Source organism: Solitalea longa, assembly GCF_002920915.1.
GTDB lineage: Bacteria > Bacteroidota > Bacteroidia > Sphingobacteriales > Sphingobacteriaceae > Solitalea > Solitalea longa.
Genome location: NZ_PQVF01000006.1, coordinates 288,358 through 345,499 on the forward strand (window position 1 = coordinate 288,358; position 57,142 = coordinate 345,499).

39 protein-coding genes (1 of these 39 cut by a window edge) are annotated in these 57,142 nt (G+C 38.1%); 26 read left to right on the forward strand and 13 right to left on the reverse strand.

All coding sequences use genetic code 11. The annotated features are described in order from the left end of the window. The 6 genes from C3K47_RS10370 to C3K47_RS10395 form a co-directional block, all read right to left on the reverse strand. A protein-coding gene (locus C3K47_RS10370; protein WP_103789055.1) for a hypothetical protein crosses the window boundary here: on the reverse strand, window positions 1–254 show its 5' portion. It extends 94 nt beyond the left edge of the window; only the first 254 of its 348 coding nucleotides appear in the window; the start codon lies at window positions 252–254; its stop codon lies off the left edge, out of view. A 52-nt stretch (window positions 255–306) separates the two neighbouring features. Continuing rightward, complete coding sequence (locus C3K47_RS10375; protein WP_103789056.1) at window positions 307–960, reverse strand: YceH family protein; 654 nt, start codon at window positions 958–960, stop codon at window positions 307–309. Between the two features lie 134 nt (window positions 961–1,094). Next, a complete protein-coding gene (locus tag C3K47_RS10380; RefSeq protein WP_103789057.1) occupies window positions 1,095–1,616 on the reverse strand; it encodes a ferritin in 522 nt (173 codons plus the stop codon). Window positions 1,617–1,711: 95 nt separating this feature from the next. Beyond that, the gene (locus C3K47_RS10385) at window positions 1,712–2,083 is read right to left on the reverse strand and encodes a hypothetical protein (protein WP_103789058.1); all 372 of its coding nucleotides are present in this window, start codon (window positions 2,081–2,083) and stop codon (window positions 1,712–1,714) included. Between the two features lie 81 nt (window positions 2,084–2,164). Continuing rightward, a complete protein-coding gene (locus C3K47_RS10390; RefSeq protein ID WP_103789059.1) occupies window positions 2,165–2,803 on the reverse strand; it encodes a response regulator in 639 nt (212 codons plus the stop codon). A 14-nt stretch (window positions 2,804–2,817) separates the two neighbouring features. Beyond that, the gene (locus C3K47_RS10395) at window positions 2,818–4,770 is read right to left on the reverse strand and encodes a tetratricopeptide repeat-containing sensor histidine kinase (protein WP_103789060.1); all 1,953 of its coding nucleotides are present in this window, start codon (window positions 4,768–4,770) and stop codon (window positions 2,818–2,820) included. 210 nt (window positions 4,771–4,980) lie between these two features. Between C3K47_RS10395 and C3K47_RS10400 the strand changes: the two genes are divergently transcribed. Next, a complete protein-coding gene (locus tag C3K47_RS10400; protein ID WP_103789061.1) occupies window positions 4,981–5,508 on the forward strand; it encodes an outer membrane beta-barrel protein in 528 nt (175 codons plus the stop codon). A gap of 110 nt (window positions 5,509–5,618) precedes the next feature. Beyond that, complete coding sequence (locus C3K47_RS10405) at window positions 5,619–6,125, forward strand: lipocalin-like domain-containing protein (RefSeq protein ID WP_103789062.1); 507 nt, start codon at window positions 5,619–5,621, stop codon at window positions 6,123–6,125. Between the two features lie 100 nt (window positions 6,126–6,225). Here C3K47_RS10405 and C3K47_RS10410 read toward each other — a convergent pair whose 3' ends face one another. Then, window positions 6,226–8,844, reverse strand: coding sequence for a TonB-dependent receptor (locus C3K47_RS10410; RefSeq protein WP_103789063.1), 2,619 nt, complete (start codon window positions 8,842–8,844; stop codon window positions 6,226–6,228). 633 nt (window positions 8,845–9,477) lie between these two features. Between C3K47_RS10410 and C3K47_RS10415 the strand changes: the two genes are divergently transcribed. The 10 genes from C3K47_RS10415 to C3K47_RS10465 all read left to right on the forward strand — a co-directional run bounded on the left by C3K47_RS10415 (window position 9,478) and on the right by C3K47_RS10465 (window position 23,862). Next, window positions 9,478–9,918: a potassium channel family protein gene (locus C3K47_RS10415; protein ID WP_103789064.1), complete on the forward strand. Its 441-nt coding sequence runs from the start codon at window positions 9,478–9,480 to the stop codon at window positions 9,916–9,918. A 27-nt stretch (window positions 9,919–9,945) separates the two neighbouring features. Then, window positions 9,946–11,034, forward strand: a complete 1,089-nt coding sequence (locus C3K47_RS10420; RefSeq protein ID WP_103789065.1) for an AI-2E family transporter — start codon at window positions 9,946–9,948, stop codon at window positions 11,032–11,034. A 43-nt stretch (window positions 11,035–11,077) separates the two neighbouring features. After that, complete coding sequence (locus tag C3K47_RS10425; protein WP_103789066.1) at window positions 11,078–12,418, forward strand: TolC family protein; 1,341 nt, start codon at window positions 11,078–11,080, stop codon at window positions 12,416–12,418. 2 nt (window positions 12,419–12,420) lie between these two features. Beyond that, window positions 12,421–13,485 (forward strand): HlyD family secretion protein, encoded by a 1,065-nt coding sequence (locus C3K47_RS10430; RefSeq protein WP_103789067.1) that lies wholly within the window; start codon window positions 12,421–12,423, stop codon window positions 13,483–13,485. A 5-nt stretch (window positions 13,486–13,490) separates the two neighbouring features. Beyond that, window positions 13,491–15,056 carry an MFS transporter gene (locus C3K47_RS10435; RefSeq protein WP_103789068.1) on the forward strand — a complete coding sequence of 522 codons (1,566 nt, stop codon included), beginning with the start codon at window positions 13,491–13,493 and terminating at the stop codon, window positions 15,054–15,056. Window positions 15,057–15,684: 628 nt separating this feature from the next. Further along, entirely contained in the window at window positions 15,685–18,921 is a 3,237-nt protein-coding gene (locus C3K47_RS10445) for a SusC/RagA family TonB-linked outer membrane protein (protein ID WP_165784669.1), read from the forward strand. Window positions 18,922–18,958: 37 nt separating this feature from the next. Continuing rightward, window positions 18,959–20,605, forward strand: a complete 1,647-nt coding sequence (locus tag C3K47_RS10450) for a RagB/SusD family nutrient uptake outer membrane protein (protein ID WP_103789071.1) — start codon at window positions 18,959–18,961, stop codon at window positions 20,603–20,605. 49 nt (window positions 20,606–20,654) lie between these two features. Next, window positions 20,655–21,584, forward strand: a complete 930-nt coding sequence (locus C3K47_RS10455) for a peroxiredoxin family protein (RefSeq protein WP_114324634.1) — start codon at window positions 20,655–20,657, stop codon at window positions 21,582–21,584. Window positions 21,585–21,686: 102 nt separating this feature from the next. After that, window positions 21,687–22,580: a TlpA family protein disulfide reductase gene (locus C3K47_RS10460; protein ID WP_165784670.1), complete on the forward strand. Its 894-nt coding sequence runs from the start codon at window positions 21,687–21,689 to the stop codon at window positions 22,578–22,580. A gap of 43 nt (window positions 22,581–22,623) precedes the next feature. Then, window positions 22,624–23,862 carry a thioredoxin family protein gene (locus C3K47_RS10465; protein ID WP_103789073.1) on the forward strand — a complete coding sequence of 413 codons (1,239 nt, stop codon included), beginning with the start codon at window positions 22,624–22,626 and terminating at the stop codon, window positions 23,860–23,862. A gap of 110 nt (window positions 23,863–23,972) precedes the next feature. Here C3K47_RS10465 and C3K47_RS10470 read toward each other — a convergent pair whose 3' ends face one another. From C3K47_RS10470 to C3K47_RS10490, 5 genes are all read right to left on the reverse strand, one after another. Beyond that, complete coding sequence (locus tag C3K47_RS10470) at window positions 23,973–25,589, reverse strand: ArnT family glycosyltransferase (protein WP_103789074.1); 1,617 nt, start codon at window positions 25,587–25,589, stop codon at window positions 23,973–23,975. Between the two features lie 40 nt (window positions 25,590–25,629). Then, on the reverse strand, window positions 25,630–26,445 hold the full coding sequence (locus C3K47_RS10475) for a glycosyltransferase family 2 protein (protein ID WP_103789075.1): 816 nt from the start codon (window positions 26,443–26,445) through the stop codon (window positions 25,630–25,632). A gap of 361 nt (window positions 26,446–26,806) precedes the next feature. Further along, window positions 26,807–27,097 carry a hypothetical protein gene (locus C3K47_RS19510; RefSeq protein WP_165784671.1) on the reverse strand — a complete coding sequence of 97 codons (291 nt, stop codon included), beginning with the start codon at window positions 27,095–27,097 and terminating at the stop codon, window positions 26,807–26,809. A 105-nt stretch (window positions 27,098–27,202) separates the two neighbouring features. Then, the gene (locus C3K47_RS10485; protein WP_133159364.1) at window positions 27,203–27,427 is read right to left on the reverse strand and encodes a hypothetical protein; all 225 of its coding nucleotides are present in this window, start codon (window positions 27,425–27,427) and stop codon (window positions 27,203–27,205) included. A 132-nt stretch (window positions 27,428–27,559) separates the two neighbouring features. Then, entirely contained in the window at window positions 27,560–27,865 is a 306-nt protein-coding gene (locus C3K47_RS10490; protein ID WP_103789077.1) for a hypothetical protein, read from the reverse strand. Between the two features lie 533 nt (window positions 27,866–28,398). Between C3K47_RS10490 and C3K47_RS10495 the strand changes: the two genes are divergently transcribed. The 14 genes from C3K47_RS10495 to C3K47_RS10560 all read left to right on the forward strand — a co-directional run bounded on the left by C3K47_RS10495 (window position 28,399) and on the right by C3K47_RS10560 (window position 55,155). After that, complete coding sequence (locus tag C3K47_RS10495) at window positions 28,399–37,251, forward strand: PKD domain-containing protein (RefSeq protein WP_103789078.1); 8,853 nt, start codon at window positions 28,399–28,401, stop codon at window positions 37,249–37,251. A 3-nt stretch (window positions 37,252–37,254) separates the two neighbouring features. Then, entirely contained in the window at window positions 37,255–38,268 is a 1,014-nt protein-coding gene (locus C3K47_RS10500) for a PorP/SprF family type IX secretion system membrane protein (RefSeq protein WP_103789079.1), read from the forward strand. A gap of 81 nt (window positions 38,269–38,349) precedes the next feature. After that, window positions 38,350–39,342 carry a hypothetical protein gene (locus tag C3K47_RS10505; RefSeq protein WP_103789080.1) on the forward strand — a complete coding sequence of 331 codons (993 nt, stop codon included), beginning with the start codon at window positions 38,350–38,352 and terminating at the stop codon, window positions 39,340–39,342. Window positions 39,343–39,724: 382 nt separating this feature from the next. Continuing rightward, window positions 39,725–40,534 (forward strand): endonuclease/exonuclease/phosphatase family protein, encoded by an 810-nt coding sequence (locus C3K47_RS10510; RefSeq protein WP_103789081.1) that lies wholly within the window; start codon window positions 39,725–39,727, stop codon window positions 40,532–40,534. An 83-nt stretch (window positions 40,535–40,617) separates the two neighbouring features. Continuing rightward, the gene (locus C3K47_RS10515) at window positions 40,618–41,316 is read left to right on the forward strand and encodes an endonuclease/exonuclease/phosphatase family protein (RefSeq protein WP_103789082.1); all 699 of its coding nucleotides are present in this window, start codon (window positions 40,618–40,620) and stop codon (window positions 41,314–41,316) included. A 215-nt stretch (window positions 41,317–41,531) separates the two neighbouring features. Beyond that, window positions 41,532–44,039: a type I restriction-modification system subunit M gene (locus C3K47_RS10520; RefSeq protein WP_103789083.1), complete on the forward strand. Its 2,508-nt coding sequence runs from the start codon at window positions 41,532–41,534 to the stop codon at window positions 44,037–44,039. Beyond that, window positions 44,033–45,202, forward strand: coding sequence for a restriction endonuclease subunit S (locus tag C3K47_RS19515; RefSeq protein ID WP_165784672.1), 1,170 nt, complete (start codon window positions 44,033–44,035; stop codon window positions 45,200–45,202). Before C3K47_RS10520 ends, C3K47_RS19515 begins: the two co-directional genes overlap by 7 nt. Window positions 45,203–45,279: 77 nt before the next feature. Then, entirely contained in the window at window positions 45,280–45,978 is a 699-nt protein-coding gene (locus C3K47_RS10535; protein ID WP_103789084.1) for a DUF2441 domain-containing protein, read from the forward strand. Window positions 45,979–46,042: 64 nt separating this feature from the next. Next, on the forward strand, window positions 46,043–47,845 hold the full coding sequence (locus C3K47_RS10540) for a DUF262 domain-containing protein (RefSeq protein ID WP_103789085.1): 1,803 nt from the start codon (window positions 46,043–46,045) through the stop codon (window positions 47,843–47,845). Between the two features lie 4 nt (window positions 47,846–47,849). Then, a complete protein-coding gene (locus C3K47_RS19520; protein WP_165784673.1) occupies window positions 47,850–49,133 on the forward strand; it encodes a GmrSD restriction endonuclease domain-containing protein in 1,284 nt (427 codons plus the stop codon). A gap of 23 nt (window positions 49,134–49,156) precedes the next feature. Beyond that, a complete protein-coding gene (locus tag C3K47_RS19525; RefSeq protein WP_165784674.1) occupies window positions 49,157–49,960 on the forward strand; it encodes a hypothetical protein in 804 nt (267 codons plus the stop codon). A gap of 91 nt (window positions 49,961–50,051) precedes the next feature. Then, window positions 50,052–51,395, forward strand: a complete 1,344-nt coding sequence (locus tag C3K47_RS10550; RefSeq protein ID WP_103789086.1) for an ATP-binding protein — start codon at window positions 50,052–50,054, stop codon at window positions 51,393–51,395. A gap of 11 nt (window positions 51,396–51,406) precedes the next feature. Continuing rightward, window positions 51,407–54,460, forward strand: coding sequence for a type I restriction endonuclease subunit R (locus C3K47_RS10555; protein ID WP_103789087.1), 3,054 nt, complete (start codon window positions 51,407–51,409; stop codon window positions 54,458–54,460). Next, entirely contained in the window at window positions 54,460–55,155 is a 696-nt protein-coding gene (locus tag C3K47_RS10560; protein ID WP_103789088.1) for a M48 family metallopeptidase, read from the forward strand. The genes C3K47_RS10555 and C3K47_RS10560 overlap by 1 nt, the downstream gene beginning before the upstream one ends. Before the next feature lie 967 nt (window positions 55,156–56,122). Here the strand turns inward: C3K47_RS10560 and C3K47_RS10570 are convergent. Next, window positions 56,123–56,875: a hypothetical protein gene (locus tag C3K47_RS10570; protein ID WP_103789090.1), complete on the reverse strand. Its 753-nt coding sequence runs from the start codon at window positions 56,873–56,875 to the stop codon at window positions 56,123–56,125. Window positions 56,876–57,142: the final 267 nt, after the last annotated feature.

The window sequence follows — 57,142 nt, forward strand, 5'->3', positions numbered from 1 at the left end:
TTTCTGGCAAATCGACTTAATGCTTTTTTCCCAAACTTTAAAATCAATTCATATTGAGTTTGTCCGTTTTGGCCAAGAAATGCTTTTAGCGAAACTTGTCTATTGTCATTTACAAATTTTTGAGAATAACAACTGTCAGGCTGGTTTAATAAGACACCGTCACACCAATATCCTTTTATTTGGTCATAATTTGATTGTTCAAAGGCTTTACAGATTTCATATTCTAAATATTCGCAAAAATCCTGATCTAGCATTTTTATTTATTTTAGTTGTCCATGAGTGATAAACAAGTTTGCAGCCAACCAATTACCCCATCAACTCCTTCATCAGCTTGTTAAAAGCTTCTTTTAGTTCAGCCAGTTCGATTTCAACTTTTTCTAAACGGGCTTCGAGTTCAGCTACTGGTTTGCTGGCAATAGGCATATCCGGTTCATCCTCTTCTTCAATAGATGGTGTTCCTCCCAATAGGTGCATGTAACGCGCTTCTTTTTGTCCTATGCGTTTAGGCATTTGAACAACAAATTGAAGTTCGGGGTTGGAAAGTTTTTCCAGGATCTCCTGAATTTCTTCCAATGACTCGTATTCATACATTCTTCCGGAGTTGGTATTTAACTCACCAGGAGTTTGTGGTCCACGAAGAAGAAGAAGACAGATGATACTTACTTCGGCTGGAACTATTGGAAAAACGATTCCCAGGTTATGCTTGTATTTAATGGAACGGCTGCTTCCTCCGGTGGCGGTAGAAACCAGGCCTTTCTTTTTCAGGATATTTAACGCTTCAATAATGGTGTCATCATCAAAGTTAACAACCGGCTTTCGCGCCGATTTTTGGTTGCAGGCTGCAGCCAAACTGTTAAGCGTTAATGGATAATATTCAGGTGTGGTCCTGCTTTTTTCAATCAATGCACCCAAAACACGCTGCTCAACAGCATCTAATAAAGGTAAGGTTTGTGATTCCATGCCTAAAGATAAAAAACAGTTTTATTGCTCAAAATTGATTTGCCAATATCGCCATTTGGTTAATTAATAGGCATAGTACAAAAAAAGAGGTTCCTTAATAAAAGAAACCTCTTCAAAATATCAGAGGAGATGGGTTAGTCTTGCATTAATTTTTCGATCTCATGATCGATACGGAATAATCCGGTGCCTTCAGTGCCAATTAGTTCGTAAAGCTCAATGGCTCTGCGGGCAGTTTGTTCTTCTTCGAGTTGTTCATCCAAAAACCAGTCTAAGAATTTCGCGGTTTGAAAATCTTTTGATTTATGGCACTGGTCAACAATTCTATTAAAGTTTTCAGTGATCTTAATTTCCATTTCAAGCGCCATAATCAACAAGTCATGTAAGTTGTTAAAGTTCTTTGGTACATTTTTAACCTCTGGAGAAGCAGGGTGGCCACCGGCATCGTTAACGAAGTCGAAGATCTTCATCATATGAGTGCGTTCTTCGGCAGATTGATGACGATAGAATTTTGCCGCACCTTGTAATCCCTGAACATTGCACCAAGCCGACATGGCTAAATAAGCTGCTGATGAATGAGCTTCCATTGCAATTTGCTCGTTCAAAAGCTCTTCGATATTTTCTTGTAATGAGGTTTTAAGTCTTAATGAAGTTTTCATGGCATTATTATTTATATAGCAATTTACAGCATAGAAATAATAATGTTTGTATTAAACAGCAATTTGGAAATTTTATAAATAAGGTAGAAAGGAGTTTAGTAAACTGCCAATTCTTCTTCTGAAGGGATATTTAAGTTGTATTCCATACTTACGCCCGAACGGGTAAGTACATCTTTTAGTGAAAAATAGAAATGCGCAGTATTCAGTAAATCGCGTAAACGGAGGGTTTCCGTTAGATCGTAAATAGTTGATTTGCTTCGGATGGTGAAACTGAATTGGTGAAAATCATCGTCGGTATTGGTGTCTAATAAAATTCCTTCCCAGTCAATGTCGTTAACACGCTGACGCAGCAATAAAAATTCGCAGATACGTAATGATGACTTCTTTCCATTTACTTCTAACAATAAACCGGCTTTAGCTGCATCAATGTAAATTCCGCCTAACTCGTTCTTGCACACTAATTTCATGGCTACAAAAATACATTTATTTAGATTGGTTACAAATAGAAAGAAGAATAATTAAACGCTAAGTTTAATACTCAAACTTACCTATTGAATTAATCCTCTTTTGATGGCTTCTTTCACTAATCCAGCCGTGTTTTTAATGTTTAATTTCTGAGAAAGATTCAGGCGATGTGTTTCAACTGTTCGTAAACTGATAAACAAAAGGTCAGCTATTTCCTGGTTGCTTTTTTCTTCGGCTACCAGTTTAAGTATTTCTTTTTCCCGTTTGGTGAGTGGTATCTCGTACGATGAAACTTTTTTACCCGACAGGCTTTCTTCGAGCAATATTTTCTGAATTTGCGGGTCGATAAATTGCTGTCCGTTATAAACCGCTTCAATCGCTTCTATTAGCGTATTTTGATCAGTGTTCTTTAACAGATAGCCCGAAACACCATTACGGATCATCTGTTTTACGTAATGCGATTCTTCAAAACTGGTTAGTGTGATGATTTTTATACCTGGGTAGGTTTTAACAATTATGGGACAAAGTTCTATCCCTGTCATTCCGGGCATTTGAATATCCAACAGCAAAACATCGGGTTGCGCAAGAGCCAGCGAATCCAGCAATTCTTTTCCATTAATATTGGTTGAAATAATGGAAATCCCATCGTGCTTCTCCAGCATTGTTTTCAACCCGTTTATAACCATAATATGGTCGTCGGCAATAGTTAAAGTAATCGGCATATTATTCCCCTTTATTAAGCTAATTCACTGCTTGCAAGTACTTTTAGTCGGGCTATATCAAATTCAAGGTAAATAGTGGTGCCCTTTTTCTCTTCCGAATCAATTTTCATGCTGCCATTAAACGATTCGACCCTTGAGTGAAGGCTTGACAAGCCAATACCATTTTTGCTCGTTCCATTTTGATTAAAACCTTTACCATCATCTTCTACCGTAATAGACAATAGCTCATCGTGGCAGCTGATCTGCACAATGGCTTCTTTCGCTTCCGAATGTTTGATCACATTGTTAACCAGCTCCTGCACAATTCGATATACCGAAAGTTCAAAGCTTTGTTTAAAGCGCGGAATATCACCAAGGGCGACAAACTCAACGTATGTTAAAGGATTGTTTATGCGCTGGCAGAAGAGTGCTAATGCCTCTTTAAGTCCGTGAGTTAATAGCAACTCCGGCATCAGGTTATGGGAAGTTTTACGCACTTCGGTGGCCGATTCATCAAGTAAACTCAGTGCCGTATCAAATCCCTGGATGTTATTCATTTGAGGATTCTCATTTTTGATCACACTAAAATGCATTTTGGCCGCCGATAACATTCCACCAACTCCGTCGTGCAAATCTTTGGCAATACGGGTGCGTTCTTTTTCTTCGCCGTTGATCATGGCCTCCAGTAGCTGTACCTCTTTTTCTTTATCGAGTGCGATCAGTTTTTGTTTATGTAGTTTTTGTCTGTTCTGATAAGTCAGGTAGGTAATTAAAACAATCGTCAGCAATAATCCAATAACCGATATCGTAATGGTGATCCAGGTGTTTCTCCACTGTATCTGTAAATCTTTTTCAGCTATTTGTAATTTATTGCTTGTCAGTTGTTTGTCTTTTTCAGAGGTTTGGTATTTAACCTCCAGTTCATGTATCGTCTTTACCTGAGTTTCATTAAATATTTTATCGTTTAGTTCTTTAGCCAGTTTTTGATATTTGTAAGCTTGTTTAAAGTCATTTTTGGTCTCATAGAGTTCCTGTAAAATAGTATAACAATCTAGGGTAATGTCTGATGCTTCAATCTTTTTTGATTGTTCGAGTGCATCAAACAGCATGGATTCCGCCTTTTTGTAGTTTCCGCTTAAAAAATAAAACCGGGCAATTATTGGTTTAATACGTTCGGTCTCATAGGGGATACCCATTAGCAGCGAGTATTGCAAACTTCTTTCGGAATAAATAATAGCCGATTGATAATCTTTTTTGGTGCCAAAATAATCACCAATGTTAAAGGATGCGAGTTTCATTACATAGTTGTTATGAGATAACTCGCCAATTTTTAAAGCTTCCAACTGTTTTTGATAAAACTCTTCTTTTTTACCAAGGTCATCCATAATTGTTCCCTGGTTAATGAGCGCTATGCCCATGGTAGTCGAATCTTTGCTTTTTTTAGCCAGCTGAAATGCTTTTAAATAGTAATCATACGCTTTTTGAGGCTGTTTTAACTTGCGGAACACCATGCCCATATTGCTGTATCCACGTCCCGCCGATTCGGTAAGGCCATATTGTTGCGAAACATCAACCGCTTTTTGGTAATAGAGTAAAGCACTGTCTGATTTATCCTGAAGCTGGTAAGTGTTGCCAATGTTGCTAAGGCAAGAACTGATGCCTTTACCGTGTTTTATGGGCCGGTATTGAGCAATGGCCTCATGAAAAAACTTGCGGGCTTTTTCATATTCGGCCAGTTCATAATTGATGATACCCGTATTATGCAGCGATTTAGCCACACCAAAAGGATAATTGATCTTTTTGCTGGTGGTGATAATAGTTTGATAGAGGTTCAAGGCTTTCTGCTTGTCAATATCTATCAATACAGAAGCCGAATCCAGTAATTTTTTAACGGAATTACTGTCTTGCTTTTGTCCATATACAGTTGTTGCACTCCCCACAGATAAACAACAAACTGCATAAAAACAGAATGATCTTTTGAATAACATTTCTCTCAATTAAAGGCTTTGATAGGTAAAAAATAGCCAGGCAATGCATAAAACCGCAGAAATCCGTAAAGCTAAGTACTACTACTTATACTAATAAACCAGTATTTCCACAGAAAAAACGCCGCTTTTCAGCTGCTAAATTTGCTTCAGTAAACTTAATAACTAATTGTTTACCAATTACATTTCAAATAAAAATAAAAAAAAACAACAATGAAAACATTCAAATTTCTACTGATCGCATTTGTTTTAACATTAACCTGCATTAAAACGCATGCACAAACTACCCTGGGCAAGTATTCGGTAAATGCCGGGTTTGGGGTTGGTACTTATGGTTTTGAAGGCTCAGGCGGTCTGCCGCTAACTGCTTCGGTTGAGCGCACATTTGCAAGCAACATCAGCGCAGGTGTACATCTAATGTATGTACAAACCAAATACGATTCGGATATCAGGTATTCCAATATGGTGCTTGGCTTAAGAGGATCGTATCATTTCAATGAACTATTTAAAATTGAAAATCCCAAGATCGACTTGTATGGTGGTGCCGGATTGCTTTATCGTCATTATAAAGTGAAATATACCGGCGACGATGAGTTCTATGGAATTTCATCATCAGATGGTGAGGTTGGTGTTGACCTGCACGTAGGGGGTCGCTATATGTTCACCAACCATGTGGGTGCCCACGCCGAATTAGGCTACGGGGTTTCACCAGTGCAATTGGGTGTTGCCTTTAAGTTTTAATAGTTGATAAACATCTACTGTCACGTTGCTTTCCACAAAAATCTTTGCTCTCAGATGAGGGAAATTAAACGAGAATCAAATAAATATTGAAAAATAAAAACAAAACGAACATGAAAACGAACAAAATGATTACACTGATCTTAACAGGAGTTTTATTGATCAGCGGATTTACAGCATGCAAAAAAGATAAAGATGATGATGGACCATCTGGCGGATCTAAATCTGAATTGTTGGACAAAAAATGGAAAATCACTGGGATGACCATTGCTCCGGGTCTGGATATTGATGGCGACGGAGATTTAGAAACCGATGTATTTGGCTTTACTCAGGAGTGTGCAAAAGATGATTACGTGATCTTTAAAAAGGGTGGAGTATCTGAAGCCTACTCGGGTAATACTCTTTGCGATGGTGAAGATGGTAAAGTTGAAAAAGGAACCTGGTCTTTTGAATCGAACAATACAAAAGTGAAAGTGATAGATAGTGATGGTATCACTTACATCTGGGACATAATTTCTCTCAATAACAACACATTTAAAGTAAGCTACACCGAATCATTTGAAGTTGAAGAAGGTCAGGAAGTGACACAAACTGTTACGGCTACATTACAAGCGTTTTAATTGTTGTTGGTTCAAACTTTGGGACCCCCAATCTCGAAGTGTTAAAAGCCGCTGATAAAGCGGCTTTTTTGTTGTCATCTCAACTTAACTACTTTTAATTTTATCCTTTAAAGCTCAATAACCGGTAGGTAAAGCTCAGCATAAAATACTGCCGAACCGTATTCGATAATCGATCTTCAATTTGATTATTGGTGATGCTGCGGCTGGTATTGGTGTTTTGGTTTAATAGGTCAAAGGCCTCTAAACTTAACTTAGCTTTTTTACCTTTCAAAAACTCCTTATTCAGGCTTGCATTTAACAGGGTAACACCTTGTTTGGCCGATTGAATCTGGCTGGTATTTTTAGTATAGGTTAAGTCACTGCTCAGCGTAAAATTTCCCGGTAAAAAATAGCTGCAATTAAAATTGGAAGACAGGTTAAAATATTTGGCGTCTTTCAATCGGGGATCTGCATGGCTAACATTGTTATAATTAGCATTACAGTTTAAAAGCAGGTCTATTTTATTGTTATAGCGATAGTTCATGCCATACAGTAATCCATAACGACCGTTAATGGTGGCGCTAAGCACTCCATTTATGTTTGAAATACTTTTGCTAATAGCGGTGTTCAAGCCCGGTTTAAACTGAATCTTTTTGTAAGGCAAACCCCAGTTTACGAACAAATTAAGATTATAATTGCCCGACACGTTTTCAGGTTTGCTGATTTGCTTACCGGTAGTTGCATCAAATATATTGCTGTAGGTTATCTGGTTAAGAACAGTCGTAAAGTTCAGGTTGGCAAACATGCTTTGGTTAGAAGCCGGATTGAAACTTCTAAAGTTAAAACCTATTGAATTATTAAACTCCGGCTGAAGATTCGGATTTCCCATTCGTATGTATAAGGGGTTGCTGTTATCCGGAACCGCTTGTAAGTCGCTAATGGCTGGCTGACGAATGTCTCCCTTATAATTGGCTCCAAAGCTTTTATTTTTTGAAATGGAGTAGTTTAAAGATGCCTGAGGGATGATACTGAACTTGTTTTGGGTGTAAACACTGTCTTTCGATAATGATTTACCTCTTAGATCCGTTTTTTGAACCGAAACACCCACCGAATAATCCATCTTAGTAGCACTTTCTCTTTTACTGTTAAGAGATAATCCTAACCGGTTATAATTAGTTCTGTTTCGGTATACATTGCTCAATAAACTGTTTTCTTTATCAAACTCATTGCTAAGCTCATTGAAATCGTATGTATTTCGCGAACTGTTTTCAATACCGCTGTTAAAATCATACATCAATTTTATCGAAAGATTCTTAAAAACAGGTTCGGAATAAGCTATATTCACCGCATTACTGCTCGAACTGGTGTTATTTACTTTCTTTTGATTGATGACCGTTTGCTGCAATGCTTCATTCAAATAATAGTTGCTTAGCGAATAATTTAAGCCATCCTGATTATTTGATCGGAAACTGTTTGTAACCAACAGCATCAGGTGCCTTTGTGAGTTTTTAAATCGTTTCGAATAATTAATAGTGTTAATAAAATCAGGGGATTTTGTATCGGAACCTGAACTTCGATCACCATCGTTTACTTTTTGATCATTATTTAACGATTCAAAAATATTGGATGATCGGTTACTACTTGTGCGATAATTAATTCGTGGAGCAACTCTTAGTTTCGAAGAAGGATTGATCTTATATTCAAATTCTAAGTTAACTCCGTGGTTTTGACTGTTAGTTGAATTCGTTGACCGATCGGAGTAGAGTAAAGATCCTTCCTGAAGCGTGGTGTTTCTATAAAGCCTGCTCAATGATTCACCATTATTTAAGTTAAGCTGATAGGAGAACGACAGGCTTGCCTTTTTACCGATAGGATTATTGAAATTGATGGCAGCCGTATAGATCTTTGACACGCCACCCTCGTTATCGGTACTATTGGCCGAACTCATTAACGACAATTGCTGCTCATTATTAAACCGATTTACGTTTAAATTACCTTTATACTGATTGTTGGTTCCTACTCCCGCTGAGGTATTACCGAAAATCCCTTTCTTTTTGTCTTTTTTAACAGTAAGGTTGATGATAACTCCTGTCAGGCCGTTTTCAGATTTTTCAGGATCGATCTGGATCACCTGGACCTTATTGATAATGCCTGCAGGAAGATTTTTCGTTGCCATTTTTAGGTCGTTTCCAAAAAATGGTTTTCCATCCACCAAAACGGTAGTTACTTTTTGTCCCTGGGTAGTAATGCTCCCGTCTTTATCCACTTCAATGCCTGGCAATTGCTTAATAACATCCTCTATTACGGCATGTTCAGGTGTTTTAAAAGAACCGGCATTAAATTCAACGGTATCTTTTTTTAAGATGATAGGAGGGGCTTCAGCAATTATCGTTACCTCATTAAGGCTGATCATTAATGAATCGAGTAAAATGTCGCCGAGGTTATGCTCAGGTTTTTCTTTAGTAAGTGTGAAAGTTTGGGTGGTGTTTTTATAGCCAAAAAAACTTGCGAATAGTTTATAATGAGCAGGGGCAAGATTTTTTATTGTAAACGAACCATTTTTGTCGGTCATCCCTCCACGAATGGTCGAATCTTGCAAATTCATTACAGAGATAATACTTCCTTCAATTGCCTGAAGGTTCTTTGAATCTTTAATTTTACCACTAACTATGCCATGACTTTGGGCAAAAAGATCAGACGTAGCAATGCACAGTAATATTAGGATAAAGAAAGATCGCATTAATGGTTAGGTTAAATCGGGGCCAAATATAATGATGTGAAAGTTGGTTTATTTTCAATTAGCATTTTCGTTACAAACAACCTTTAAATTCTGCTAAAAGAAAAAGGGCAATTTCTCAATTGCCCCTCTCTTGGTTTATTGTTTGGTTAAATATTATCGCTCTGAAAATCTTTGCATTAAGATTATTCAAATATCCTTCTTATTGTTATGTCAACCAATGGATTATACAATGTTAATCATGCACTTTTCCACTATTTTACAGTTGTTTTATTGTTGATTATCAATGTGTTAGTTGGTGTTTCTTGCCTGCCGGATTAAATGGATTTTTCAAGGCTTCTAAGCATCAATAAAAAATCAATCTTTTTTGAGTTGAAATGGCTTTTAACTGCAAGAGAGTAGCTTTTTTAAGGCTGAATACTGTTCGAATTTTCAAGCGAAAGCGAATAATTATAAATTTTTTGTATCTTAATATAACCCTGTTTTACAGTTCTTTAACTAAAAAAACAATTGGTTTTAAAAGCGCATTCCTTTCTTGTTAAGCGAAATCACTCTTGTTTAAGATTAATTACTATTACTAATTCTTTAAAAATCGCGACTTAAATACTGCGATTAAATCTTAAGATCAGGTATTGAATGTTTTTACAAGTTGTAATCAGCCTTGCCATCATTTCGGCAACTATCATTATTCATGGCCTGGGTTCTTCATGGGGGCTGAAATATTTATTACGAAGACACGACCCCCAAGATCGTGTATATGGCTTTGTTAAAACCATAAAAATTCTTTCAGCAACGGCAATTATTTTAATGCTGATGCACTACCTGGAAATTGCCCTTTGGGCCATTGCCTATTTGTCGATTCCTGAACTTGATAAACTGAGCCACTGGGAGGAAGCCATTTACTTTTCAACAGTTACCTACACAACTCTGGGTTATGGAGATATCACTCTTCCTCCAACATGGCGAATTATGAGTGGTTTTGAGGCTATGAACGGTATACTGCTGTTCGGCTGGTCAACTGCCATGTTTTATGCGGTGGTGCAGCGATTAGTGGTGTCAACGAAGCTAAAAGTCTGATCCTTTATATAATAAAACTCTTAGGCTATGAACAACGAATTACAAAATAATTCATCATCAGAAGGAAAGGTGATCAACCTTTCCATCAAGCTATTATTGATATTCATTCTGGTCTCCTGGTGTGCCATGATTGTTTTTCCGTTTGTAACCCTGGTGCTTTGGGCCGTTATATTAGCAGTTACCATTTATCCGCTATATTATAAACTGCTTAATTTACTGAAAGGTAAAAATGCCATTGCCAGTAGTGTGGTAACAATTATTTTGCTTGGTATATTACTGGTTCCCACCATATTCATGATATCGGCAATCGTTTCCGAGGCCGGTGAATTAAAAACTGCCATTGTAAATAAAACACTGGTAGTGCCACCACCTAATCCTAAAGTTGCCGAATGGCCCCTGGTAGGAAAGGAGATCTATAAAGTATGGGCCTCTCTGTCAACCAATTTAGAGTCGGCGCTTGTTACCTATCATGATCAGATATTGGAAGTAGGTCAGCGAATAGTGGGTGCCATGCGTAGTGTGTTTTCTAACATTATGATGTTTGCCTTTTCAATTATTATAGCAGGCGTTTTTTTGGCCTATAGTGATGAATCGGAAAAGTCAACTTTGGCATTTGCCAGAAAGCTTGTTGGAAATAAAGGCAATGAGTTTAAAGACCTGGTAGTACAAACCATTCGAAATGTATCAAAGGGAATTTTGGGTGTGGCATTTATACAATTTGTGATCATGGGCTTGTGTTTTATGCTTGCCGGTGTTCCACTTGCCGGACTGTGGGCAATCCTCGTATTTCTGATTGCTTTGATACAACTGCCGGGCGCAATTGTGGCCATACCGGTTATTATTTATATCTACTCTGTGAAAGAACCTGTTCCTGCAACCATTTGGTCTGTCATTATTCTGATCTGTGGATTGAGCGACAATGTGCTTAAACCGTTGTTAATGGGCAAAGGAGCGCCTGTTCCTATGATCGTCATTTTTCTGGGAGCAATTGGCGGCTTTATGTTATCAGGATTCATCGGTTTATTTACGGGTGCGGTGGTGCTTTCCTTGGGTTATAAACTTGCCGGTATATGGGTTAATTATGATAATTCGTCTCCGGTAATAAAAAGTGAATAGGTTCGATTGAATCATATTGTTAAAGAGAGGTTTAGCTTGATAAATGAAGAAACAACACCTTCTTATTTTTCTGTATGTTATTTCATTAGTGCTGGGTAATGCCACCATTGGATGGGCGCAAAACCGGGCAGCTTTACCTGTAAGAGAAATTAACCTTGATGAGCTTATTCAATATGCCAGGCATAATAATCTGGAACTGAAAATGACACAAAAAGACAGTGCTATAGCGGTGGAGGATATTAAGCAGGCAAAAATGGCAAGGGCCCCTTTTTTAAATGTAGGCGGGCATTATAACTATATTGGCAACCCGGTTTTGTACCGTGATTTTTATTCCAGAGACACGAGTATTAATTATTATCATCATCAGGCCAGCTGGAGCCTTGGAGCGGGTGTTCCCATTTATTTAGGCGGAAAGATTAAAACGCAAATCTCACAAAGCGAAATTATCAGCCAGATCAGGAATGAAACCTTACTGATGACCGACAATCAATTGAAACTCGCAATGATCTCGCAGTTTTATGCGCTGTATAAACTGTATCGGGAAGTTGAGATCATTGAAGCCAACATCAGCAACGTAAAAGTCAATATCAAGCAATTGGAATCGAAGGTGGCAAACGGGCAAAACCTGGTCAGCGACCTTACCCGTACCCAACTGCAATTGTCGAATTTTCAGGTCGACGTTTTTAAAACCTGGAACAGCATTGATCTGCTTAGCAATTATATATCTATTCAGGCCGGACTGCCAACCAATACCCGACTTCAGCCCAAAAATGTAGTTTTAAAAGTTCCGGAGGATCAGTTGCAATATGAACAGTGCCTGGAGGCTGCGTTTGCAAACCGGAATGAAATAAAGCAATCGCTGTTGCAAAAGAACTTTTCCGAGATGTCGTTAAAATTGACAAAGAGCTTTTATAAGCCTTATATATCCGGGAATGCCATCTATAATTCCAATTTTCCGGTGCCGGGCACCTTTCCACCTCAACCTGATATATTAAATTATTGGGCTGTGGGTATAGGCGTAAGCTATGACCTTTCGAGTTTGTATAACCTGACTCATCGGGTTCGGGCCGACAAGCTGCAGATCTCTAAAGAAGATGACAATATATTGAGAGTTAGAAACGCCATCGATCAGGAGGTAAAAGCGGCCTTTGTTCAATTTATAGAAAGTCGAACCAATATCATTACCTATCAGAAAAATGTTGAAATGGCTGAGCTTAACTACCGGGTGGTAAAAAGCCGGTACGACAATGATTTTGCATTGATCATTGATATGATCGATGCCGAAGTGCAGGTTAATGATTCGAAATTGTCATTGAACAAGGCTATTGTGGAAGCGATCATTCAATATCATTCATTATTGTATTCAATGGGTAAACTGAATTAATCATGACCGACGGAAAAACTACGGATACAGGAGAAAAAAAGCAGGAGAAAAAGCGGAACCGGCTTATCGAAATTGTTGCTATTGTGTTTCTAGTAGCAGGTATCCTTTGGATTGGCTCCTTGTTTTTTGATTTTAGTAGTGATATAAGAACCAACAATGCCCAGGTTGATGCCGAAATAGCGGCAATAACTTCTCGGGTATCTGGAACCATTAAAGCCATACGGTTTAATGAATATGGCACGGTAAGGGCCGGAGATACCATTGTAGTACTTGATGATGAAGAATTTCTAATTAAGGTGGCCCAGGCCGAAGCTGATCTTGAAATTGCCAAAGCCAACCTTGCCACTGCTAAACAGACCATTGTAACTTCAGTTTCTTCACAGCAAGCAACCCAGGCCCGCATGCAGGGTAACGTTGCCAATCTGGAAAAGGCCGAGAAAAACTATAAACGCTTCACCAATATGTACCGCGATTCGGCGGTAACGCTTAACCAGTTCGATCAGGTAACGGCCCAATTAAAATCAGAACAAGCCAACCTGCAGGCCATGCGTAATGATGTGGGTACCAGCAAGTCGGTAATTGCACAAAATCAGTTAAACATTGAATCATTAAAAGCTACTATTAAACGTAAAGAAGCAGATTTGGCAGCCGCTCGTTTGCAGTTGACCTATACTAAAATTATTGCCCCGGTTGAAGGAATTGCCGGTGAGCGTACCATTCACCTTGGCGAATTGGTTAATGCCAACCAGGTGGTAGCTGAAATTGTTGCTCAGCATAAAAAATGGGTGGCGGCAAATTTTAAAGAAACCCAAATGGATGAAATTAAAGTAGGGCAGAAGGCTGATATTATAGTCGATGGGTTGGGTGGGAAAACCTTTAAAGGGGTGGTTAAAGATCTTTCACCAGCTACAGGCGCCAAGTTTTCGATGGTGGCACCGGATAATTCAACCGGAAACTTTGTGAAAATAACCCAACGCATACCTGTTAGGGTGGAGTTTACCGATAGCCCCGAAAAGCTTTCCGAAATAAAGCCTGGTATGAATGTTACTGTGGAAATTAAAAAATGAGATAGATGGGATGGAAAAAAGCCGAATTGATTAAAGTCACCGGACTATATCTGCTGATAATTCCTTTTCTTAATATCCTCAATGCTACCGGTTATGAAAGTTCTCAGATTCAGGGTCATTTTGGTGCCTCTTCTGTAGAATTCATGTACATCAATTTAATTCCTGTTTTTTCCCTGGTCGCTGGCTTGCCATTAGCCCTTGAACTTTCTAAAAAGTTCCCCTTAAAGTCGATGATGCTATCCATCACAATTATTTCCATAATTCTAAATACCTGTTCAGCATTCGCCACTTCAATTGTATGGTTTACCATTTGGCGCTCCTTACTGGCCTTCTTTTCCATCTTCGGCATTGTAGCGGCTTTAATTCCTATCGTACTGCTTTATAATCCAACACTAAACATGGCCATTATGTATGGCATTATCCAGTTTATTCTGCAGGGAAGCAGCAATTTGTATAAGTTTTTAGGGGCCCATTTTGCAAACATCTATAACTGGCGCACTTCATTACTGATGCTTAATATTAATTTTTTCCTGTGCATACTGCTCACATTTGTTTTTATCCGTAAAGATGTCGCTTTGGGTAAGCAGCCCTTTCAGTTTGATTTTAAAGGCTGGGGTTTTCTTATCCTTTTTTTACTGCCCCTATTATTTATTGCAGCCGAAGGCCAAAACCGCGAATGGTTTTCTGATTCCAAAATTATGCTTGCGGTAGCGCTTTGGCTGGTAATAATAGGATGCTATATTTTTTATGCGATTAACACAAAAAATCCAATAATCAGTTTCGAGGTTTTCAAACATAATAATGTTGTACTAGGCACTTTATTCTTCTTCCTGATAGGATTGGCAAATGGAACCGGTAGTGTAATAATGGCCTATATGGCAGGTTTGCTTGGTTTTAATGATTTGTACATTGCCCATACCCATTTATATATTTTCCTCGGATTGGTTATATCCATACCTGTTTGCACCTATATGATGTACCATAAGGTCTATTTAAGTGTGGCCGCAATAATAGGTTTCTTTGCTTTTTCCTTATACCACCTGCTTATGTATTTCAGGTTTTATCCCGGAATAAGCGAAGATGATTTTGCTTTACCATTGGTTATTAAAGGAATTGGTATTGGTTTTTTATACCTTTTGAGTGCGTTATACATTTCTGAAAATGTGCCGAAACAACTGAGTACATCGAGAATGATGAGCGGAATATTGGCTCGAATTGTTTTTGCAACCATTATTGGCGGTTCGGTTTTAAGTACTTTTATGGCGAACACCACTGTTTTGCATAAAACCGGGATTGGGCAGCAATTAACAGCCGGTAATGAAGCTGCTGCTCAAAAATATTCCAATACAAAGAGTTATTATCTGTTGAAGGGCTTAAAGCCTACAGAGGCCGGTAAAATGGCCGATAATCCACTGCAAGCCGAAATGGCTGAGCCCGCAACTCTGCTTACCTACAAGGATATTTACTTGGTGATGGCGGCCGTAAGCTTCATTCCTATTTTGTTGATCCTGTTTTTAAGAATAGGAAGACGACCATTGGAACGCATCGAAGTTGAGCCTTTACCCTTATAAGTCCCCGCTATTCACCCTATAACCTCCTCGTTTAACTTAAAAGCTCTAATATTTCTTAAAATGAAATTAGAGGAACAGCAGAAAGTAAAGCGATTAATTATTGTTTTCTTGTTTTGAATCTCATTTAATTTCAGCAAAAAATTACACTCCCCCAGTTGCATTGATGGATAATTCAACAAATAAGGATCAAGCTGAATAAGAATGGTTTTAATTGATTGTTGTTTTAATCCTCCCAAACACAAGATTTTATCTTCTTAATGAATCAATTCCTGAAAATGTCTATTCAAAATTCTCTTTTGAGAAATCATAGATAATTACCAAAAAATAGTTGAATAGTCCATTGTTTGAGCCTGTCAAAAAAATCAAATTTGGAATTCAAGTAAAGGATGCTTTTAATATTCTGAGAATTCCTGAAATGTCAGATAATTTAAAAAATGTATTCAACCAATAAACCATAATCTCCGGAAGGGCATTGAGAGGAGTGATTGAGATGATTTTTGACTTAAACCATTAATTCTATAAAAATGAATAATGCATCAGTAATTAATACAGGTATGTTTTTATACATCGTTTGTTTTTCACTGTAACCAACGGTTTATTAATGTGTAACTCCACTAATCTAAATCTAATGAATAAAACCTTTACAAAATTTAGTAGTAGAATGCGATTGAATGGTAGCCTTAGGAATAAAGGATTAGCTTCCTTGTTTCTGGTTGCCACTTCAATGAATTTGATGGCTCAATCGGAGCCAAAAAAATCTAATGATCCTATTGCGAAAGCAATTGAAAAATTGGATAACAAAAAAGCAGTTGAAGTTACCGGATATGTAACCGACGAACGGGGACAACCCTTGGAAGGTGTTACCGTTTTGATAAAAGACACTCGTATTGCCGTTAAAACCGATAAAATTGGTAATTACAGTATTAAAATGCTGGAAGGATATGATGTCTTGATGTTCAGTTTTCTTGGTTTTAAATACCAGGAAATCAATGTGAAAGGAAAGAGATCGGTAAATGTTTCTCTTGAACCTACATCACATCAACTTCAGGATGTGGTAGTGGTAGCCTATGGTAAGCAGCAGAAAAAAGACGTTGTTACTGCAGTTGCAACTATTAAGGCTGAAGAAATTATGCAACAAGACCAGGTAAATATTGGTAATGTATTGCAAGGTAAAATAGCTGGTGCGACTATTATTTCAGGTGCTGGTACGCCTGGTAGAGACAGACCTAACATTATGATCCGTGGTGGTAATCCAAGCACTGCAAACGGTTCACCTTATCAACCTTTAATGGTAGTTGATGGAGTGCCACTTTATAATGATAATCCAACGGCTGCAAATGGTATTTCATTAAATGGTTTTACACTCGAAGATATTAACCCGGATGAAATAGAATCAATTTCAGTATTAAAAGACAATGCCGCTACAGCTGTTTATGGTACCAGGGGGGCTAATGGAGTTATCATAATTACCACCAAGCGTGGAAAAATGGGAAAGCCTAAGTTTACCTATTCTACCAGCTATGGTGTTGATAAGCCAACCCGTTTTCCTAAAATGCTTGGTGGTTACCAATATGCGATTGCTCAAAATGAAATTGATAAGAATAACGGGCTTACAAAAGGGACTTATAGTGACACTGACCTGGAAATTATTAAAAACAATTCAGATCCATATAAATTTGGTAATACCAACATGTATGATCTGTTAGTTCAGGGTGATGCAAGCCAACAAACGCATTCACTAAGTGTTAACGGTGGAAATGAGCAGGTGCGTTATTATATTAACGGGTCAACCGCGATACAGAAAGGGATCATTGATGCGTATGATTATAAACGTTATACCGTACAATCGAACCTTGATTTTAAATTGACCAGTGATTTAAAATTGGCTGTGAACACCGCTTTTACCAGTTCAAAAATTGATGGTGCTAATAGTACTGCAGAATCTGTTTTCTCGAGTCTTTTCACAAATAATCCGCTAACCCCGATCTTTAATGCCGATGGATCTTTATATGGAAACGAGGGTGGTAACAGATGGGCTAATATTATCCCTGAACATTCAGGATATACGATAAACAAATCAAACAACATTGTAGCAGCGGCTAATCTTGAGTATTCACCTAAGTTTATTCACGGTTTAACGTTCCGCTTAAACAACAATATCAATTTTAATGCTGCTGAATACAAAAACTTCTACAGTTATTATAAAACCTTTGTACCTGATGCAAATTCCCCAACCGGTTATTTACAAAAGGGCGGTTTCAGAGCTAATGAATTACGTAATAACCTGGGAACAGCTACTTACCTCAACACTGATTTTGGGTTTGATTATTCAAACGCGTTTGGTAAACACCGTTTAGGTGTGATGGTATTGGGAACCAATTATTACACCTCATCTAATTCTACCCAGGTTTATCGTGATGGAATTATTAAAGGTCTTGAAACCATTTCTCAGGGAAGAAGCACGATGCAAACAATTAATGGTACAGATTCCGAAGACGGTAGAGTTGGTGCTGTAGCACGTGTAAATTATGACTTCAATAGTAAATACACATTAGAAGCCTCCATGCGTGCAGACGCCTCGCTTCACTTTCCTAAAGGAAACAGATGGGGATATTTCCCAGGTGGTGCTGTGGCTTGGCGCTTAAGCGAAGAAAACTTCATTAAAAACAGTACGCGTTTAAGCTTTATCAATGATTTAAAGATCAGAACCTCTATCGGTTTAGCCGGTATAGATAACCTTGCGCCATACAACTACTTTTATTCATATACCCTTTCTACAACTGGTTTAAGAAATGGTGGTGGTTATGCCTTTGGTGGTACCTATCAACCTGCTTTTGCTTTAGATAACGGTAGCATTCCTAATCCCGATGTAACCTGGGGTAAAAGTTTGATGAGAAACATCGGTCTTGACTTTTCATTATGGAAAGGTTTGCTTGCAGGTAACTTTGACCTTTGGGATAAAAAGGTTTACGACCTTCCATATAAGAAACAGTTTACCTACCCAACTACTTTGGGTATAGATGCTCCAAATTTCAACTTTGCAAAAGAATATTATAAAGGTCTGGAGGCGTCTATTTCTAACAGCACCAAGTTAGGAAAAGACATGTCGCTGCAAACAACATTGAATGTAACTTATACTTATTCACGCGTTGTTGACTATGGCGAACCTTCAACCATTACTCCGGCCAACAAAAAAGAAGGATATAGTGTTACAAGCAATAAATACTATAGAGCTCTTGGTATTTTCCAAAGCCAGGAAGAAATTGATGCTTACGAAGTTAACCAGGATGGTAATAAAACCAAGAAAAACTCTACTCTTAAGCCTGGAGATATTAAATACGCAGATTTAACCGCTGACGGTATAATTACCGTTGATGATCAGGAAGTTTTCAATAATGTGAATATCCCACCAGTATCTGGAGGATTGAATGTTACCTTACGTTACAGATCACTTTCTTTAAATGCGATGTTACAGGGTGCAGGTGGCAATATGGTTAATTTTGTGCCTAGCAGCTTTAGTGAATATGGCTATGAAAACAGCTGGAGACCGGATAATACGGATGCAATTTATCCACGTTTATCAACCGCGAGCAATAACTCTCCTACTTCAAAACCTAATACACTTTATATGTTAAAAGGTGATTACCTGAGATTTAAAAATCTACGCCTTTCATATTCAGTGCCTGAGCGATTCTTGAAAAAAACAGGTTTATCTAATGTAATGATCACCGCTGGGGCAACCAACTTGTGGGCTACCTCTAAAGTAAAAGATATTGATCCTGAGGTATTAAACAAAAACTATAATAACGGTGGATATTATCCTACACAACGCAATTATAGCCTTGGTGTAACTGTTGGTTTGTAATACTATAAATAGCGCTTAACTATAAATAAGAAATTAAATGAAAGCTAAAATATTTGCATTATCTATAATGGTCTGCGGAGCTTTAAGTTTATCCAGCTGTAAAACAGGATTGGATCTTGAACCTAATGACCGCCTTACTGATGCTCAACTATGGAGTGATCAGAGCCTGGTACTGATGTACACCAATAACTTTTATGCACAGTTACCAAGTGAATTCAACGGCATAATTTCACCTAGTTGGTTGTTGAGCAGCCTTACTGATGATGCCATGGTTCCTTCAACCAGTACATCCGCAACATCTGCTCGTGGTATTGCCAATCAACTTTTTGATGCCAGTAACTCGCCACTAAATTCAACCTGGAATAGCAGGTATACCTTTATCCGCAGGGCCAATTTATACCTGCAAAATATCGACAAGGTGCCGGGTGATCCTGCTTTGAATACCCGTTTAAAAGCTGAAGTAAGATTTTTACGTGCTTATTATTATTATGATCTGGTACAGTGGTTTGGGGGAGTTCCTATTATTACTACAGCACAAAATTATGATGATGTAGACTTATTCCGTCCAAGAAACACTATTGCTGAGTGTTATGATTTTCTGATCGCTGAAATGGATCTTGCGGCCAATGACTTGCCGACCTCTTATTCAACAGCTGATGCGGGTAGAATTACCAAGCAAGCAGCATTGGCAATAAAATGCCGTGTGGAGATGTTGAAAGGTGATTGGGCTACTGCAGCGGCAACAGCCAAAACGATCATGGATTTTAAGAAAAATCCATTGTTAGCTACCTATACAAGTGTGTTTACCACCCCTGCAGCAACTAATACTGAAGTAATATTGGCTGTTCAGCATAATAATAGTAAAGATGAACGTGGTACCCAGTTCGACTTATACTCTATGTCTCCTTATTACGGTGGGTCTGGAAGTAATTGCCCTACACAAAATCTTGTTGATGATTATGAAATGAAGACTACTGGTAAGGCTATTACCGATCCTACTTCAGGCTATGATCCTACTAAACCATATCTAAACCGTGATCCTCGCTTAGATGCAACCATCTTATATGATAACGTAGTTTTCAAAAGCAGAAACATGCAAATGTATACCGGTGGACAGGATGTTACTGTAAATACCGGATTAGGTATCACTGCTGAAAAAATTTCTCCAACAGGTTACTACCTGAAGAAATTTACCAATGAAGGAAATAACATTATGGATGCAAACGTGAGAAGCAGTTATAACTGGCCATTGATCCGTTTTGCCGAAGTTTTATTGAACTATGCAGAGTGTCAAAATATGGCTGTTGGTCCTGATGATAATGTTTACGATGCTATCAATCAAATCCGTAAACGTGCCGGTATGCCGAATCTTCCTGCTAATTTAACTAAAGAGGAAATGATATCTGTGATCCGTCACGAACGCCGCATTGAATTAGCATTTGAAGGTTTCCGTTACTGGGATGCTAAAAGATGGAAAACAGCGGAGAACTGGTTCTCAAGTGCTGCTAACCCGATTAGAAAAGCAACCATTACGTATGTTGCTGCAACAAATACCAGAACGTACGACTTTACTAAAACGGTTACTTACAACAGATCATTTTTGGAAAAACATTATGTGTTCCCAATTCCAAAAACAGAGATGGATAAGCCGGGTAACTTAATGATTCAAAATAAAGACTGGTAGTTTAAACCATTAAAATTAAATTCAATCAAAATAAACAAAAGGATAAGTGATGAAAAAGGTTCAAAAAATATTAATTCCAGCAATTGCACTGGGTATGTGCATGCAAAGTTGTTATGCTCAGGCAACTAAAAACACTGCCCCTGTAACAACTGCTGTTGCAGTAAGCAATAATGATGGCATTGAAGCAAGAAAAGCCAAGGCTTTAAATGGATTGACGGATTTTGCTACAGCTACTCCTGAATTTTTAAAAGCAATGAATGAAGCTGCTGCAGATAGAAACTTTAAACTGGCAGAACAGCTGTACTACGCTGCAGATTATACCAGCCTTTCGTTTGAACAGTACGAGAGATTATTTTATGATCCATCAGGCGAATGGGTAAATGATACCTATGGTGACGTTGGTTATACCAAAAAAGCATTTGTTTTACGCAAAGCTACTCCTCAGGAGCAGGAGAAAAAGATCGCATTGATCAAAGCTCGTTATGCACCTAAAACCGGTACCCCTATTGCCAATAACCTGGTTGCCATTAATGATAAATTGGTTAACCAGCCAGCGCCAGATTTTACGGTTACAACGCTTGATGGTAAAGAGGTTACACTTAGCAGCCTGAAAGGAAAGGTTGTAGTGTTAAACTATTGGTTTACGCAGTGCCGTGCATGTGTTGAAGAAATGCCTCAGCTTAACGCTATGGTAAGTAAATACAAAGGCAATAAAGATGTTGTTTTTCTTGCCCTTGATGTAGTTCCTCAAACCACTGTAGAAGATATTCAGAAGTTCCAAAAAAGGGTGACTTTCGACTATCAGATCGCATTGGGCGGAAAAGATGCAGCAGCAGCTTATGAGGCCAAAACATTCCCTGCAAATTACCTGATCGATAAAGACGGTGTAATCCGTATGGGTTGGGTAGGTGCAAACCCTTATTCAGTTATGGATATGGATAAAATGATCCCAACGCTTTTAAACGCTAAAGCTAAATAATAGCAATTAGCTGTCTTTAATTAGCAGCTAGCGCTAATCACAAAAAATCTTAGTTCAGGCATTGCAATTTGCAATGTCTGAACTTTAATAATCAACATGGGTATGTTAGGTAATAAAGTGTTTCTTTCATCTGTTTTATTTGTTTTGTTTTCAACGGGAATATTGAAGGCGCAAGTGGCGGATAATTCAAAAATCGATTCGGTTCAGAAGCAAACAGAGGCTCGCAAGGTTAAATACCTTAGCGGTCTTCGAAAAGTAAATTCAGATAAGGAATTGAAATATGCTGATTCAGTAGCGATAGCGAAAAATATTTTCCAGTCAGATATTCGGTTCTTATCTCAGGACTATCAGCGAATGCAATCAAATGAGTTCAATAGAATGATTGAAACCGGGGAGTATAAATGGATAGCGGATACATATGTTGATGCTGATTTTGTAATTAAGGCAAAAGTTGTTCGACCTGCCACTAAAGCGGAAGAGGACAAAGGGCTTAATGAACTTAAAGAATATTTTAAATCGCCTAAAGCCCTCGAATGTGAAAAGGTGATCAATTCACAACTAGGCAAACCGGCACCTGCATTTTCAGTTGTGGATGTAAATGGCGTTAAATACGACCTTAACGAATTAAAAGGTAAAGTAGTGGTATTAAACTTCTGGTTCATTGGCTGTGGCCCTTGCCGTAAGGAAGTGCCTAAACTGAATGAACTGGTAGAGAAATACAAAGACAAAGAGGTGGTGTTTTTAGCTTTTGAGGTGAACAATAATACGCCTGATAAAGTTAAAGCTATAACAGAAAAATGGTTCAAGTACACGCAGATCCCAACCAAAAGAACTGAAGTTGCTCAACAATATCAAGTGAAAGTTTACCCAACTTCTTATGTAATTGATCAGCAGGGGATAGTTAGGTTAGGTTTTTTTGCTTATAATCCATTCAAATTACCTGAACTGGATACTACTATTGAAAGTCTTTTAAAGCAAAAGCCGGCAAAGAAGTAATTGCAGATTAGTATATTTTATTACGGCTTTTAAAAAATAGAAAATGAAACTAAAACACATTCTTTTAAGTGTAAGCTGTCTGTTGGTAAGCTTTGCTGTGAATGCACAAGATAGATCGATCAACTTTGAGCACGACGCCACCTGGGCTCAGATCAAAGCGAAAGCGGTTAAAGAAAAAAAGATAATTTTTATGGATTGCTATACCAGCTGGTGCGGCCCCTGTAAAAAATTAGCCAAAGAAGTATTTACCTACAACGAGGTAGCCGACTATTTCAATACGCATTTTATTAATGCCAAATTTGACATGGAAAAAGGGGAAGGGCCTGATTTGGCAAAGCAGTATGGCGTTAAAGCGTACCCTACGTTGATCTTTATCGATGCTGAAGGTAAACTTATCAGCAAAAGAGAAGGTGCTTTAGAAATTTCAGCCTTGCTTGATTTTGCAAAAAAATCAGTTTCAGGTGAGTCCTTGGAATTCCTGCAAGCCGAATATAATAAAGGTAATACCAGTCCTGAGTTTATGAAAAAGTTCATGACTCGTATGGAGGGTCAGCGTGCAAATACTTCTGTGGTAATTGAAGATTACTTCACTAAGATTCCTCAGGAAAAATGGCAATCAGCTGATAACTGGTATTTCATTACCAGGTACGTTAAAAATGAGTCTTCACCGGTTTTCAAGTACGTGCTTCAAAATCAGCAGGCTTATGAAAAGAAATACACTGCGGCGGCTGTATCCGATTATTTTGTAGTAGTATATGGTAATACGATTCAGAAAACGGCAAATAGTATTTTCGCTGTAGATGATTTGAAAGACCTGAAAGAAAGATTCAGTAAAATGAGTTTTACCGGAAAAGGTAAACTTGAATTAGAATGTGACGCAGTTGCTGCGGATATCAGCAAAGATTATAAAACCTATGTCGACGTGATGGCGACTAAGTTTGCTAAATATCCGGAAAAGGATAAAGCCGATCACCTGTACAAAGTACACTACTTTTGCTGGAAAATGCTTTCGAAAACAGCCGATACAGCTGTTTTGAAAAAGGTGGCTGATATGGCAGCTGTATCGCTACAAATTCAAGATCCAGGATTTATGGATACTTATGCCAATCTTCTGTTAGAGATCGGCGAGTTCGACAAAGCCGTTGCAACAGAAGAAAAGGTAATTGCCTTGTTAAAGGTTAAAGCAAGTCCGGATATTACAATAGCGGCTTGCGAAAAACAGATTGAAAAGTTTAAACGCAGAAAAGCGCAGGCTACAGCTCAGTCTGTCGGAAAATCATAAAATATTAAAAGAAGGAGCGTCGGTAATGCCGACGCTCTTTCTTTTTTTATCAGCCAGTTAAGCAGCGTCAATACGGACCTGCTTTTTTTTACCCTATCAAACTAACCTGTCTAATTAAAATACACGGTCCATTTATCAAAAGCTTCCTTCTGCCAGGTAGTATCCATTAATTCCCTGATCTCCTTAGGTAATTCACTTTTGGCAACAATTACACTTTTACGCTGCAATAAACTTTTAAGATACAGCAGCTCTGAACTCTCATGGATGTTGATCAATTGCTTTTTCCAGGCGCTTGTTTTTTCAAACTGAGTCTCTCTTTTTAAAGCATTTTCATTGTCGTAGATCGAAATGATCTCTTTGTCGAGCTCAAAAGCTAAAGACGGCAAGAATTTATTATATACCAAAACAGGCCGTTGGGTAAATGATCTGGCCTTAATATAATCAGCAATTGGGGTGATGGCGTTAACCTTTAAACTGTTAAAATGCATCAATAAGGCTGAATAAATAAGAATGGTGGTGGTACTAATAGAAACCAAAAGGACTATGGCTCTCTGCTCCGTTTTTATCCGGAGACAACACATGATACTTATGAGCAAGGCAATTGCAGGAATGAGCATTAACCACCAGGGAAGGTTCCATTCTGGAAGAGCGAACTTGCAAACCAATAAAGCCAGCAAAATAATTCCTTGAAAGGTAAATACGATCCAACGCCAATACTGTTTCAATGGTTGCTCAAAATAATAAGCCGTTACTAAACTAAACCCCGCAAACAACGGCAAAATGTATAAGGTTAATTTTGAATTGGAGGCTGAGTATACAATAAAGGGTAAAACGATCCACCAGATCAGGATATTCTTTGCCAGCTTATGTGCTGGGTTTGATTGGTCACTAACAAAAAACTGTCGTATGAAAAAGATAAACCAGGGTAAGCTAACAGCCGGAAAAATGAGGATATAATAATAAAACGGCTTGGTCCTGGAAAATACATCAGCATGGAAAAACCGATCGTAAAAATGCCGTATAATAAAATAATAACCCAGATCTTGGTTTTCCCTGGTTACCAGTGCATACCATGAAAATGCCAAAAGTATAAAGACTGCTAGAGCCAGCAGGTACTGAAATTTGAAAAGAGGAGGCCTTGGCAATACCCATAGCAATCCAAATGCGGCCAATGCAGGCACTAATACAGCGGCATGCCCTTTTGTTAAAAATCCGAAACCTGCTGAAATGGCAACCAGCCACAAATAAGCGTTTCTCCTGGTCTTTAAAAATTGTATCCATCCATATAGGATCAATAGCACAAATGTTTGAAGAAAAGCATCCGTGGTAAGTGTGCGCACGGCGATCAGAACAATGGGTAGCGTGGCATAAATAATAGCGGCGAATTTGGCTATTGCCGCCTTCTCAAATAAAGCTAAAGCGATCTTATAAATAAGGTAAACCTGTAGTACATAGCTTATGATCAGAAAGAACCTTGTTGCAAATGGGTTAACTCCCCATACCCCAAAGCTTAAAGAAGTTAGCCAATAAGTTACCGGAGGTTTGTGAAAATGCCTTATTCCCAATAAGGTGGGTTCTATCCAGTTTTTTGAATGGTACATTTCCCGCGAGATTTCGGCATAACGGGCTTCGCTGGTTTCTACAACACCCCAAAACCCGGCGGTAACCAGCATTACAAATGCAAAAAGGAATACAAGCTGAAAAGTACTTTTTGATGAGCTATCCATATAAAAGAGCTGAATATCAATTGAAATTATTCAAAATGGATCAATCGTTTTCTCTGCTACCTAAAATGGGGTTATGGCCAATAGCAAACTCCGAAGGGCTCTTTTTATCGTTTGATCCATTTGGCTGTTTTCCGTTAAGGTTTTTACTGTATTCATTAATTTGATAGGAGATGACATTCCGCTGCATCCATCGCAATGCGATCGCGTCTATAACCGGGCCAAACAAACGGTTCCGAAAATTAAACTTTGATGTACCGGCATAACGCTTAAAATGCGGAATGGGAATTTGCTTCACAGTTCCTCCCAATATAGTTACCAGGTTGGGTATAAAACGATGCAATCCCTCATAAAAAGGTAGGCGTTTAGCTATATCTGTTTTAATGATCTTCAAAGGGCAACCCGTATCAATGATATTGTCATTTAGCAAAATTCTTCTGAGGTAATTGGCCAAAGAAGAGGTAGCCCTTTTAATCACCGTGTCTTGTCGAATTTGTCGATAACCCGTTACCAGGTCATATTGATCAATATGTTCCAGCAGCTTAAAAAAGTCCATTGGTGAGGTTTGCAGGTCGGCATCCAAATAACCCAGCAATGTACTGTTTGCATTATCTATACCCGCTTTTAAAGCCGTACTCAAACCATAATTTCGGTTTAATGATATGAAATGATAGTTCTTGTCGCTTATGCAAACGGTTTTAATCAGCTCCAGGCTTTTATCATTGGAGCCGTCGTTTATAAAGAGGATGGAGGTTGGTATTGACACTTTTTCCAGGAACTTATTAGTTTCCTTTACCAAAGGAAGAATACATTCTTCCTCATTATAAACCGGAATGAGAATCGTAAATGAATGATCCATATGAGTTTGGCGCTTGCTGGCTCTTATATTAATATAAGGGATAATTTTGAAGAAATTCTGAATTTAACTCATTAATTATGAGGTACAAACGAAATAGAAATTGCAAATGGTGTGCCCGGGAGGAGAGCTGTTTTGCAGCGTGTTGAAGAGTTAACTAGAAATAAAGTTTTTGCGGTTGACCGGACTAAGCCGGCTGTTTCATTAGCGACCTGATTATCGCTTCACTAAAACGTCAGATAATAGGTGGGGCAAAATGAGCTCTCTCGTTTGGGTTTGTCATAATGCTTATGATTGAAATGCATTTGTTCCCTGTTTAGTAAGGTGAAATTATCTATCCGAAATTAAGTTTTTATAGAAACACTTAGACAAGCAAGAGATCTGTTGAAAGGCAATTGTTAGAATTACTGATGCTGCCAGCATTTACCTCCAGAAGTAGCTGTCCTTTTACATCTATTTCCTTTTTTTGTTGTAGCTGTACATTGAGCCGAATAACGATTACTGGATGATGCCAATCGTTTCTTTTTCGATGATGAATAATAACTTGTAGAAGAAGTCGAAGAACATACTCCACAAGAGCCTCCTGCGCTACAATGTTTACATCTGGAACAATTTGAACATGCGGTACAATAAGCACTACCGGTACATCTGCCACAGCAGTTTGACTCTTCAGCTCTTAAATTAAGAAGAACAAATAAAGTAACGAGTAAAAATAGCAAGTAACGTTTCATTCAATTAGGTTTTAATTTCAGTTATTACCTTAGCGCTTATAATTAATTCCAAATCCACCCCATATAGTATATTTTCCTTTCAATGGTCGGTTATTATAATCTGATAGTTTAGCATCCGTTATTCCATCATGAATACTGGATAATTGCAATGTGTATAAAATATTACTTTGCAAACTTATTTTAGGACTTAGTTTGTAACCAATTCCGCTAGCAACTCCAATAGAAAATGGGGAATTAAAACCTTCCATTTTCAAGTTTTGGTAATTATTGTTTATACTGTTTTTACCTTTTGCTTCTAAGAACTGATTGTATGTTCCATTTATTTCAATTGGAAGAAATAAGGTTTTGGTAAGGTTAACCTCAAATTTAGTTATAGCTAATCGTAACTAATCCGTTTTTTCAATTGAGGGGTGGTTTGGGTCAGAAGGGTCTAAATGACCTATTGTTTCACGACGAGAAGTATTGTTTAAATAGCCAATGCCTATTCCGAGATTTAAGCCATTTAACGCTTCATAATAAATCCTCGGTTCAATTTTATAAGATAATCCTGCATCGTAATACCGATTCTCAATACCGTAGAAATTGTCTTTAAAACCTCCCGCAGAACCACTTAATTCAAGGCTCCATTTAGATTGTGCAAATAATAATTGAGTGGTAAATAAAATTATTGCCAATAATAAAGTCCTTTTCATATAACCGCTATTAATTTAGTTGCTGCCAATTAAAGCACGCAAAATATAAATAAGTAATCGGAAATAAAAAACAAGTAGAAACCAAAAGCTTCATTCGGTGCTGAATGAGGCTTTTGGCTTTTAAGAGTTGTTTTACCTAATTCATTTATTTATAAAAGGCTATAAAATTGATTCTAGCCGAATAGGTAAACATATTATAGCTAAGTCAAGATCCAAGTAAACGACTGTTGTTGCGATATAGCCTATTTTAATTACTAATGTTTTATTAATAACAGTTTAAATTTGTTGCTATTTGGTTAGTTTTATTACTTTAGAGCCTTGATAAAGGTTAGTTAGGCGCTATTCATAAATTATAACAACTCGTATGAAACAATTTTTCATTCATAATGAAAATTGATGCAAGAAATGATTTAAATCAATTTTATAACTAATTGTTTTTCTTAGAATTGACGCGATTAAAATTTCCTTTCTCAAAAGATTTAGTGACCAACGTTAGCATACAACCAATCATAGAATCAAAAAAACAATTGCCAATGCATAATTTTTACAGGTTCCTTTTTTTTGCCTTTTTTCTTTTCCTCTCAACCAGCTCGTTAGCTCAAACAATTACTATTGGAGCCGTTGATCCTGGACCTTATGGGAATGGATCGAGCATTTCGGTGCCTATTACAGTTAGTGGTTGCTTTCAAATTGGAAATAAATTTGAACTTTATTTATCGGATGCGAGTGGGAGCTTTACGAATGAAAAGTTAATTGGATCCTATAATGGGTTTTACACAACCTTCGTGAATGGTTTTATTCCTAATGGACAACCTGCCGGGATAAATTATAAGCTTAGAGTTAAGTCAACGTTGCCGCCTGTGGTAACTAGTTCTGAATCGTCTGTATTTAAAGTAATTATAAATCCTGGTGTTGATGCGAAAATAATATCCGATAGTCCCATAAAGCCTAGTCTGCCTGATGTATTTGGGTTTTGTGAAGGCTATGATGGAGCTATTGTCAATTTTGACAATGCATCCACTTCAGAAGCAAATGTTACACTTCGGTTTACCAACGAGTTGAACAATTCGACTCATAATGTTAGTTTCATTACATCCTCTGTTGTTTTTGAACCCGAGTTAGCTCACTATACCATTTTTGTTAGAGCTGAAAAAAATGGAGTTATTGGATCGAAATCTTACTTTTTGATTAACAATAAAAATAAAACTCCATTCACCACTTTAGGGGATAATACAGTATGTCTTTCTCCCGATGATAATTCTGGTGTATTGCAGTTTGCGGTGGATTATACTTCGATCAATGGAATTCAAAATAACTTTCCAGGCAATATTTATAATCTTAAATGGGGGGACAATGGTTCTGTTACCGAGAGCTATACTTTTTGCGATATTAAAAGCAAAAGCGGGTTTGTAACTCACAAATATTTGAATTCTTCTTGTGGAAATAGCGCTGGTGGTGATTTAAATGTTTTCGGAATTGAAATCAAGGTTCAAAATCCTTTTTGCGGAGATGTAGGAACCGCAGTTAGGACTACAGCAAAAGTTTTATTAATGCCTAAAAATGATTTCGATAATCCTGGAGTTGGTTGTCAAAACGCTTTAATATCTTTTAGAAATACATCTTATCTAGGGGAAAAAGCAAACTCAGGAACGCTTGGGTGTACTTTGAATACTCTAAAATATGATTGGTATGTGAATAATGTCAGAATAGCTGCGGATAAAAGTGTTATGGATGTATTTTCATATACTTTTACTACTGTAGGTACTCATAAAGTAAAATTGGTTTCTAAAGGACCTGTGGATTGTCCTGCTGCGCCAATTGAGAAAGATATCTGTATCGAACCAGCTCCCGTTCCCGACTTTACTATCAAAACATCCGGTTGTGCTCCTTTAGGGTTAAATGTTGAGAATAAGACCAACCCAAGCCCTTGTCGAGAGAATACTTATGCATGGAGAGTTTTGGATAAGACAGGTTCATTTCAGATAACATCTGGAGTAACGATTAATGACGCTAAAGCCAAAAAGCCTTCAATTAGTGTTAGTATACCAGGTGAATATCAGTTAGAACTAAAGGTTACAAATTCATGCGGAAATTTTATTAAACAGGTTCCTTTTATAGTTCTTGACATTGTAAACGTCACTTTACCAATCACTAAAAGCTATTGTGAGAATGTACCTAAAACAATTGATTTTGGCACAGATGCTAATCACAAGCCAATTTACCAATCGGGGTTTTCTGCTACTCAATCTTATAAATGGGTAGTTACCGGAGGGAATTTCAGCTTTGAAAATTCAACTAACGATCAAAGTCAATATCCGATTATTAAATTCCTTGAGAATAAGAATTATTTGGTTAAGGTCACTTATACAAACGATTGTGGTTCACGTGATGCAACACAAGTAATTAGAATTTATGAGCCGGTAACCGTAAATGCAGGGCCTGATCAAGGTGTTTGTGTAGGCACGGCTGTTCAACTAAATGGTATTGTAGGAGGTCCTCAAAAAAGTATTACATGGACAGGAGGAACAGGAACTTTTTCTCCAGGCAGAAATGCTGCCAACCCTACTTACACTCCGGCTGTTTCTGAAACGGGTACAATTGTAATATTAACGCTTGTCGTTGAAAATTTAAATCCAAGCCCATGTGGAAATATTACTGACCCGATATCGATAACCATTTCTCCTCAAAATACAATAACAAGCGCTGCTTCAAAATCAATCTGTACCGAAACAAGGGTTGCATATAATCCAACGGCAAGTGTTTCAGGCAGCACCTTTGACTGGACAGCGGTGGTAGAGTCAGGCTCTGTTACGGGTGTTGCGCTATCAGGTAGTGGGCCGATAAATGATCTGTTAATAAATTCAAGTGCAACTGTTAATGCAATAGTTAAATATACCATCACTCCTAAGACTGCCACCTGTACCGGTGTTCCCTTCGATGTGCGGATAACAGTTATGCCTAAGCCTGCGGTAACCGCAACTCCTACTAATGCTACAATTTGCAGTGGTGAGAATACAGTGATTAACTTAAGTAGTAATCTTGCAAATACAAGTTATACCTGGACGGCGACATCATCCGGTACAGTTACAGGTTTTTCGGCTCAAAGTTCTGGTGTCAGTACATTCGCTCCCCAAATGCTTACAAATACAGGAACCGTGCCCGGTACGGTAACTTATGTAATAACGCCATTGGGTATAAGCCCTTTAAATTGTGGGGGGGCTTCTCAAACTGTTATTATAACAGTGAATCCTAAGCCAAGTGTTGCTAATGCAGGTTCTGATCAGGTGTTGTGTAGTGATGCTACTACAACTACATTAACCGCTAATAACCCTAGTGTTGGTTCTGGTACATGGACAATGGTTTCAGGTACAGGCGCTAACATTGTATCACCAAATGCAAATAACACCTTAATTAATAATTTAAGTCCCGGTGAATATATATTTAGATGGACCATTTCATCTCCATCCTGCTCTTCAACTTCTGATGATGTAATGGTTACGGTTCGTCCTGTAATTACAACCGCTAATGCAGGAATAGATGATAAAGTGTGTGATAACAGCGTCTCTCAAAACAATACTTATACTCTAAAGGGGAATGCTCCTCAGGTCTTTGAAACCGGTAAATGGACAATTATAACACAGCCGGTTTCATCAAATGCTTCATTTAATGATGATACTAAATTCAATGCTGCCATATCTGGCTTAATCCCTGGTGACTACAAGCTTCAATGGGAAATAAAGAACGATGTTTCGGGATGTGCTTCCTCCAAAGATGAGGTGTTAATTAAAGTTTTTGCACAGCCTGTTGCCGGTACTGTTTCCGGTGCTAGCCAAATTTGTAAAGGCAGTGATGTTACTTTGACCTTGTCGGGCGAGGTTGGCAAAATAATGAGATGGGAAAGTTCGATCGATAACTTTAATACAAAAACAGATATAAATAATACGGTTGGAAGTTTAACTGTTCCCGCATTAACTCTAACCACTAAATATCGTGCAGTAGTGGCATCAATGGGGGGAGGTGATGGTTGTAGTACGGTAGTTATGTCCTCACCTTTTACAGTTAAAGTTGATGAACCAACTGTTGGTGGCTTACTTAGTGGTGATAATATTGTTTGTGCTAATCTGGGATCGGGAACAATTAACCTGACAGGCCATATAGGTGAAGTAGTTCGTTGGGAGTTCTCAACTAATAATGGAGTTAATTGGAGTACTGTGTCTTCAAATACTACAACAGCCTTAAGTTATTCAGGGTTAACTAACACAACTCAATATCGGGCCGTTGTAAAAAATGGAACTTGTAATGAGGCATTATCTTCCCTTGCTACCATATCGGTTCAACCCGGGATCACTGTCGCGAATGCGGGGGCAGACGTTATCCTTTGTAATGCTACTGAGTATACCTTAAAAGGCAATACGGTAACAAGCGGTTCCGGAAAATGGACAGAAAAAAATGGGAAGTCAATAACTTTTGATGATGTAACAAAGCCGAATGCAAAAGTGAGTGGCCTGTTACCGAATGAAGCTTATACATTTGTTTGGACAATCACCGGCGGTTCTTCTTGCCCTGCTTCGATTGATGAAATGATATTGACTAATCGTCCTGCAATAACAGTAGCTAATGCCGGTAATGATGGTAAATTATGTGATCAAACGGTATCCAACAATAAATACACCTTGCAGGGGAATGCAATTCGATCTTTTGAAACCGGTAAATGGACCGTTTTTGATCAGCCTGTGGGTTCTAATGCTGTGTTTTCTGATGATTCAAAGTATAATACAACCGTTGCTGGGTTGATTCCGGGAAATTATATTTTCAGATGGGCCATTATTAACGATGCCACGGAAAATAAATGCGTGACTCAATTTGATGAAGTTACTGTGCGTGTTTTTGCACAGCCTGTTGCAGGAATTTTAACCAGTCCGGACCGCAATGTTTGTATTTCGGGAAATGCTGGAGATATTACATTATCAGGTCGAGTAGGGAAGGTTAAAGCTTGGATGCAGTCACCTGATGGAGTAACATGGGCCGTGATTCCCGGAGAAACAATTGATACCTATTCTTACACAAATCTTAATGCTACTACTTATTACAAAGTTATAGTTGAAAGTGAAGGAGCCATGGAGGGCTGTAATTTTACGGTAGAAACTCAAAGTATCAAAATTACAGTTGATCCGGCTACTGTTGCAGGTACAGCATCTGGGGCAAAAATCATTTGTGCCGGAACTAATTCCGATCAGGTAGTGTTAACAGGGCATACCGGTAAGGTAATTAAATGGGAAGCATCTCCCAATGGAACAGATCAATGGACAACTGTATCGAGCCAGAATTCTACAACCTATACATATAATAATTTAACTTCAACAACCTATTTCAGAGCACAAGTTCAAAGCGGCACATGTGAAATACTTGAAACCAATACCGTAAAAATTACGGTCGATCAGGCTGCTACAGATCCCAATGCGGGACCTGATCAACGGTTATGTAATGCTTCGGAAACTACTTTATCAGCTAATGTATCAACGGTAGGGGTTGGAAAATGGACGCAGTCAGGAGCAACAAGAGCTGTATTTGAAAATGAGGCTAACCCTTTTACAAAAGTTTCCGGATTGCTGCCCGGAGAAACGTATCAATTTAAATGGACAATAAGCAATGGAACTTGTCCTGAAAAAGAGGATGTTGTTATGGTCGAAAACCTGGCGCCATTGATCAATATTATTAATACGACTTACCCCACAATTTGTGCAGGACAAGTGGCTGAATTGCAGGGAGATTTGCCGACCGGTGGAAACAATGCCTATGTTTATAAATGGCAGGCTAGTTTAGATGGAATGCTCTGGACTGATATAACTGCTGAAACTGGCGTTGATTTATCCAAAGTAATTACCGCCACGACCTATTTTCGCAGAATTGTTAATTCGGGAGCCTGCTCATCTATAAGTAATTTAGTGCAGATAAATGTTCAGCCGGGAATCGCTAATAATTCAATTTCCGGAAGCCAGATAATTTGTACGGATGACATCCCTTTCAAATTTGTTGGACAAGATGCAGCCGGTGGCGATGGTAACATTGATTACCAATGGTCGGAAAGTACGGGTTCAGGATGGGTTGATATTGTAGGCGCAAAGAGTCGTGATTACCAGGCTCCTGCTCTAACCCAAACAACTAGTTACAGGCGTTCTGTTGCATCTGGATTTTGTGCCGGACCTCAGTCTAATATGAGTAATGAAATTACAGTTACCGTTAATCCTGATGCAAAAGCCGATTTTACAGTTGCAAAAGCTTTGGGTTGTATTCCTTTTGTTATCGACGCAACTAATTTAAAAGTTATCGAATATCCCGATCGTAACAGCTCTTATGAGTGGTTTGCCGATGGGGTGAGTATTGGTATTGGACCTGTTTTTCCAGGTTATACCATTAATTCAAATGGTATAACGGTTGTTATAAAATTAGTGGTTGGTAGTAAATTTGGATGTAAGAGCAGTGAGAAATCAGTTGAGTTTAAAACGGTAAAAACACCGGTAGCTAAGTTCACCAAATCAACTGATGGGGGATGTGGTCCATTAACGGTTTCATTTGTAAACGAAACGGATCCATTGTCGGGTGTAAAATACATATGGGATTTTGGGAACGGTGAAACCTCCACCAGTGAACAACCAATCCCGGTAGTGTTTAAGCCTAATCCAACACATGCCGATACGGTTTATACCATTAAATTAAAAGTATTCACTGATTGTGAGGTTATTGAATATACAGATTATGTAAAAGTAAGGGCAGTTCCGCGTTCAGTCTTTTCTCCTGATAAAACTGTGGGCTGCGCTCCATTTGAGGTCACCAGTAGCAATACTTCAAAAGGAAGTTCAATAACCTATTACTGGGATTTCGGCGATGGTGTTACTGAAGTGACCAGTGATTTGAATCCTGTTAAACATACCTATGATGTAACTAAAACCACGGTCTTTACAATGAAGATGCGTGCGGTTAATGAATGTGGAGAAGAAGAAACCGCTCATGAGATCACCGTTTACCCAAATACGGTTACTGCTGAATTAGTCGTAAACGGGCCAGAGAAGGATGGTTGTGCTCCACATATCGTTAAGTTTTCTAACAACTCCAAAGGAGCCAATAAATTTTCATGGGATTTTGGCGATGGTTCCAAAATAGAAACAACCTCTAGTCCGGAATTGATAACTCATGAATTTACACGTCCGGGCACCTATGATGTGACGCTATATGCCACAAATGGTTGTTCTGATCGTATCACAGTTGAGCGCATTGTAGTATATCCTAAGCCAGAGACCTTATTTGGATTTGTTAAATCCAATTACTGTGTGAGCGATTTTGCAGAAATGGTGAATAACTCAACTGGAGCAACGTCTTTTAAATGGGATTTTGGCGATGGTAAAACCTCAAATGAAGCCGCGCCAAAACATAAATATGCTCAACCGGGTAAGTATACGGTTACGTTGACGGCCTATATGGCGCACCCATCTGGAGATGTTTGCGAAGGAGTGTTGACACAGGAATTGGAAATTTTTCCTTTACCTAAAGCTAATTTTAATCACAATGGAGCAGCGCTAAATTGTGCACCTTTTAATATGGTGGTGAGTACAACACCTGCCAATGCCGATAGTTTTACCTGGGATTTTGGCGATCCTGACTCTCCCGATAATGTGGCCAATGGAGCAGCTATAGCACAACATACTTTTACCAAGCCCGGAGTTTATACGGTCATGCTTACAGCTTATACGTTTGCGGGGTGTAAAGAAACTTCTACTCAAATTGTAACGGTGTCTGAAACCCCGGAAGCCGATTTTACTCCGGAAGCATCCTTTATTTGTGGCACATCAGCACGTTTAACCTTTACAAATACCACTAAATATAGTGGTAGCGGCTCAATTTCTTATAAATGGTTTATTAACGATGTTTTAATTAGCACCGGTAAAAATTTAACTAATACGTTTAATACTCCTTCTGGTGGTGTAAAACCTTATATCTTCAAAGTTAGAATGGAGGCTTCTTCTCCGTTGGGCTGTGTCGGTAAGGTTACACATGATATCCAGTTTAATCCATTTCCACAGGCTTCTTTCAAGGAAAATGCATTATTAGGCTGCGCTCCGTTCAATCCGTTTATCGAAAATACCTCATTATATGCTGATAGCTTTGAATGGTATGTGAATGATGTGTTGGTAAGTACCGAGAGGAATCCTACAAATATTGTTGTAAAGGATCCTGAGTCAGAGATAACCGTAAAAATGATTGCAAAGAATCAGTGGGACTGTCTGCCATCTGAAATTACCAGGAAGTTTAAAACCCGGCCCATGCCTACGGTTGGCTTTATTATGGATGAAAGCGTAAGCTGTAATGGGATGTTAAAGGTTAATTTCAGTAACCAATCGAGTGGGGCATCAGGTTATAGCTGGGATTTTGGTGATGGAAGTGCCGTTTCGACGGTAAAAGACCCTGTTCACGTATTTGTTAAAGCCGGAATTTATGAAGTTAAGTTATCAGCCGATAACGGATTTTGTACAGCAACATCAGTTCAATATGTAAAAGTTGTCGATAAACCAAAGGCCGCCTTTATTGCCGATAATCGCGCATCATGTGTTTCGGCTACGGTAACCTTTGCAAATCAGTCGATTAATGCGACTAAGTTTATTTGGGATTTTGGGGATGGTAGTTTCTCGGGGGAGAAAAATCCGAAACATACGTATACTTCTAATAAATCGGCCTATAATGTAAAACTAACAGCTATTGGCGAATTTGGCTGTCAGGATGAGTTTACGGAAATTGCCTATATAAATGTTTATCCGGCTCCCAAAGCCGACTTTGAGGTGAAGCCTGATGAAGTGATTAAGATTCCTGATTATACTTTTGACTTCGCAGATAAGAGTGAAGGGGAAGGTCTAACCTATCAATGGGCGTTTGGTGATGGCAAATCCTCAATAGAGAAAGATCCGAAGCATACCTACACCGAAGTAGGAACGTACAGCGTACGACTAATTGTGAAATCTTCAGTGGGGTGTCTAGATACTATGGTTCGCAATGTGACCATTGAAGGAGTACCTGGAACGCTGTATGTGCCTAATGCTTTCCAACCGGGCAGTATCAGAAATGAATTGCGATCTTTTATGCCTAAAGGAGTTGGTTTAAAAGAATACAGGTTAAGAATATTTAATACCTGGGGTGAACTTATTTTTGAAACTACAAGGATTGAAGATGGGTGCCCGGCTGATGGCTGGGATGGATCGTTTAATGGTAAACAATTGCCTCAGGATGTTTATATATGGGATATTTCGGCCAAGTTTATTAATGGAACCGAGTGGGAAGGTATGCAGTATGAGAAGGGAGCCAAGAAAAGGACAGGTACAGTTCATTTAATTCGATAGCGTATGAAATTAGGATATAAAATATTAGTTACCGTACTTTTAATCATACCCCAATGGTTACAAGCCCAGGATCATAACTATTCACAGTTTTTTAATTCGCCTATTTATCTTAATCCCTCATTAACCGGACAGTTTGAAGGTGATTTACGGTTTGGGTTGACATGCCGGAATCAGTGGAGTGCCTTAGCGGGAAGCCTGTCGTCATTTACTTTTTCTGCCGATTATAAGGTGCCCGACTTTGGCGGAGGAATCGGACTAATGGCTACCCGTTCGGTGGAAGGCTATGGATTATTAACCAAGAATAATTTGGCGGCAACGTTTTCGTACAGCGTGGGTTCTGATGACCTGGTGTTTTCATTTGGGCTCCAAACAGGCGTAGCCAATAGAGCAATCAACTGGAGTAAACTGGTTTTTGCTGATCAATTGGATGCTATTACAGGTATTTTGCCTGGCATAGCATCTGGTGCTACCCCCCCAGTAAATGAGAATAAATTATATTTTGATATAGGCGCAGGTTCTAACCTGGTGTATAAAAACTTTATGATTGGAGCCAATTTGCAACATCTTAATAAACCTGATGAGTCATTAACAGGCGTTTCCTCTTCTAACTTGCCCATACGTTCAATAGTTCATGCAAGTTTTATTTTGCCATTGAATTCTTATTTTGATGACAGCCCAGAAATTATCCCCTCAGTGGTCTTTTATAAACAAACCAAGTTTCAGTCCATTAGCGCCGGCTTCCAATACAAACACAAAAATGTAAACGTAGGATTATGGTATAGAGGTAAAGGGTTTGATAACAGTGATGCGATGGTAATATCCGCCATTTTTGATTTGTTTCCAGGTCGAAACAAGGTACGTTTAGGTTTAAGTCATGATGCTACTTTGTCTAAAGTGAAATATGCCAATACTGCAGGAACAACCGAAGCTAGCTTTTTAATGGAAACAGATTTGCCAAATCATGATAATTCAAGACGGCGTTTTGATACCTCAAGGAATTGTTATGACTTTTATTAGCATTAAATTACCGTATTTCTTTCAACTGCATTTTAACAACACTATTTGTAATAGCTAACCTATAATAGATCAAAGTTTATTATGAAAAAACTGTCAATTATTATTCTATTCTTGTTTTTTTGCCAATACGCAAAATCTCAAGCCTTTTTAAACGTTAAGAAAGATTTTCTTTTAGAAAAACTTAAAAGAGCACAAGCAGATATAAGCATTGAGAAGTCGGAAGATGGGACTGAACTTGTTAGTGCAGATCTGAAAAAATCTCGTGTAATTTATGTTATCAAAAATAATATTTGTGTTGCATGCGGAATTTATCCAATGAGTATAGAAGCTGAAGAGCTATTACTAACATCTATAAATAAAAATGCAATGAAATTGGAGGATAATAAGTGGAGAGGTATCTCAGAAGTAGCTGTTATCGACATTTCGTATTCAAAAAAAGAAAACGGATATCCTTTTTACTATTTTGAATCAACACCCCTCACTAAGCAAAATCCAGATTTTACTCGAGCTGTTTTGAAAACTGAATCAGGGGTTTTACTGGCTTATACCAATGCGGAGCATTCCATAACGTTGAAAGCTGAAGGGCTCGATATAAGAACAATTGGCGAAACCTTACTTATGATAGATAATAAAGGTTTCGATTGCAGTACTATAATGTATGAACTCGATAAAAGTATTCCGCAAAAATCTACTGATCCAGAGAAGAATTTGTTGCTTAATTATATGGGATGGGAATTATCATACATAGAAGATCAGTTTAAAACTAAGGTCAAAAGTTCCCACGAGTTTAAAACCATTAACAATAAAATCTATTTATTATGGAGTTATGACGTGCCCGACTTGAAAACTAATAACGACTTGGATAGTAATTCTACTAAAATAATTAAGAATTATAATTTAAACTCAGTATGTTTTGGTCATTTGTTAAGATGTATCGTTCCTATTGGAAGTGCCTCTGAGGTCCTTCCAACTACACAATTCTTAGAGAGGATTGCAAAAACGGTTGAATTGCACGAGCATCCAATAGAGTTTCATGAATTACAAGATGCTATTAATGAGGGTAAGATTAAATAATGAATGATCTATATTAAGATTTTTTAAAACCAGGAGCATTTTAAAAAGTATTATGTCGGGAATCCTACTAAAAAAATACTTACGCTTATTGAAGTTAGCGAATAAAAATGAAGGACTGGAGCAAGAATTAATGAATCGATTCAGGAAGAAAGTCTTTGGGAGAACAATTAAATATAAGTGCAAGCTGGTTAATATGTTCAAATTATATTTTGCTGAATAATTTAAACTTTCTTTCTGTCCTATAAGACCAAGTTAAACTTTTTAATTTAAAAGCCAGTAATTAAATATTTAAACACTTGATGACTCTGAATACATTAATATCCACTTGTTACAACTCTGAAATTAATTATCTGACCATTTAAATTAAAAACCACTTCCACAGATGAAATTTATTGTAAAGATCATCTTCATATTTTTTTTCTATTCAGCTTCCGCCCAAAAAAGTCTTACTATCTGTTCATGGAACTTAAAAGATTTTGGTAAATCAAAAAATGATACTGAATTAGAATACATAGCTAATACAATTAATAAGTACGATATTATTGCCATTCAGGAAGTAGTTGCTGGAGATGGTGGTGCACAAACAGTTGCACGACTAAGTGACATATTGAATAGGAAAGGTTCGAAATGGGATTATACTATTAGTGACCCAACCTCAAGTAGCGCATATAAAACCGAGCGTTACGCTTATATATGGAAAACAAGTAGAGTCACAAAAAATGGAAATGCTTGGCTCGAAAAAAAATATCATCTGGAAATTGATCGCGAACCCTACTATGCTACTTTTAAGTATAATGGAAAAGTATTTACGTTAGTAAACTTTCATGCTATAACAAAATCCAAACAGCCGGAAAGGGAGATTAAATATTTTAAGTTTCTACCGTTAGAATATCCTGATAAAAACTTGATTTTTTGCGGTGACTTTAATGCGCCTGAATCCCATAGCGTTTTTAATCCATTAAAGTCCATGGGTTTTAAACCTATTTTTACGGGTCAAAAAACATCTTTACGACAAAAAATCATTAACAATGATGGATTGGCATCGGAATATGATAATATCTTTTACAGAACCTCAAAGATCACCTTTGTAAGTTCCGGTGTAGTTCATTTTTATAAAAGCTTTCTAACTCTTAAAGAAGCGAAATGTATATCTGATCATATACCCATTTATTTTCAATTTGAATTAATCTAGATCAAGGCTTGATTGTTATTTTTTTTGCTGTTTTTGCACGTACACAGTCCTTCTAAATTTTAATCTAACAATAAACTTAATAAATGAAAATTATTACCTGGAACATTAAACATGGGGGAGGGAAAAGAATTTCCAATATCCTTAATACGCTTAAACTCCATTCGGACGCTGATATCTTCGTTTTGACGGAATTTCGCAACAATGACAACGGTTTTAAGATAAAAGCCTTGCTTAATGAATTAGGTTTCATCAATAACTTTTCGCCGGAAATAGAATCAACTAAGAATACCGTATTAATTTCAGCAAAAGAATCTTGTAAGGTTTCCTATTTTTCCGAATTGGGGGATCATGCGCAAAGGGTGATAAAAATAGAGAATGAAAAATTGGCAATTTACGGTTGTTATTTCCCTCAGCAAAATGAAAAGAAGCATGTTTTTGACTTCCTGTTAAGTCAGATTGATGCTAATAAAGATCAGAAAATCATTATTACCGGAGACATTAATACGGGCAAACACAGTATTGATGAAACAGGTAAAACGTTCTACCACGCACAATATCTTAACAAGTTTGAAGGTATTGGTTTAACCGATGCATGGCGACATATGCACAAAGATAAAAGGGAATATTCCTGGTATAGCAATTTTAATAACGGCTTTAGGATCGATCATTTCTTTATTCACGATGAATTATTAAATAAGGTTATAGATTGTAATTACATCCATTCCTACCGTGAAGAAAAGATCAGCGATCATTCTATGATGCTTTTGGAGTTAGAATATTAGTACAAGCAATCTGTGCCACTAATAAATTAGGTTGTTTATTAAATTTGAGCTTGCAGAAAAATAGCTATTTGAGATATATTCGCAACTGGTTATTTGAAGTGGCAAAGCTCAAATAGTGGTTTTTTGCCAATGGGCAAATAACGTTTTAAGTTATATCAAAGTATCTTTACCGACGTAAAAATTGATTATAGATCAATAGAACAAGACAAAACCTTATGGCCATAAAAAAATCAGAATTATATAGCTCACTTTGGGCAAGCTGTGATGAACTAAGAGGCGGGATGGATGCCTCCCAATACAAAGATTATGTACTCACATTATTATTTGTAAAGTACATTTCAGATAAATACAAGGGCAATCCATATGCGGCCATTACCGTTCCCGAAGGGGCGAGTTTTGATGACATGGTGAACCTGATTGGTAATTCGGAGATTGGCGATAAAGTCAACAAGCAAATCCTGAACCCGATCAAGGAAGCCAATAAACTGAATGAATTCCCGGATTTTAACGACGAATCCAAACTGGGGAAAGGAAAGGATCTGGTAGATACGGTGTCTAACCTGGTGCGTATCTTCAACGATCCAAGCCTGGATTTTTCCGGCAATTCTGCCGAAGGCGACGATATCCTGGGCGATGCCTACGAATACCTGATGCGCCATTTCGCCACTGAATCGGGTAAATCTAAAGGACAATTTTATACACCGGCAGAGGTGTCGCGCGTATTGGCAAAAGTGATTGGTATCAATCAAAATAATTCCTCCCACCAAACCACGGCCTATGACCCAACCTGTGGTTCGGGCTCGCTGCTGTTGAAGGTGATGAATGAGGCCGGCAAAAATATCGACCTCTACGGGCAGGAAAAAGAAACCACCACGGCCAACCTTGCCCATATGAATATGATCCTGCACGGTGCTGAGACCGCTACCATTATTGCAGATAATACACTATCAAGACCATTTTATAAAGAAGATAACGGCAGCCTGAAGAAATTCGATTATGTGGTAGCCAATCCGCCTTTTTCGTTAAAAAGTTGGAGCAATGGTGTACATATAGACAATGATGAATTTGGCCGTTTTGAACTGGGTGTTCCTCCTGAAAAGAATGGCGATTATGCATTTCTGCTTCACATCTTGCAATCGCTGAAATCTACCGGAAAAGCAGCGGTGGTATTACCTCATGGGGTACTCTTTCGAGGTAATGCCGAAGGTGAGATCCGTAAAAATATTTTGAAGAAAGGCTACATCAAAGCCATTATTGGTCTACCGGCCAACCTGTTTTATGGTACGGGTATTCCGGCCTGTATTATTGTGTTGGACAAGGAAAACGCCGCACACCGTAAGGGCATTTTTATGGTGGATGCCAGCAAAGGCTTTGTAAAAGACGGTAACAAAAACCGCTTGCGCGAGCAGGACATCCGCAAGATGACCGATGTGTTTGATGCTTTTACCGAAGTACCCAAATACAGCCGAATGGTGTCGATTACGGAAATTGCTGATTCTAAGAACGATTACAACCTCAATATCCCACGCTATATTGATACACAGGAAACCGAAGATGTGCAGGATCTGGCTGGGCATTTATCAGGAGGCATTCCTCAGAAAGATGTGGATTCTTTACAAGCCTACTGGGATTTATTCCCTTCACTGAAAGCCGAATTGTTCACCGCTTCAAGAGACGGATATTTTGAGTTGAAAGTTCCCGCAGAACAGGTAAAAACCACCATTTTCAACCATCCGGAATTTGTACGATTTAACGAAGCAATGCACCACGAGTTTGATGCCTGGTTAGCAGAGCATCAAAAGAAATGGAATGTTTTGGACCGGGGTTTTGCTCTCAAAGAAAGCATAGACCATATTACACAATCTTTACTAAGCCATTTTGAAAACAATGCGTTGGTAAGCAAATACGCTATGTACCAACACCTGATGGCTTATTGGAACGAAACCCTGCAGGACGATTTTTACAGCATTGCCTTAGATGGCTGGAAAGCCGGCAACGAATATACCCGGTTGGTGATCAAAGGTAAAAAAGGCAAGGATGGAAAAACCGCAGCCGATAAGGAAATAGCCGGACTGACGGGCATTGAAGGCCGAATGATTACGCCTCAATTGTTGATTGACGTCTATTTTACCGATCTCAAAAACGAGATGAGCGAAGCCGAACAAACAGCAGAACAGGCAGCGGCAAGAATGAGTGAAATAGAAGAGGAGCAAAGTGGTGAAGAAGGCCTGTTTGCCGAACTGGAAAAAGTAAACGCCACTGAAGTAACCAAATTACTGAAACAGCAAAAAAAACCGGTCACCTCGAGCGGAGTCGAGAGGTCGAGCGGAGTCGAGAGGTCGAGCGGAGTCAAGAGTCTAAACGGACTCGAGAGGCTAAGCGAAGTCGAAGTGTTGGAAGAGTACCTAGCCCAGGCAGAGGCGGTTAAAGAAGCCAATGGCCAAATTAAAACCTTAAATACCGCTTTAGAAAAAAAAGTGCTGGCAAAATACCCAACCCTTACCGAAGCCGATATAAAAACGCTGGTGATCCAGCACAAATGGACGCCCGTACTGCAACAGGCCCTCAATAGCGAGCAGGAAAAGCAAAGCCAAAACCTCACCCAGCGTATTAAAGAACTGGCTGACCGCTATGCGACTTCTTTACCTGAATTGACCATCAGGCTGAGCGACGCCGAAACCAAAGTAAAGTTGCACCTTGAAAAAATGGGATTGCTATGGTAAAGGAAAATATTGTCACCCTGAGCATGTCGAAGGGATTTAAGCAGACGGAAATTGGGCTGATTCCGGAGGATTGGGAATTAAGGTTTATCAAGAAAGTGGCACCGTTACAAAGAGGTTTTGATTTGCCAATTACGAGAATTCAAGAAGGTCCTTTTCCTGTAGTTTTCTCTAACGGAATAAATAGATTCCACAATCGATTTATGGTTAAGGGGCCTGGAATTGTTACGGGAAGGTCGGGGACTATCGGAAAGGTTTTTTATATCGATGAAAATTTTTGGCCGCATAATACGTCGTTATTTGTAACAGAATTTAATGACGTCAATCCGAAATTTATTTATTTTCTGTACAAGTATCTTGACTTTAATAAATTTTCTAGCGGTTCTGGAGTACCAACTCTGAATAGAAATGATGTGCATGACACAAAAATCCCCCTTCCTCCCTTACCCGAACAGCAAGCCATAGCGGAAGCCTTGAGTGATGCCGATGCCTGGATAGAAAGCCTGGAAAAACTCATCGTCAAAAAACGCCTCATCAAACAAGGCGCTATGCAGCAATTGCTCACGCCGAAGGATGGGTGGGAAGTGAAGAAGTTGGGGGAGGTAATTAATGTTTATAGAGGCGGTTCGCCACGTCCAATTCAGGATTACCTTACTGATAAATCAGATGGATTAAACTGGATTAAAATTGGTGATACATCAGCTTCCGGTAAGTTCATTGTTTCAGCAAATGAAAAGATTATCGCTGAAGGAGAAAAGAATTCAAGGCGAGTATTTCCTGGAGATTTTCTCTTGTCAAACTCTATGAGTTTCGGACGACCATATATTTTAAAAATAGAGGGTTGTATTCACGATGGTTGGCTCGTTTTACAAAACTATCAAGCAAGTTTCGAAACAGAATTCTTATACTATTTATTGACTTCAAAATATATTTTGGATCAGTATAAAAGTAAAGCAGCAGGAAGCAGTGTTTTGAACTTAAATAAAGAATTAGTAAGTAGTGTTGAGCTTATAATTCCATCCCTCACCGTGCAAACCCGAATTGCTACTATTTTATCGGATATGGATGCCGAGCTGGAAGCCCTGGAAAACCAATTGGCAAAAGCCCGCCAAATTAAACAAGGCATGATGCAGGAGTTGTTGACGGGGAGAGTGAGGTTGGTGTAGGAAATATTTAGAATTTTAGCGACACTGTTTGGCGGTGTTGAGGTGTAGGTTTACAAAGTCATAATTATAATTATAGGATGAATACAGCGTTATACCGTGTTGAATTTTTACCAACAGAACAAAAAATAGTTGATACTACTGAGTTTAACTATGGAAAAAATCTTGAAACGAATTATTATGATCATTTTCTCGAAGTCTATGGTAGTATCATGGATAAAATAAACATCCCTGTTGATTTTTTAGTGTCTGTGAATAATCAAATTTATACTTCAGGTGGAGATTACCTTCAAAATTTAAACGCCTGCATTAAAGGCGATTTTATTGATATTTTTAAACTTACCCAAAATCCACAGCATCTGGGGTTCTATATTCCTTTAGATCTTCTTGATGAATTTCTCCAAAGCTTTGATGAAGAAAACCAGTTCATCTGGTTCGACAATGGAACTATTCTTTGGGAGTATTTCTACGAGAAAGTAAGACAGGAGGAATTCAACCACTTACCCAGCCGGTATGCTTCAACATTCTTTTTTGACACCTTAGAAAATTGCAATTATTTTTTAACAAGCCATCGTGATGGTATTGGTCAAGCAAGAAATGTCGAATTACTAGAAACCGAAAAGGTATTTAAGGGGGACATGAATATTATGGATACTATAAACAATAGTATTTCGAGGGATCAGTTGATGGAGTTAATCCGACAATATTGGAAAGGTGAAAAATCGGGTGATCCAATTATTGAAACTGTTTTTCAAGGCAAATTTCAATTTACCAATTAACAATAGAAATTGTTGTCGGGGAGAGTGAGGTTGGTGTAGGAAAATAAAAAAGAAACAAATACTTATGAATATAATAGAATCAAAGCCAATTGGAAAAATAATATTAAACGAACATACACCCAAGCGAAGTACAAGAATCGAGCATTATCTGATACCCTATTATCAGCGCGGCTATCGGTGGGATGAAGAGAATGTAACTGCTTTGTTGGATGATATATTCAATTTTATGCAGTCAGACGAAAAGAAATATTGTCTGCAACCTATTGTTGTTGTACCAGGAAAAGACCATAATGGAGACAATATTTGGGAAGTGATTGATGGCCAACAACGCTTAACCACTTTGTTTATCATTTTTAAATATCTGAATAAACCCAAATACCAAATCATTTTCGAAAAGCGGGACAAAAGCAATGATTTCCTTGAAAAACTATCAGAAGATCATTACAGCGACGAAAATCCTGATTTTCACTTTATGAGCAAGGCTTATAAAGAAACAAAGAAATGGTTCGAAAAAAAGACGGAAAATGATGTTGGCTTTATCGATGAATTCAATTCTAAATTGACAAAATGGGTTGAAATTATTTGGTATCAGATAGAAGAGTTAGCTGATATAGAAGACGAAAATGAAAGAGAAAACAGGAAGATAGATATTTTTAATCGCCTGAATATTGGCAAGATTCCATTGACAGATGCGGAATTGATCCGTGCTTTGTTGTTATCAAAAATTAAACACGGACTTAGCGATCGGGAAGCGATCTTGCGTCAGTCGGAAATGTCTGCCGAATGGCATAGAATGGAACAGGAGCTGAGAAATGAGGAATTCTGGTACTTTTTAAATAACAGTCCTCTCGAAGAAACTTCCTCTACTATTGAATTTATCTTCAAATTAATTGCAAGCAATTCAGACAAACGTTATTCTACTTACTTATGGTTCGAAAAGGAAATTAAAGCAACTGATCCTTCAGTGGAAAAAATCAAAGCCGAAAACCTTTGGAAAACTACAAAAGAATATTTCGGTAAACTCAAATACTGGTTTAAAGATGATACATTATATCATCATTTGGGATTCAAATTCATTTTTGAAAAAAAACCATTGGAAACTGTTAAGTCGTGTATAGACAATGCCAATGTTAATAAATCTGCATTTAAAAAGTGGGCGATTGAGGAGGTGAAGGAAAAGATCAGAGGAATTAATCTGGATGATATCAATTACGAAAAACATACACACGAACTCAAACAAGTTTTCCTGTTGCATAATATCCTGTCGGTTATGAATGCAGAACAAAACGGATCAAACCGTTTTTCTTTTGAGCAATATAAAAAAGTTGAATTAGATGGTGGTTGGAGCATTGAGCATATACACGCCCAGCAAACTAAAGAAATGAAAGAAGAAAAAGCCATACGCAAATGGCTGGATGAAACTTATAAATCTATTAAGGATATAAAGGAAACTGATTTTGAGGCTGACGCTTTAGCTAATGAATTTGAGAATTCAGTTGAAGTTTTAGCTAATGAAGTAAATGAAATGAGACAATCCCAAAGCATTGATTTTAATGCGTTCAATGAACTAAAACTTCGTGTAATTGAAAAGTTTGACTCAAAGTCTATTCACATTTTAGACAATTTGGCTTTGCTTTCTTTCAAACAAAATTCGTCATTGAATAATGCCATTTTTGCCGTAAAGAGGCGTAAGATTATTGGTTTTGATAAGGAACAGCAATTTATCCCTCCAGCCACTAAAAATGTTTTTCTAAAATATTATAGTGATAATGATTTGCAGCCATTTTTTTGGAGTAAGGCAGATAAAGAGAATTATGTGAATGATATAAAGAAAAAGCTTCATCCATACTTAACCCCTACAACATAATACTATGAATCATAAGTACACATTTCTAGAACTTTGTGAAACCTATAACAAGGTTGAGATTCCAATTATTCAGAGAGATTATGCTCAGGGAAGGGGAACTGATGATGTTAAGCGAATTAGGAAGAATTTTATAGATGATTTTCTGATTCCATCTGTTGTAACAAATAATTCTGTAGAACTTGACTTTGTGTATGGTTCTATCTTAACAGAAATTAAAGATGAGGTAAAGTTAAAAACTTTTATTCCCTTAGATGGTCAGCAACGTCTGACAACTCTATTTCTTTTACACCTTTTTGTGGGAATTAAAGAAGGGAGATTAGGTGAATTAAGACCAATACTTAGCAAATTTGCTTACGAAACTCGTCCGTCAGCTCACGATTTTTGTCGATATCTGATAAACCTGGAAGGAGTCGAAGATATTCGTAAAATAAAAAATGAAATCGAAGATGCAGTTTGGTTTAACAATGAATGGCATAATGACCCTACTGTTGCTGGTATGCTTAAAATACTTGACACATTTGCAAGCAACGAATTGTTAGCTTCCTCTAGTCAAGAGTTTGTTGATAGGTTGCTTGATAAAGAATCTAAATTGATTTCATTTTACTTTACAGATCTGGAGCAATTTGGTCTTACTGAGAGCTTATATATCAGGATGAATGCAAGGGGGAAAATGCTTACTGATTTCGAAAACTTTAAATCAGAATTCTTTAAAATCATCCGCTACAATCATTCAATGCTCGAAGTTGTAAAAGACAAAATTGAATATGAATGGGTTGAGAATTTATGGGACTATAGAACTGATGGAGTATACGTTATTGATGACCCATTTATGAGATACCTGCATTTCATTACGGAAATGTTGTATTATAAAGATGCGCCATTCAGATCTGCTATACCCTATGAATCAGATTTTTTGAATTTCAAAGTTTTAAATAGCATCTATTCAAATGAAGATAATTTGAGGTTTTTAATTTTTTCACTTGATCACATTTCTGCGCTCAAGCAAATAAACTTTGATTTGCTATGGGGAGTAAAGGATAAGCAGATTTCAATAAAAGAAATTTTGAAGGATATTATCGGAGGGAACAAGGATATTGACAAATCAATTATTCTATTTAGTACGTTGAAATATTGCGAAGCCCAAAAGCCCACAGATAATTTAGAGGATTTTGTGCGTGTTGTACGCAACTTGATAGTTAATACGGAAGACAACTCTCGTCGTGAATGGCCAAGATTGATTTCATCTATTCAAACCCTTATAGCCGATGAAAATGTATATCAGTTTTAGCAGAATTAAAAGATGAAAATAGCTTGATAGGTTTCAATGTAAATCAGAGAAAAGAGGAAGGCTTTAAAGCCAAGCTAATTTTAGCTCGACCTGATATAAAAAACACGCTTTTCAAGATAGAAGATCATCCAAATTTTAAAGGAAATGTAGCAAATCTTTTGACCACACCTTTTGTTGATTCAGAAAAGCAATTTACTAAGGAGAGCTTAGAAAACTGTCAATATGATGATGAAAAGGCAAATGTCCTTGTAAAGCTTTTTGAAGCCTATGATGAAATCAGCAAGAATGATTTTAATCCAATTTGGGGGAATTTCTTAAATACGGGATTGTATCGGCTGACCTATGAATCCCGGTTGGTTTATGATGATAATTTTAAAAAGCATCCGGCAATTTTGCTGTTTGCCAAAAAATATTTGGAAAGTAAGTGCACATTGAATGAGTTTATATCTAATATTCAGAAAGAGTTTGTAAATCAAATGAGTGCGGATTATGATGACTTTGGATCAATTCGAAATGCGAAAGAGCAACTCTATCTGTATTACATAATTCACGAGCAAGTTTATCAAAAGACGTTTGAAAGCTTTTTCAGAAATTACAACTTCAATTTTGGATGGTTACCCAAGGAGACTGGTTACAAATCTCATTTTTCAGAGGGAATTGAAGGTTGCAAATACTTTCCCAATCATAATCCAATATTTCAATTGTATAACTCCCAGTTTAGATACAATTCAGGCATTAACGAAGGAAATACCTTAACTATTGAAATAATCGGTGGCGGTAAGAAGCGGGACCCTTTTATTGCAATTCAAGATTGGGCTAACAACTAAAAAGGAAATGATCAACCCCATCAAACGCATTACCCACAAACAGATTCAGCAGTTCAGATTGCATTTGTAATATTGAAGAATCCTAATACACATGAACAAAGAAGATCAAAACATAGAATGGAAAGAATCATGGCGGGATGAATATATCAAATGGATTGCCGGATTTGCCAACGCTAATGGCGGTGTTCTATATATCGGAAAAAATGATTCAGGAAATGCTGTGGGAATTGCCAATGCTGCTAAACTATTGGAAGACATTCCTAATAAAGTTCGTGATGTATTGGGCATACTCGTAGAAGTGAATCTTTTAACGGAAGACAGCAGGGAAATCATTGAGATAAAAGTGGACCCTTATCCTTATCCCATCAATTACAAGGGTGAATATCATTATAGAAGCGGCAGTACTAAACAGGAATTGAAAGGTGTAGCACTAAATAAATTCATTCTTCAAAAATCAGGGAAGCACTGGGACGGTATTCCTATTCCTAACTTATCTGTTGCTGAATTGGATACCAATGCCTTTGAGAATTTTAAAAAGCGGGCCAAGAGATCAAAAAGGGTTAATGAAAACATACTCGATGATACCGTTGAGGTACTTTTGGAAAACTTACATCTGATAGACGATAATCAGTTGAAAAAAGCATGTTCCCTGCTTTTTTATCATAATCCCGAGAAATTCACAACGGGAGCCTACATAAAAATTGGTTTTTTTGAATCGGATTCCGATTTGATCTATCAGGACGAAATACACGGTAATCTTTTTGACCAGGTAGAAAAAACAATGGATTTGTTGCTCACCAAATACATGAGTGCCCAAATTCGCTACGAAGGCCTTGCCCGAATTGAAGAATATCCTTATCCGGAACCGGCCTTGCGCGAAGCCTTGCTCAATGCGGTGGCCCATAAGGATTATGCGAGTGGTATTCCCATACAAATAAGTGTTTATAAAGACAAATTGCAAATTTGGAATGAAGGACATCTTCCTCTGAATTGGACTTTAAAAACTATTTTAATGAAGCATCCTTCCAAGCCGTCTAACCCCGATATTGCCAATACATTTTTCAGGGCCGGTATGATAGAATCCTGGGGACGTGGCATATCGAAAATCATTTCAGAATGTCAAAAAGTAAATTTACCTATACCACAATACGCTACTGACTTTGGAGGCCTGATGATTACTTTCAGTGCTTCAGAAAGTTCGGAGAAAAGTACGGAGAAAAGTACGGAGAAAAGTATGGAGAAAAGTATGGGGAAAAGTATGGGGAAAATAGTGGGACTCATTCAGGAAAACCCTAATATTACCATAGCGGACCTGTCTAAGAAAGTAGGAATCACACCCAATGCAATTGAAAAAAATCTGTCAAAACTAAAGAAACAGGGTAAAATTGAACGTATTGGCCCTGATAAAGGCGGATATTGGAAAATCCTTAACTAAAAGCTTAACTAATGATTAACCCCATAGAACGCATTACCCAAAACCGTATCATCAAGCTTTTCTCCGAAGAGCTCGGCTATACCTATTATGGCAATTGGGAAAAACGAGAACATAACAGCAACGTTGAACAACAGATTTTAAAGCAAAATTTGTTGCGCAGAGGGTACACTGAAACCTTGGCAGATAAAGCGGTGAAAGAAACTTATGATCTGGCTACCACCAATGCGGGTAATCTCTACGAACGCAATAAAAAAATGTATTCGCTCCTGCGCTATGGGGTAAAAGCACGTCCGGAACTGGGTGAACAATTCGATACTATTTTTCCCATCGATTGGCGCCACTTTGAAAAAAATGAGTTTGGTATTGCAGAGGAAGTTACTTTAACCAAAGGAGAAAATAACCGCCGTCCGGATATTGTATTATACATTAACGGTATTGCCGTGGGTGTTTTGGAGTTAAAACGTGGCACCACCGATATTGCAGAAAGCATCAATCAATCGATTTCTAATCAAAAGGTATTGTTTAATGAATGGTTTTATACCACCGTTCAGTTGCTGATGGCAGGCAATAATACCCAGGGCCTGAAATATGGAACAATAGAAACACAAGCCAAGTATTACCTTGCATGGAAAGAAGATGAAGCGGAAAATGAAGGGTATAAGCTGGATAAATACCTGAAGAAACTTTGTCAGAAAGAGCGTTTGATCGATATCGTTTACAATGGGGTTGTCTTTGATGCCGGCATAAAAAAGTTGCCGCGTCCTCACCAGTATTTCGCTTTAAAAGCAGCACAGGATTTTGTGCGAAGAAAAGAGGGTGGTATTCTTTGGCATACCCAAGGCTCAGGCAAATCGCTGATGATGGTAATGCTGGGCAAATGGATTTTAGAAAATGTAGCCAATTCCCGCATTGTGATTTTAACCGACCGCACCGAACTCGACGATCAGATTGAACGGGTATTTAAAGATGTGGGTGAAACCGATGTTGCCAAAACAAGATCAGGCAAAGAACTGATCGCTTTTTTAACTTCATCCCGTCCTCGATTGGTCTGTTCGCTCATTCATAAATTCGGAAACAATTCAGAAACCGATTTTGATTCCTTTATCAAAGAGTTGCAGAACAATCCTTTACAAACGCAAGGAGAGATTTTTGTATTCATCGATGAATGTCACCGCACGCAAAGCGGCAAACTCAATCAGGTGATGAAAGCGGTTTTGCATAACGCTGTTTTTATCGGATTTACCGGAACGCCTTTATTGAAACAGGACAAGAAAACGACGATGGATGTTTTCGGAAGATACATTCACACCTATAAATTCAATGAAGCCGTAGAAGATGGCGTAGTAAAAGATCTGATGTATGAAGGCAGATCCATCGAACAAAACCTTACATCTCAAACCAAGGTAGATCAATGGTTTGAAGCTAAAACAGCGGGGTTAAATGATTTTCAAAAAAACGAACTGAAAAAGAAGTGGGGCACTATGCAAAATGTGCTTAGTTCTAAAAGTCGTATGGAGAAAATCGTGTCGGATATTCTGATGGACTTCTCGGTGAAAGCGCGACTTAAATCCCAAATGGGCAATGCTATTTTGGTGGCTTCCAGTATTTATGAGGCCTGCAAATACTACAACCTGTTTTTAAATACGGAGTTGAAAAACAAATGCGCCATCATCACATCCTACAATCCCAATGCAAGTGATGTTTCCCTGGAAGATACCGGTGCCGATAACGAAACCGACCGACAGTACATTTACAATACGTATACCGAATTATTAAAAAACGTGAGTGTAAAGGCAGGGAAATCGGCTACCGAAACCTACGAGAGCGATGCCAAAGAACAGTTTAGGAAAGAACCCGCAAGGATGAAATTGCTGATTGTAGTTTCTAAGTTATTGACAGGTTTCGATGCACCTCCTTGTTCTTATATCTACATTGATAAAAAGATGCAGGATCATACCTTGTTCCAGGCCATCTGCAGGGTAAACCGATTGGATACCGACGATAAGGATTATGGTTATATCGTTGATTATATGGAGCTGTTTGGCAATGTAACCGATGCGATCAATGTGTACACCTCTGAGTTGGATAGTGAAGGATTTACCAAAGAAGAGGTGGAAGTGCAATTGAAAGACCGGTTGAAAATTGCGATCGATCGACTGCTGACTGCTTTAGAAACGGTAGAAAGCATTTGTGAAAATGTAGCTCCGCCTAAGTCAGATTTGGAATACATCCATTATTTCTGTGGCAATACCGAAAACCCTGATGATCTCAAAGCCAATGAATACAAAAGGATGGCGCTGTACAAAGCCATTGTAGAATACATTCGTGCTTATGCTAATCTGAAAGCGGATTTTGTGAATACTAAATTTACCGATGCCGAAATCAAGCGCTTCCATCAAAAAATGGAGGATTACCTGAATTTGCGTGAAGTGATCAGAAAAGCAAGTGGGGAAACCATTGACTTAAAAGCATACGAAGCAGATATGCGCTTTTTGATTGATACCTACATTAAAGCTGAAGAGTCAGAAACCATTTCGCCTTTTGAGGATATTTCCTTGTTGGACCTAATGGAAAGCGATATCACCAAAGCGATTGATTCTTTGCCCAAAGGCATCAAAGGAAATAAAGAAGCAGTAGCTGAAACCATCGAGAATAACGTAAGGAGCAAAATTGTAGAAGAACATCTGTTGGACCCGAAATATTTCGATCAGATGTCTGTATTGCTTCAGGAACTAATAGAACGTCGTAAAGCCGAAATAATCAATTATCAGGAGTATTTAAAAGAAATGGCTGAATTGATTCGACAGGTGAATCAAGGCAAGAAAGACGATGTGCCAAAAACGATCAATACAAAAGGAAAAGTAGCACTTTATCATACCTTGGATGAGGATGAACCGCTGACTCTGGCTTGTGAAGAAGCGGTACAATACGCCAAACAGGAAGGTTTTAGAGAACATTTGGGCAAACAAAAAATATTAAAAGGTGCCATATACAATGTGGTGAAAGATGTAGATAAGGTGGAAGAAGTTTACAAAGTAATTGAGGCGCATAAAGAAGATTATTAATGAAATCAGAAAGTTTGAAAATTGGAGCTGTGGAGATAGAGGTAACTTTCAAACCTATTAAAAACCTTCATCTCAGTGTCCACCCACCGGAAGGAAGAGTGACCATATCCTCTCCTGAATTTTATAATTTGGAGAAAGTGAAGATATATGCCGCCACCAAACTGGGCTGGATCAAAAAAGAACAGCAAAAGTTTCAGGAACAAAAACGCGAGCAACCGCGATTGTATATCAATCGGGAGAGCCATTTCATTTTCGGTTCCCGCTATTTGCTCTATATAGAGTTAGCATCAAAAAATACCGTCGAAATCAAAGGCAAAAAACTCGTTTTAAATGTAACAGATGCCAATGATTTACAGCTGAAAAAAAACACCCTGTATCGTTTTTACAGAAATCAACTTCGGCAAAAGCTAAATGGCTTTGTTGAATATTATGCACCAATCATGGGTTTGTCCGTTCCTGAATTTAAAATCAGAGCCATGAAAACTAAATGGGGCAGTTGTGCAACCGATACTAAACGTTTATGGTTCAATATAGAATTGGCTAAAAAACCATTAGAAACCATTGAATATATAGTAGTCCACGAAATGGTGCATTTGCTGGAGCGCAACCATAATAAAAACTTCATCCTCCTGATGGATCATTACCTTCCCAATTGGCGAATACAAAAAAAGGTTTTGAATGAGCTGCCTTTGTAGTTTTAATACATTTTCTCCTAAATGAATCTTACTTTATTACCCCGGTTTTGGAGAATTTGGGAGCATAATGAGATTTTGCAATGTTCCCTACCTGTATAAAAAATAAAATACCCTATTGTCCCAAGTATTTAGCACACCATCACTTCCTGGAATAAATAGAATCGAAATCTGCAAACTTTCCTTATTTGTAAAACCTAAACTAATTTGCCACAACTATGATAGCGCAAAACCATTCAATATTCACACAAGGAATCTTAGCATTAAAGCAGCATCATTCAATATTTCCGTAAGGAACCTTGGCCAGTTTCGGCCTTGAGCGGTAAGGTTTGAAGGCAAACTGGACGCAGTTCCGTCGGAAATATTCGGTCTCGCCGACCGTGGAGGCGAAAAATTGCCGAAGGCAGGTGCAATAAAAATCACTGTTAAAATTGATCGTAAGAAAAACGGAGACTGGGAACACTTGTCTTTAAATTTTCAAATTGTCCATTGAGACAATCTTTTTAAAGTCAGATTTTTATTTCAAAATTAGAACATGTTAACTTCTGATGGTCGGCCCCCCAGCTCGCGCGCGTTTGCAACGCGTGCGAAATACTTCACTGAGTTTTTAACTCGATGTTATAACTCCAACAAAGCAAGATCAACCAAGCTTTTCCTCTTCGCATAATCCATCGTTGAACTGAAATAATAATGATACGTTTCTGGCACAGTCAAGGCTTCTACCGGGCTTTGATACACTTTGTCCCTCGCGGGCGCGCGTTTGCAACGCGTGCGAAATGTTTAATTTTTGTTGTATATACTCATAGGCAACAAGCTCTTTTGCCATTTTTCCATCGTTCCAAAAGCAACCAAATTCCAAAACAAAGGAGCATCTACATACATTTTCATTGCTTTTATGTACAAAAAACGCCATCTTCTTCCAAAGACAGCGTTTCAATCAAAACCTTTTCATTGGTGAGTAACGTATTTATTATGATGAAACTCCAATCAATTTCAATGCATTAAACGAAAAACTGTTTAACGGGTAATATTGACCATTTACTTCCTGGAAAAACTCAATGCCAAGAATTTGCACCAACGGTAAATCACTAACGTTTGTTAAGGTAACAGTAAGGATTTGAGCAGCAGCAATCGGATTGGTCAAGGATAAAAAGGCACTGCGGGTGCTTTGTACTTCAGAACTCAGGTTGTCGAAATTCGGTGCTATACCTGCCATCACCAGTTGGAAATGGGTGGCACCGGAGGGCGAAACCAGATCTGAGATCGGGTTAAATTCCTGGATTTCAACGGTTAGTACACCAGTAGCGCGATCAATCGAAGTGTCGTAAGCCACGTATATAGTGGTACCCAACTGGCAATCTTCGTTAAATTCAAAACCTTGCAGAAAACCCAACTCTCCATTTTTTATGGTGCGCTGTCCTCGCGTATTAATGTTGTCGGTTTTAATGATGCGCAGCAACAGTGTCACCAACCGGGTATGCAGGTTTCTGGTATTGTAAGGTTGCAATAATGAACCTAAGCTTTGGCGGATCAATTTTGAAGCCTTTCCTGCTCGCCCGAATTCACTATTATTTTCACGGGTACGTGCATAAGAAGGATCACGTGCTATCCGATTACCAGAAACCCCACCCTTACGGCGCGCGCAATAAATTCCATTGCGCTTATAGAAAGAAATATCCTCGATAGTTCCTTCTAGTTTAATCAGTCCATGTTGTTTTGTCATGTGTAGATTTTTTTAAGTTTTATTTACTTTCAGCCCTCAGCACTTCGCCAGAGCTTATTCAAATATGGCTCACCAATAATCAATTGTCAATCAGTCCGTTCGCATTGCACCAAAATGGTTCATTTAGCATGTTAAGCGGTTATTTGAGTGTCTCGTCCTATTATAACTATACATCAAAAAAAGATGTATGGAAAAAAAGTTAGAACAAGACCAGTATTTAATTAGATTGCACAAGAAGAGTCGTTACGACAAGCGGCTGATTGTAAA

What these genes read in the sequence shown, in the direction of transcription:
- C3K47_RS10375 (WP_103789056.1), bottom strand. Translation starts at nt 960, where the DNA reads ATGGAATCACAAACCTTACCTTTATTAGATGCTGTTGAGCAGCGTGTT.
- C3K47_RS10380 (WP_103789057.1), bottom strand. Translation starts at nt 1,616, where the DNA reads ATGAAAACTTCATTAAGACTTAAAACCTCATTACAAGAAAATATCGAA.
- C3K47_RS10385 (WP_103789058.1), bottom strand. Translation starts at nt 2,083, where the DNA reads ATGAAATTAGTGTGCAAGAACGAGTTAGGCGGAATTTACATTGATGCA.
- C3K47_RS10390 (WP_103789059.1), bottom strand. Translation starts at nt 2,803, where the DNA reads ATGCCGATTACTTTAACTATTGCCGACGACCATATTATGGTTATAAAC.
- C3K47_RS10395 (WP_103789060.1), bottom strand. Translation starts at nt 4,770, where the DNA reads ATGTTATTCAAAAGATCATTCTGTTTTTATGCAGTTTGTTGTTTATCT.
- C3K47_RS10400 (WP_103789061.1), top strand. Translation starts at nt 4,981, where the DNA reads ATGAAAACATTCAAATTTCTACTGATCGCATTTGTTTTAACATTAACC.
- C3K47_RS10405 (WP_103789062.1), top strand. Translation starts at nt 5,619, where the DNA reads ATGAAAACGAACAAAATGATTACACTGATCTTAACAGGAGTTTTATTG.
- C3K47_RS10410 (WP_103789063.1), bottom strand. Translation starts at nt 8,844, where the DNA reads ATGCGATCTTTCTTTATCCTAATATTACTGTGCATTGCTACGTCTGAT.
- C3K47_RS10415 (WP_103789064.1), top strand. Translation starts at nt 9,478, where the DNA reads ATGTTTTTACAAGTTGTAATCAGCCTTGCCATCATTTCGGCAACTATC.
- C3K47_RS10420 (WP_103789065.1), top strand. Translation starts at nt 9,946, where the DNA reads ATGAACAACGAATTACAAAATAATTCATCATCAGAAGGAAAGGTGATC.
- C3K47_RS10425 (WP_103789066.1), top strand. Translation starts at nt 11,078, where the DNA reads ATGAAGAAACAACACCTTCTTATTTTTCTGTATGTTATTTCATTAGTG.
- C3K47_RS10430 (WP_103789067.1), top strand. Translation starts at nt 12,421, where the DNA reads ATGACCGACGGAAAAACTACGGATACAGGAGAAAAAAAGCAGGAGAAA.
- C3K47_RS10435 (WP_103789068.1), top strand. Translation starts at nt 13,491, where the DNA reads ATGGGATGGAAAAAAGCCGAATTGATTAAAGTCACCGGACTATATCTG.
- C3K47_RS10445 (WP_165784669.1), top strand. Translation starts at nt 15,685, where the DNA reads ATGAATAAAACCTTTACAAAATTTAGTAGTAGAATGCGATTGAATGGT.
- C3K47_RS10450 (WP_103789071.1), top strand. Translation starts at nt 18,959, where the DNA reads ATGAAAGCTAAAATATTTGCATTATCTATAATGGTCTGCGGAGCTTTA.
- C3K47_RS10455 (WP_114324634.1), top strand. Translation starts at nt 20,655, where the DNA reads ATGAAAAAGGTTCAAAAAATATTAATTCCAGCAATTGCACTGGGTATG.
- C3K47_RS10460 (WP_165784670.1), top strand. Translation starts at nt 21,687, where the DNA reads ATGTTAGGTAATAAAGTGTTTCTTTCATCTGTTTTATTTGTTTTGTTT.
- C3K47_RS10465 (WP_103789073.1), top strand. Translation starts at nt 22,624, where the DNA reads ATGAAACTAAAACACATTCTTTTAAGTGTAAGCTGTCTGTTGGTAAGC.
- C3K47_RS10470 (WP_103789074.1), bottom strand. Translation starts at nt 25,589, where the DNA reads ATGGATAGCTCATCAAAAAGTACTTTTCAGCTTGTATTCCTTTTTGCA.
- C3K47_RS10475 (WP_103789075.1), bottom strand. Translation starts at nt 26,445, where the DNA reads ATGGATCATTCATTTACGATTCTCATTCCGGTTTATAATGAGGAAGAA.
- C3K47_RS10490 (WP_103789077.1), bottom strand. Translation starts at nt 27,865, where the DNA reads ATGAAAAGGACTTTATTATTGGCAATAATTTTATTTACCACTCAATTA.
- C3K47_RS10495 (WP_103789078.1), top strand. Translation starts at nt 28,399, where the DNA reads ATGCATAATTTTTACAGGTTCCTTTTTTTTGCCTTTTTTCTTTTCCTC.
- C3K47_RS10500 (WP_103789079.1), top strand. Translation starts at nt 37,255, where the DNA reads ATGAAATTAGGATATAAAATATTAGTTACCGTACTTTTAATCATACCC.
- C3K47_RS10505 (WP_103789080.1), top strand. Translation starts at nt 38,350, where the DNA reads ATGAAAAAACTGTCAATTATTATTCTATTCTTGTTTTTTTGCCAATAC.
- C3K47_RS10510 (WP_103789081.1), top strand. Translation starts at nt 39,725, where the DNA reads ATGAAATTTATTGTAAAGATCATCTTCATATTTTTTTTCTATTCAGCT.
- C3K47_RS10515 (WP_103789082.1), top strand. Translation starts at nt 40,618, where the DNA reads ATGAAAATTATTACCTGGAACATTAAACATGGGGGAGGGAAAAGAATT.
- C3K47_RS10520 (WP_103789083.1), top strand. Translation starts at nt 41,532, where the DNA reads ATGGCCATAAAAAAATCAGAATTATATAGCTCACTTTGGGCAAGCTGT.
- C3K47_RS19515 (WP_165784672.1), top strand. Translation starts at nt 44,033, where the DNA reads ATGGTAAAGGAAAATATTGTCACCCTGAGCATGTCGAAGGGATTTAAG.
- C3K47_RS10535 (WP_103789084.1), top strand. Translation starts at nt 45,280, where the DNA reads ATGAATACAGCGTTATACCGTGTTGAATTTTTACCAACAGAACAAAAA.
- C3K47_RS10540 (WP_103789085.1), top strand. Translation starts at nt 46,043, where the DNA reads ATGAATATAATAGAATCAAAGCCAATTGGAAAAATAATATTAAACGAA.
- C3K47_RS19520 (WP_165784673.1), top strand. Translation starts at nt 47,850, where the DNA reads ATGAATCATAAGTACACATTTCTAGAACTTTGTGAAACCTATAACAAG.
- C3K47_RS10550 (WP_103789086.1), top strand. Translation starts at nt 50,052, where the DNA reads ATGAACAAAGAAGATCAAAACATAGAATGGAAAGAATCATGGCGGGAT.
- C3K47_RS10555 (WP_103789087.1), top strand. Translation starts at nt 51,407, where the DNA reads ATGATTAACCCCATAGAACGCATTACCCAAAACCGTATCATCAAGCTT.
- C3K47_RS10560 (WP_103789088.1), top strand. Translation starts at nt 54,460, where the DNA reads ATGAAATCAGAAAGTTTGAAAATTGGAGCTGTGGAGATAGAGGTAACT.
- C3K47_RS10570 (WP_103789090.1), bottom strand. Translation starts at nt 56,875, where the DNA reads ATGACAAAACAACATGGACTGATTAAACTAGAAGGAACTATCGAGGAT.